Below are 57,671 nucleotides of genomic sequence, written 5' to 3'. Positions count from 1 at the left end.
GTACGTGGTGCTTGATAAGCGGCAGGTGAGTCTGAATGGGAAGAAATTGTACGCCACTAACAAGGAGAAGATTGCGACGGTTTTGGCGAAGTACTTGCCATTGAAGCGTGATCAGGCGCTTAAGGCGCTCTATCCAAGTAAGGCCAACACGTTCCAAGTGGAGTTTGGGACGGCTGGGCAAAACATTTCGTTAACCACTAAGCAGAAAATTCAGTCGTATCATTTGTCCGGGATCAATTTCGTTCAGCAGGAGGCCCGGTTGTATCCTAACGGGATCTTTGCTTCGCATTTAGTGGGCCTGGCGCAGTCACAAACGAGCAAGAATGGTCAAACAACGCTGACCGGGACCATGGGCATCGAACAGGCCTTTAATTCGCAATTGACCGGGACGGATGGGTCACAAAAGATCAAGAAGGATATGTACGGTTACCAATTACCGGGAACCAAGCAGAAGTCTAAGAAGGCTAAAAATGGCGACAATGTTTATACCACGTTGGACACACGGCTACAGACGTTGCTTGAGACCGAAATGAGCAACGTTCAGGGTCAGGTCAAGGCCAACTCGATGAATGCGGTCTTGATGAATGCCAAGACTGGGGCCATTTTGGCGGCTACGCAACGGCCAACGTTTAATGCAACGACCAAGTCAGGTTTAAGCCAGATTTGGCGTGACACGCTGGTACAGGATGCTTATGAACCGGGGTCGACGATGAAGGTCTTCACGTTGGCTTCATCCATCGACAGTGGCAATTACAATGGGAACGCGACTTACCAATCTGGCCGGTACACCATTGGCAATCAAATCGTGCCTGACTGGAATACTGCTGGTTGGGGGACGATTACCTACAACAAGGGGTTTGCGCTCTCCAGTAACGTGGCTATGGCGCACCTGGAACAGCAGATGGGCGCCAAGACCTGGAAGAAATACATTGATCGTTTCCACTTCTTAAAGGGCACGAATTCGGGCTTACCGGGTGAAATGTCCGGGAGTATTGCCTTTCAGCGGCCAATCGAACAGGCCGACACGTCATTTGGTCAAGGGATTCAGGTCACCGTCTTCCAGATGTTGCAGGCGCTAAGTGCGGTCAGCAACGATGGGAAGATGATGAAGCCTTACGTGATCAGTAAGGTCGCTGATTCCGATACCAATAAGACCGTGAAGAAGTACTCGCCGACCGTGGTGGGCAATCCCATCTCGGCGAAGACGGCTCAGGCCGTGCGGAAACACATGGAAGACGTGGTTTACAAGAGCTATGGCATTGGGGCCGACTACAAGATGAGTGGCTACAAGGTCGCGGTGAAGACCGGGACGGCGCAGGTCAGCAACAACGGGAAAGGTTACCTTTCCGGCGATGACAATTATCTGTACTCGGTTGCTGCGATGGTTCCTGCCAGCAATCCTAAATACGTGATGTATATCACAATGAAACAACCACACCTGGGAGGGACGACCGCGACCAAGTTATTGGCTTCGATCATGAAGCCAGTAATGGCACGGGCCCTCCAAGAAAATACCGGATCGACCACGACGAAGACGAACAAGATGCCAAATGTCGCTGGCAAATCCGTGACGACCGCTACGAGAGAGTTGATCAAGGCGGGGGCCACGGTGACGCAGTTAGGGACGGGGACAAAGGTTTTGAAACAGTCCGTCACGGCCGGAACATCGCTCTATCAGGACCAACGGGTATTCATTACCACTGGCGGAACGGTGGCCTTGCCAAGTTTAATCGGCTGGTCAAAGGGTGATGTGGTAAAATTAGCTCAGTTGGAAGGCTTAAAGTTAACTGTATCGGGTGACGGTTACGTGACGAAGCAAAGCATTAAGGCGGGAACCACCGTTGGTGCGGATTCGACACTGGTCGTGACCCTGAAACAAAATAAATAAAAGAGAATGAGGATTGAGAGAGACAATGATGAATGTAATTGTGCCCCTGTTGGGCGGATTTATAATTACGGCGGCGTTTATGCCGTCACTGATTCGGTACTTCCGGGCCCGGCATGAGGGGCAGATGATTCGTGAAGAAGGCCCAACGTGGCACGAGAAAAAGTCAGGCACCCCTACAATGGGTGGCCTGCTATTCATCGTTGCAATTTTAGTGATGACGTTGGCTAGTAGCTGGCTGTTAGCCCCACACCACACACTGTCCACGACTTGGATCTTGTTATTCATCCTGGTCTTGTATGGTGGCCTGGGTGCTTGGGATGACAGTATCAAGCTCTTCCACCGTCAAAATGAAGGCTTAAAGGCTTGGCAAAAATTACTGGGCCAAATCGTGGGGGCGTTGATCTTATTTTGGGTCTACACCCACGAACGGCTCCCAATGGCCCTGCATATCCCGGGGATGGGCAACTGGCACATGAGTGGCTGGTACGCCATCTTCGTCATTATTTGGTTAGTTGGCTTTAGTAACGCCGTCAACTTATCAGATGGGTTGGATGGTCTAGTCAGTGGGTTAGCAAGCATTTCCTTTGCGGCTTATGGTGTGATTGCTTGGCACCAGATGCAAATGAACATTGCCATTTTCTGTTTTGCCGTAGTTGGTAGTCTGCTCGGCTTTCTCATCTTTAATCACAAACCAGCCAAAATCTTTATGGGCGATACCGGTTCTTTAGCACTGGGTGGCGCCTTAGCGGCCGTTTCAATTCTGTTGCATCATGAATTGTCGTTGCTGTGGATTGGGTTAGTCTTTGTGATTGAGACGGCGAGTGTTATTTTACAAGTTGCCTCGTTTAAGTTGACCGGTAAGCGGATTTTCCTGATGAGTCCCATTCACCATCACTTCGAAATGAAGGGATGGAGCGAATGGAAGATTGACTTTACCTTCTGGGGAATCGGTTTGATCACTGCGTTAACTGGATTGTGGGTCATCTTGCCGAGATAAGGACGACTGACTAATGGGCTAGCTTGCTCGTTAGGGTCAAGCTAGCCTTTTTTAGTGGGGTCGATTGTGAATAAATAGTGGAGCACGCAGGTCTTATCGCTGTATAATTAAAGTGTCTGATGTTGGCTGAGAATTATCGCCTCCGGCTGCCAGGGATTCCGCCTGCTGTCCAGCCAAAGGGCGGGCTTCCGGTTCGCCTCAAAGCCACGAAGAACACGTGTCTCCGAGGTCGTCCCACGATGTAAGCCGGGAAGAAACCCCGACTAACATCGTCGACACGGCTGGCTACATCCCTGGCCTCCTGCGGCTGGGGTTAGACGGTGACCGCGACAGATATTTAATGATGCTGCGGGCGCTAGCTTTTTCAGTTGGTCATCCCTAAGTCTGTATGACTAGGCATATGGCTTGAACAGGTTTGTCGGTGTTCATAACTGTCAGTTACATGACGTTAATACAATGCTGCTGGGATGGAAAAGTTATGTAGCCTTTATTTGCAACAGATATTGCAATATAGAGCTAACTTAACCGGAGGCCGTCAGGGATGGAACCAGCCGTGAAAGTGGTGTTGACTGGCGTTTCTTGCCAGGCTTACAGCACGGGCGTTTGAGAGACACGTGTTTTTCGTGGCTTTCAAACGAGCTGGAAGCCCGATTCTTAGCCCCCATGGCAGGTAGAATCCCTGATGGCCGCAGGGGCGTGTAAAGAGCATTAATTTTGGAATCAAAATATTAAAAGCATAAGTGAATGAATGGAGAGCGAAAGGTCATTATGAAGCAGATCACGACGTATACGGGGAAGAAAGTGCTGGTCTTAGGACTGGCGAAGAGTGGGGTCAACGCGGCTCGCTTGTTGAAAAAATTAGGGGCCAAGGTGACCGTCAGTGACGTGAAGCCACTGGCCGAAAACCAAGATGCTCGCGATTTACAAGCGGACGGGTTTACCGTGATTACCGGTGAACAAACGGCCGACCTGCTGGACCCGGGGTACGACTTGATCGTGAAGAATCCCGGCATTTTCTACGACGTGCCAGTCGTTAAGCGGGCAATCGCAGAAAAGATTCCGGTGATTGGTGAAATGGAATTGGTCGGCGAAGTTGCCGACGCCGAATTGATCGCCGTTACTGGGAGCAATGGGAAGACGACGACCACGACCATGATTCAAAAGATGGTCGACCACGACCGGAAAGCCGGTCACGCCGTCTATGCCGGCAACATTGGGATTCCTGCCAGCAAGGTGGTTCAAGAGGTGACGCCGGATGACACGTTAGTCCTGGAAGTCTCCAGCTTCATGTTGGCCGAAACGACTGAATTTCACCCACACATTGCCGTGCTGACGAATATCTTCTCCAACCACTTGGACTACCACAAGACGCGGGCGAACTATGTAGCCGCCAAGATGAAAATCACTGCGAACCAAACGGCGACCGATTACTTCGTGGTCAACTTCGATGATCCCGAATGGCAGAAACTCAGCAAGCAGTCCGCGGCCCAAGTTGTTCCGTTCTCACGGCTGAACAAGTCGGAAGACGGCGCGTACGAGACCGACGGCGAACTGTACTTCAAGGGTGAACACATCATGGCTGCCAGCGAGATCAAGGTACCAGGGGACCACAACGTGGAGAATGCCCTGGCTGCTATTGCGGTGGCTAAGATCAAGGGTGTCAGCACGCAAGCCATCGTGGCCGTTTTGCGGAGCTTCGGTGGGGTTCGTCACCGGACACAATACGTGTTAGAAGCCGAGGGCCGTCAATACTACAACGACTCTAAGGCCACCGACATGGAAGCGACCGAGATGGCACTAAAAGGCTTCAAGGCACCAGTGGTTCTCTTAGCTGGGGGCTTAGACCGGGGCTACACCTTTGAAAAAATGATCCCGTCCTTCAAGGACCACGTCAAGGCCATCATTCTTTTTGGTCAGACGGCGGACCTCTTGGCGGAAACTGCCAAGCAGGCCGGTATCAAGGTTATTAAGAAGACAGAAAATGTAGAAACTGCTGTACCGTTAGCTTATCAACTGAGCGCGGCCGGCGACATCATTCTATTGTCACCAGCCAATGCCAGTTGGGATCAGTATCCGAACTTTGAGGTCCGTGGCGATCGGTTTATCAAGGCCGTTGAGCAGTTAACGGGTAAACAGGAGGAAGTTTAAATGCGATTAATGGTATCAGGTGGCGGTACCGGGGGTCATATTTACCCGGCACTTGCGCTCATCAAAGCACTCAAGAAGCGGGATCCCGACGCCGAGGTCATGTACGTTGGATCCGAACGGGGACTGGAAAGCACGATTGTTCCAGCCAAGGGCATTCCATTTAAGTCCACCCGGATTCAAGGATTCAAGCGATCATTGTCACTGGAAAACTTCAAAACGGTCTATTTGTTTTTGAAGAGTGTTCACGAGACAAAAAAGATGATCAAAGCCTTCAAACCGGACGTGGTCGTGGGAACGGGTGGCTACGTATCTGGTGCAGTGGTCTATGCGGCTGCGCACCTACATGTGCCCACGCTGATCCACGAACAAAATAGTGTCGTTGGGATCACCAACCGGTTCTTGAGCCGTTACGTTGACCGCATCGCGTACGTCTTCGACGCCGCGTTGGATCAACTACCAGCTAACAAGATGGTTAAGACCGGGAATCCCCGGGCTCAGGAAGCCGCTGAGGTCGTTAGTCACTTTAGTTGGTCTGAGTATCAGCTGAAAGACGATGTGCCCACCCTGTTGATTTTTGGGGGCTCACAAGGGGCACCGAAAATCAACCTGGCGACAATTGCCGCCATTCCTGAATTCAATCAGCGCGATTACCAGGTGGTGTTTGTGACTGGGCAGAAACGGTATGACAACGTGATGGACCGGCTAAAGGACGTCACTGTGGCTGACAATGTGGTGATTAAGCCCTACATTAGCAATATGCCCGAGGTCTTACCAAAGGTGGCGGCCATCGTGGGCCGGGCCGGGGCCACGAGTATTGCCGAGATCACGGCCGATGGTATTCCTTCCATTTTGATTCCGAGTCCTTACGTTACCGCGGATCACCAGACCAAAAACGCGCAGTCATTGGCGACAGTCGGGGCCGCGGAAATCATCAAGGAAGCCGATTTGACTGGGGAGACCTTGGTCGCTAAGGCGGATCAATTAATGAACGACGATGCGTTGCGTCAGGATATGGCCGCGGCTTCTAAACAGCTCGGGGTTCCCGATGCAGCCGACCGAGTGTTAGACGTGGTCTTGTCACTAAAGAAAGATTAAAACCAGATCAGTGAATGGAAGGTGAGCGACCGTGAAGCTTCGTTTAAACCGTAACGATCCGAAACAACAGCGATCACTAACACCATGGGAGAAGTATCAGGCGCAAGCCCAGCAGAAACGGCAGCGAGCCAAAACGCCTGGCTGGATCCATAAGGCGAAGCGCATTGGCGATAAGTTACCGCGGCTGAAACATGAACGGACGCGGAAGTTAGTTCGGCGACTGAGCATACTGCTAGGAAGTTTTACTGCCGTTATTTTAGTCATGGTGTACTTGGTTTCGCCACTGAGTCATTTCAAAACGGTGCGGGTGACGGGAAACGTTGCCCTCTCCGCGGCCCAGGTGCAACGCGCAGCGCAGGTCCAGCCGGGAAATTCCATTTTCCAACTGTTAGGGCATACGCAACAGTTGGAAAAACAGGCCGTTAAGCGGAACACGCGAGTCAAGCGGGTGACGATTCACTTCAAACGACCGAATCACGCGACGATTCACGTGACGGAGTTTATGACCGCCGGGTACGTATTGAAGCAAAATCGTTACTATGAAGTCTTAGAAAATGGTATTGTTAGTGAACAGTCAGTGACGCAACCGAAAAGTGGGACGCCGGTCTACGGCAACTTTAAGCACGCCAAGACGTTGCACCGCATGATTCTCCAGTACGCGCAGCTCAATCCAACGATCAAGCGCAGCATCAGTGAGATTCAGGAGTCACCGACCAAAGCCAATCCTGACCGGGTTCACCTCTTCATGAACGACGGCAATGAGGTCTATGCCAGCATCTCCAGTTTCGCGAAGAAAATGGCCTTTTATCCTAGCATTGCAGCGAAGATGAAGGCCAAAGGTGTGGTCAATTTGGAAGTGGGGGCTTACTCATACCCCTTCAGTAAATAATTTCATTTTGATTTCAGCGTTAAAAAGCGTCAATAAGGCTTTTTCAACCCCTAGTAAGTGTGGTAAACTGAAAAATAATTAGGAGAAAAAGCGAATTCATGCAGTGTTGATATTAGATTAACTTAGGAGGTTCCTTTTTCTATGGATAATTCAGGGATGTACGTTGGTCTCGATATAGGAACCACCTCAATAAAAGTCATTGTTGCTGAGAATGTTAAAGGGCAAATGAACGTTATTGGTGTGGGAAATGAACGTTCGAATGGTGTCAGCCGCGGCGTAATCGTGGACATTGACAAAGCAGCGGAAGCGATTCAGCGCGCCGTTCGACAAGCCGAAGAGAAGGCCAGCATCGAAATTCACGATGTGATTGTGGGGATTCCCGCAAATATGTTAAAGATTGAACCTTGTAGTGGGATGATTGCCATTGACGATCAGTCCCGCGAGATCACCGGTCGCGACGTGCGGAGCGTTTCGGCGGCGGCTTTGATTCAAAGCTTGCCACCAGAACGGGAAGTCGTCGACATTTTGGCCGATGAGTTCGTGGTGGATGGGTTTGATGGCATCAAGGATCCCCGGGGGATGGTCGGCGTGCGGCTCGAATTGCACGGGACCTTGTTTACGGGACCCAAGACCATCATGCACAATACCCGTAAAGCCGTTGAACAAGCTGGCTTGCATCTGCGGGGCACGGTCATTAATCCAATGGCCCAAGGCATGATGGTGATGAATGACGGTGAACAAGACTTTGGGACCATCCTGATCGATTTGGGTGGGGGCCAAGCCACGGCAGCCGTTATCCATGATCACCAGCTGAAGTACATTGATGTTGACCAGGAGGGTGGTCAGTTTATCACCAAGGATATCTCGGTGGTGCTGAACACGTCTCTGGACAGCGCAGAGAAGCTGAAGCGGGATTATGGCTATGCCGATTCCGCCCAGGCCAGCGATGAAGATGAATTCCCAGTTGACGTGGTTGGTCAAAGCCAGCCCACGCCAATTTCAGAGAAATACTTAGCAGAAATTATTGAAGCGCGGCTCGATCAAATCTTCCAGCGCTTGCAGGCAAACCTGAATAAGGTCCAGGCCCTAGAGTTGCCGGGAGGAATCGTGTTGACTGGTGGTGTTGCGGCATTGCCAGGCATTACCGACTTAGCAACCGCTGAGTTTGGCACGAATGTTCGGGTCTACGTTCCAGATCAAATGGGGTTACGGCACCCATCGTTTACCCTGGCTTTAGCTTTGGTAAACTACTTTGGGGGACTGAGCGAAATTGACTTACTCATCAAGAGTGCGTTAACGGGTTCGACCCAATTAGCCGATGAAACCGACGAGATTCGTCAACGTGAGCAACCGGCCGACAATGGTGCAGTGGATGCTCCCGTACAATCTCACCAGAAGAGTAAGGCGACACCAAAACCGAAGAAGAAGCGAACCGAAGGAATCAAGAAGTTCTTCAGTGATTTCTTTGATTAACGCGAGATGGAGGAATATAGAATGGAATACTCACTAGATTCTGCGCAAAATAACGGCGCAATCATTAAGGTGATCGGCGTTGGTGGCGGTGGGAACAACGCTGTTAACCGGATGATCACGGAAGACGTCAAGGGCGTTGAATTCATCGTGGCCAACACGGATGTTCAAGCCTTGGAAGCCTCAAAGGCTGAAACTAAGATTCAACTCGGGCCGAAATTGACCAAGGGATTAGGCGCTGGTGCCAACCCAGAGGTCGGTGCCAAGGCCGCTGAAGAAAGCGAAGAACAGATCACAGAAGCCCTTGAAGGCGCCGACATGGTCTTTGTCACTGCCGGTATGGGCGGTGGGACCGGTAACGGTGCTGCACCTATCGTGGCTAAAATCGCCAAAGAGGGCGGTGCACTGACTGTTGGGGTCGTTACCCGGCCATTTAGCTTTGAAGGCCCCCGGCGCGCACGGTTTGCCGCTGAAGGGGTTGCCGCAATGAAGGAAAACGTGGACACGTTGATCGTCATTGCCAACAACCGTTTGTTAGAAATCGTTGACAAGAAGACACCAATGATGGAAGCCTTCCAAGAAGCCGACAACGTCTTACGTCAAGGGGTTCAAGGAATCTCTGACTTGATCACGAGTCCTGGCTACGTCAACTTGGACTTTGCCGATGTGAAGACGGTTATGAAGGACCAAGGGGCAGCCCTGATGGGTATCGGTTCCGCTAACGGTGAAAACCGGACGGAAGATGCCACCAAGAAGGCCATCTCGTCACCATTGCTGGAAGTGTCTATCGATGGTGCCGAACAAGTGCTGTTGAACATTACCGGTGGCCCAGACCTGTCCTTGTTTGAAGCCCAAGCTGCTTCACAAATCGTTTCTGATGCTGCCACGAGTGACGTGAACATCATCTTCGGGACGTCGATCGACGAAGACCTTGGCGATGAAGTTCGGGTCACGGTGATTGCGACCGGGATCGACAAGAAGAAGGAAGAACGCGAAGCTGCTCACAGCCGTGTTGCCCGTCGTGCTGAAAACCAACAACGGACGACTTCAACCAACGATGCTGCTGCCCAAGAGAATGCCCCTAAGGAAACGGACCAAGATCCATTTGGTAACTGGGACATCCGCGAACCAGCGCACCGTCCAGAACCGCAAGCGCGTGCGAACAACTCACATGACGAGTTTGCAGGCGTTGATAAGCCAGACTTTAACATTTTCAACCCGAGCTCAAACGATAGCTCAGCGGCTGATGACAATAGTAACAAGGGTGAAGACACGCCACCATTCTTTAAGCGGCGGCGGAAGTAAGCACCCGCGAACTGTAGAATTCGTTATGAGAGGAGTGGCCAACCATGGCGGAGAAGTTTAGTCTTAGCAAATTTTTCGGAACGAACGATGATTATGACGAAGACTATCAAGAGGATTCAACTCCGGTAGCGACGCCCAAGCCCGCTACTTCCAGTCAACCGGTTGATAGGCGGAAGGTGGTTGCCATGCGGTCTGCGAAAGCCAATTCAAGTCACATTGCGATTTGTGAGCCACGAATCTACTCGGATGCGAAATCAATCGCAAAACAAATTACGGGCGGGGATGCCGTCATTGTAAACTTTGCCCGGGTCGATGAAGCACAAGCCCAACGCATCGTGGATTTCCTAAACGGAACCGCCTTTGCTGTGGGTGGTGAAATTAAGCGGATCGGTGAACAGATTTTTCTGTGCACGCCACATAATTTCGAAGTTAGTGGTGACGTCGCGGTCAACTTAGGAACGCAATTCACGCAATAAAGGAGCGACGCCGTGATATATTTTGTTAGTTTGATTTTTAGAGCCTTAAACTGGCTGGTAAGTGCTTACATCCTGTTAATTGTGGTGTACGCCTTACTGAGTTGGTTGCCGGGCGGCTATGAATCTAAGTTCGGTCGCATCGTTGGCCGCTTGGTGGAGCCGTTTCTAGGCTACTTCAATTTTATTTCATTAGGACCGATCGGTTTTGGGCCGGTCGTTGCCATCGTGGTCTTGTCATTGGTGCAGTATGGGATTCAGTATCTGGGAATGCTAATTCTGCAGCTTATGATATGACGATGATCGCCGATTCATGTCGATTTAAAAATAGATGGGGAACCATCAGCAACTTGAGGGGAGGAAAGACTCGTGGATGAGAACATTACCCAGCATTTTCGCCCGGATGAGGCGCCGTTTATTGATGCCATTACTGGCTGGCTCCAACAGGTTCAAGATGAGTACCGGCCAGTTCTCACTCACTTCTTGAATCCTCGTCAGGTATACATCGCAACAACCTTAGCGCGGCATGCAGATATTCCCGTCCGCTTTAGCGGCGGGCATGAGCATGCGGAAATGCAGCGGGCGTTATTCTATCCGGAGTACTATACGCCGGAAGCCAAGGATTTTGAACTAACCCTAATGCGGGTCGATTATCCGGTGAAGTTTGCGACGCTTCATCACAGTCAAATTCTGGGAACCCTATTAGGCGCTGGCATCGAACGGGAAATTTTAGGCGATATTTTGACCGATGGTGAGGTTTGGCAGGTGGTGACGGAAACGTCGATGGTCGATTATTTGACCAGCCAAGTTGACCGCATCGGCCGAGTTAAGGCCCGTTTGAAATTGGACGACTGGACGCAGTTGGTCCGGCCGTTGAACGAGTGGGAGAGCGAGAGTGCGACCCTGTCGTCACTACGGTTGGATAACATTGTGGGGACCGGGTTTCATTTATCCCGCCACCGGGCAAAAGAGTTGATCGAAGGCGGTCATGTGCGGTTGAACTGGGCAGATACCCTCAAGCCAGACTATGAGCTGGATGTGGCGGATATTGTGTCCGTTCGGGGCTTTGGCCGAATTCGATTGGACGAAGTTGCTGGTCGAACGAAGAAGGAAAAGATTCGGGTCACCCTAGCGGTGTTGAAGAAATAGATGCGGAGGGAACAGTGTAATGGTATTAAGTCCATTAGATATTCATAATAAAGAGTTTGGCACGAAAATGCGTGGTTACAACGTTGATGAGGTCAATGACTTTTTAGACCAAGTCATCAAGGATTACCAGATTACGTTGAACCACAACAAGGAATTAGAAGAACAGTTAGATGCAGCCAACGAAAAGTTGAAGTACTTTAACGACTTGAAGGATTCCTTGAACCAATCCATTTTAGTTGCGCAAGAGGCTGCCGATAAGGTTAAGGCCAATTCGCAAAAGGAATCGGAAATTATTATTCGCGAAGCCCAAAAGCAAAGCTCTGATATCGTTTCTGAAGCAACGAACAAAGGGAATCAAATCATGGATGAAGCTTCCAAGCGAGCTAAGAAGCTGGCAGTGGAAACCGATGATTTGAAGAAGAGTACCCGGGTCTTCCGGCAACGACTACAGGTTATGCTTGAGAGTCAGCTTGAAGTGGTCAAATCCAACGACTGGGATAGCCTGTTGAAGGAAGGGTCCATGTCGAGCTACGAAGAAATCAAGAAGGTCGTCGGTGACCGGCTTGACAACGACGCTGCACAAGGCGTAAACTCGGAAACATCATCTGAGGAAGATGACCAGGTCACGGAAGCTCCTGTGACTGATTCGGCGCCAGACGATGGCGAAACGGTCGTTATCTTCCCAGACAATGATGATCCCCATTTTGACCAAAACTAATAAATAACAGTGGCACAGAGAAACTAGCCAATTAAAAAGAAGGAACTAGCGAGTTAGCGATGGTGGAAGGCTAACACCCACTCTTTTTAGGCGGTATCATTCTCCCGAGCCCCACGGCTGAAGCGAGTAAGCGGTGGCGGTGCACCCCGATACGGTGCTTGAGGGTAAGAGCTGGGTAACCAGTGCTTACTAAAATTGGGTGGTACCACGAACGACTTCGTCCCTTGCGACGGGTCGTTTTTTATATGTTTTTAAAAATGGTGTATTATTTGCCGCACTGCGGCGGCCAGGGATTCCGCCTGCCATGGGGAACGCCTCCAGCCTTCAAAGCGGGCTTCCGGCTCGCTTTGAAGCCACGAAGATCACGTGTCTCCAAAGTCGTCCCACGATGTAAGCCGAGAAAGAACCTCGACTAACATCGTCGACACGGCTGGCTACATCCCTGGCCGCCTCCGGCTCAGATGGATCATTTCCAAAACAAGCATTAAACGCGGAGAAAAAATGGCTGTCCGACTGGATTGATAGCAGTTCAACTGTGAATCAAGAGGGCTGTTATATGTTCAGCTACTATGTAAGCCGAGAGGTCGTCAGATATGGGCTCAGGCGCGTCGTTCTGCTTAATCGGCGTTCTTGGCCGACTTAGCAGAAGACCAACCTTGAAGACTCGGCATTTTCGAGGCTTCAAGTTGTGTCCGCACCGTTCCAGCTCATATCTGCCGGCCGGTAAGGCGAATGCAATGCTCTACCTTTCAGTTTAATATACGTCTCACAACGGTTGCGGTTGACCGGTGAGCTGAGACCAGTGATGGTTTGAGCTCACCGGTTCACCAACCGAGTTACAACAATTTAAGGAGGAAACACGGTATGCGAGTGAAAGACACGCTTAACCTGGGTAAGACCAAGTTTAAAATGCGCGGGAATTTACCAGTCAAAGAAGTTGACCGGCAAAAGGCCTGGGCTGAAAACAAAGTCTACGAAGCCCGACAAAAATTAAACGAAGGAAAGCCTAGCTTTATTCTTCATGATGGGCCTCCATACGCCAACGGTCCTATCCACATGGGCCACGCAATGAACAAAATCTCTAAGGACATCATTGTGCGTTACAAGTCGATGAGTGGGTTCCGTGCCCCTTACGTTCCCGGCTGGGATACTCATGGTCTCCCAATCGAACAACAGTTGACGAAGGCCGGTTACGACCGGAAGAAGATGTCGACCGCTGAATTCCGTGACCTCTGTCGCGACTACGCGTTGAAGCAAGTTGACTTACAACGCGATGGGTTCAAGCGCCTGGGTGTCGCTGGCGATTGGGACAATCCTTACCTGACGTTGAAGCCAGAATTTGAGGCTGCTGAAGTCCGGGTCTTTGGTGAATTTGCTAAGCGTGGGTTGATCTACAAGGGGAAGAAGCCCGTTTACTGGTCATGGTCATCCGAATCAGCTATGGCGGAAGCCGAAGTTGAATATCACGATGTGACCTCACCATCTGCTTTCTACGGCGAAAAAGTCGTTGATGGCAAGGGTGTCTTGGACGATGACACTTACTTAGTCGTCTGGACCACGACGCCTTGGACCATTCCTGGTTCTGAAGGGATTACCATCGATGCTGGTATCGAATACGCCGTCGTTCAACCCGCTGGGGAAGACCGGAAATTCGTTTTAGCTAATGACTTAGTTGCAGAAAACGCCGAACGTTTCGGCTGGAAAGACGTTAAGGTCTTGAAGACCGTGATGGGTCAAGACATGGACAACATTATTGCCCAACACCCATTCATCGCCGACCGGAAGCTGGTTGTGATGTTAGGCGACTTCGTCACGACCGAAACTGGGACTGGTTTGGTCCACACGGCACCTGGTTTAGGGGAAGATGACTTTAACGTGGGTAAGTTATACAACCTGCCCGTCTTAGTTCCCGTTAACGACCAAGGGTACATGACCGCCGAAGCCGGCGAAGACTTTGAGGGTGTGTTCTATGAAGATGCCAACAAGATCGCCCTGGACAAGTTAAAGGCCAACAACGCTTTGCTCGACTACATGCCATATGAACACAGTTACCCATTTGACTGGCGGACCAAGAAGCCCGTTATCTTCCGGGCAACGCCACAATGGTTCGCTTCCGTAGACAAGATTCGTGATGAAATCTTGGACAGCCTAAAGGACGTTAAGTTCCAACCAGATTGGGGCAAGCGTCGTTTGGAAAACATGATCAAGGACCGTGGCGACTGGGTTATCTCCCGTCAACGGGTCTGGGGTGTGCCACTGCCAATCTTCTATGGTGAAGACGGAGAAGCCATCATCACGCCAGAAACGGTCAACCACGTGGCTGATCTCTTTGGTAAGTACGGCTCCAACATCTGGTTCAAGCGCGAAGCTAAGGACCTCTTACCAGAAGGCTTCACTAGCGAACACTCACCAAATGGCGAATTTACGAAGGAAAACGACATCATGGATGTTTGGTTTGACTCCGGTTCGTCTCACCAGGGTGTGCTGGCTGAACGCGACTACTTGGACTTCCCAGCAGACCTTTACCTGGAAGGTTCCGACCAATACCGTGGCTGGTTCAACTCTAGTTTGATCACCAGTGTCGCCGCTACTGGCAAGGCACCGTACAAGCAGGTCGTTTCACAAGGGTTCACGTTGGACAAAGATGGGCACAAGATGTCCAAGTCCATCGGGAACACGATTGCCCCTGATGAAATCATCCAGAAGATGGGTGCCGACATCGTGCGTCTCTGGGTAACCTCCGTGGATACTTCAGCCGACGTGCGGGTCTCAACGGAATCCTTCGTGAAGATCTCTGACAGCTACAAAAAGCTGCGGAACACGATGCGTTACCTGTTGGCCAACACGAGTGACTTTGACCCTGAAAAGGATGCTGTTTCCTTTGACCAGTTGACTGCCGTTGACCGGCACATGCTGTATCAATTAAACGAGTTCACTAAGAGTGTTGAAAGTCATTACGAAAACTTTGACTTCCTGAACATCTACAAGGAACTCATCAACTTTGTTGTCAGTGACTTGTCCGCGTTCTACCTCGACTTTGCCAAGGATGTTCTCTACATCGAGGCAGAGGACAGTGCGGCTCGCCGGTCAATGCAAACGGTCTTCTATCAGATTGCCGTGACGTTGACGAAGTTGATCACGCCGATCCTGCCACACACCGCCGAAGAAATCTGGGACTTCTTGAAGGAACCAGAAGACTTCGTTCAATTAGCAGAAATGCCAGTTGTGATGGACATGGATGACGCCGTGGAAGCCGAAGATGACGACCACAAGTCAACCTGGGATCACTTCATGACCTTGCGGAGCCACGTCTTGAAGGCGTTGGAAGAAGCACGGGACGAGAAGTTGATTGGGAAGGCCGCTGAAGCCCACCTCGACCTGTACGTTGATGCCGATACGGAAGCCATGCTGGCTAAGTTGGACGTTGATGTGCAACAGATCCTGTTGGTTTCCGGCTTAGACGTTGCTAAGTTGGACCAAGCACCAGCCGACGCGTTGACCTTCGACCACATGGCCGTTAAGGTCACGCCAGCTGCCGGTGAGGTCTGCGAACGTTGTCGTTTGACCAAGGAAGACGTTGGTAGCGACGCTGACTACCCACACTTCTGTGCCCGTTGTGCCGCCATTGTCCGGGCCAACTACCCAGAAACGGCCACTGAAGGCTTTGAAGAAAAGTAATTTTTGATTGAAATGAAAGCTCGTAGCCATTGCGGTTGCGGGCTTTTTAATATGATCTGGCTTGGTGGAGAGCTGGTCGCACTGCGGTTGCCAGAGATTCCACCTGCTCGGGTTGTGCTCCGATACAATTTTTGACATTTCACAGTTGCCCAACTAACTAAGCCATTTAACGAGTAATTGAAGTGAAATTGGGTAGAATTAAGGACAACTCAATGGGGTTGACTTGTTTAGCGATTATTAAGTGTCGGTAACCTTGATAAAATTTCTCGTTGGTTAGGCAAGGTATGGGCATGTTGTGCAGCAAATTATTAGCAGATGACCAGGTTAGGCCAGTAGAAAGGTAAACATCAGGTTAGAAAGTTTAAGTGCTCCAAGGGTTAAACGACTATTACATCGAAAATCAATCAGAGCCGGAGGAGGCCAGGGATGTAGCCAGCCGTGAGAATATTGTTAGCTGGCCGTTGGCTAGCTAACAATATGGGCGACTTTGGAGACGCGTGGTCTTCGTGGCTTCAAATCGAGCGAGAAGACTGGTGTTCTTCCAGTCTGAAGCGTCCCCACAGCAGGCGGAATCCCTGGCAGCCGGAGTGCGGCCATTTTTAATCAATATAATCTTTTGACCTTAAGACAGTTGAGAGCTTAAGAATTAGCCAAGCTGAGCGGTTGAGGGAACCATTGTTTGCGGTCGACCGTTCAAGCGAGTATAATTTGGGCTATGTATGGGAGGGAATACCATGTTAACCGGAAAAGTAAAAAGTTATAGTGAACAACGCGGCTTTGGGTTTATTACCACGCCCGCTGATGGTGATATCTTTGTGTACTACACGGCCATCGTTGGTGAAGGATTCAAGAAGCTCGAAGTCGGTCAGACCGTCCAATTCGTGGTTGTTCAAGGGATGCGTGGCCTCCAAGCGGCTAAAGTGACGCCCGTGATCACGGGGACGACTGAGGAGGTTTAACATGGACTTAGAAGAACACGTTGAATCGTCCGAAACGCTGTACGATGGGGTCATTGTCAAGCTGGAACGGCAACAAGTCCGCCTGCCAAACGGGGATACGGCGACACGAGAAATTGTGCGCCACACCGGGGCAGTTGGTATTTTAGCCTTGACCAGCGATAATAAAATGTTTTTGGAACGGCAGTGGCGCGCACCAATTCATGCGGCTACTTTGGAAATTCCAGCTGGTAAGTTAGACAGTCGGGATGCCGACAATGCCGAGCACGCCGTTATCCGGGAGTTGAACGAAGAGATTCGTTATCAACCGGGTCAGTTAAAGCGAATCACTGGTTTTTATTCCAGTGTTGGGTTTTCTGACGAATACATGACACTCTTTTTAGCGACTGATTTAAAGCCGGTAACGACTGAATTACCGCGAGACCAGGGTGAAAACCTCGAACTCTTAACGGTAACGAAGGACGAAGCCAAGGCCATGATTGAAAATGGTGAGATTGAAGACGCCAAAACGGTTACGGCCATCTATTACTGGTTATTACAGAAGTAGGTGACAGCATGCAACAGGATGATCAACCGAAAACGAGAGCAGATTACCGTAAGGAGCAGGAACGCGCTGAAAAGGAATTTCAGGAGCGTGACCGCAAACGGGTGCAGGTCGAAAAGGAATACGCCCGCACTCACGGTGATCCGCTTCCGGATGATGAAGTAGAATCGAATCAACGGGTTAATCCCACGGGTGACAAGCAGCACCGATTGGGTCGGCGACTCAACTGGGCGATTGGCTGGTTGGTCGTGTTGATTATCGCGGTCTATTTGATTCTATTCTTTGTTGAGTTTTAAGTAGCGGCTAGGCGTGGAATTCACGTTTTAGCTGTTTTCTTGATTAATTAAGTAAATAAACATAAAAAAGGAGTTGGCGACACAACATGACATTTGGAATCCTCTGCGCCATGGAAGAAGAAATTAAGGAATTACACGATGCCCTCGAGAACGGGACAACGACCGTCATTCATGGATTGGAATTTTATCAAGGGACCATTCACGGCCAATCCGTCGTTCTGGTCCAATCCGGAATTGGGAAAGTGGAAGCTGGTTTGACGACCGCTTTATTGATTACCCAATTTAATGTTGACGTGATGATCAACTCTGGGTCGGCCGGAGCCTTGGCGCCTGACTTAAACATTGGTGACGTGGTCGTTTCCACCGAAACGGCTTATCACGATGCCGATGCGCGGGCCTTTGGCTACGAATACGGTCAATTACCACAACAGCCAGCTCGATTCACTGCTTCCAAAGAATGGGGCGAAAAGATTGTGGCCGCCGCTGCTGAAACCGGCTTGAAGACCAAGCTTGGTTTGATTGTGACCGGGGATCAGTTTCTGAACAGCCCAGAGACCATCAAGGCCATCATGGGCCACTTCCCAGATGCCTTATCTGGTGAAATGGAAGGGGCCGCAGTCGGTCAAGTTGCCCACCAATTCGACGTCCCTTACGTTGTGGTTCGGGCGATGTCCGACAACGCCGATAATGATTCCGGTGTTAACTTTGATGACTTTATTATTGATGCAGGCCATCGTTCTGCACAAATGTTATTAGCCTTGTTAGCCGCACAGAACTAGCAAAGCTTTTCAGGAGGTTTTTTGAGGATGCAAGAGATTCATATTGATAATAGTAATGCTGTCCGGGAAATCTACCTGGACAACGCCGCAACGACCCCCATGGCACCCGAGGTCCTAAACGAAATGGTCGACAAGATGGCCAACGTTTACGGCAACGCGTCAACACTGTATGGCTTGGGACGTCAAGCCCATACGGTCATGGAAAATAGTCGCCAGGTGATTGCCAAGAGCGTCAACGCTGCGCACGATGAAGAGATCATCTTCACCAGTGGTGGGAGTGAAAGTGATAACACGGCTATTACCCAGACGGCGCTGGCTCGGCAGTCACTGGGTAAGCACATCATTACCACGGAGATTGAGCATGAAGCCGTGTTAAAGCCACTGCACGCCTTAGAGGAGCAGGGCTTTGACGTGACCTATTTGCCTGTCGACGAGTATGGCCGGATCAGTCTCGATGACTTTAAGGCTGCGCTACGTGACGACACCATCCTGGTGACCATCATGATGGGAAACAACGAGGTTGGTAGCCGGATGCCGATTCATGAGATTGGTGAAATTCTAAAGGACCACCAAGCTTGGTTCCATACCGATGCGGTTCAGGCCTACGGGTCACTCGATATTGACGTGCAACGCGACCACATTGACATGTTGTCGACGTCTGCCCACAAGATCAACGGCCCCAAGATGATCGGCTTCTTGTACAAACGGGAGGGTGTCAACTTTCCTAGTTTGATCAAGGGTGGCGACCAAGAAGAAAAGCGCCGGGCCGGAACGGAAAATGTTCCCGCAATTGCCGGGATGGCGGTGGCCGCTAAGCTACTGACGCCGGAGGTCAAGGCCGAAAAGCGGGCCCGGTTCCATGGCTTCAAGGAACAAGTCGTTAAAGGCTTAACCGACAACGGTATTGACTTTGAGATTAACGGGTCCCTTGAGGGGGAAAACCTGGAGCACGTCTTGAACATCTGGATCAAGGGAATCTCAACTTATGTCATGCAGACCAACCTGGATTTGGCGGGAATCGCCGTTTCCGGGGGTTCAGCCTGCACGGCCGGGTCGATTGAACCATCCCATGTGTTGACCGCGATGTTTGGTGCCGATAGTCCGCGAATTGCGGAATCCATCCGGTTATCATTTGGTCAACAGACGACTAGCGCTGACATTGACGCTTTCGTGAAGAACGTCAGTGCCATTGTTAAGCGACTTTCTCACAGTGAGGTGAAGTAACATGCTATTTGCTAAAGAAATGAAAATCGAGGGTGACACGGATACCTACGTGCTCCATCCAAATGTGAAGCCCTATGCGTTGAAGGACGTGGGCTTCCAAATCTCCCATGCCGGGAATTATACGTTGGAACGCTCCGTTGACCCAACGTCACCCTACAATAAGAATCAAATGTTGCGGGTGACCGTGGCCAAGGACCTAAGTGGGTTCAAGATGGCAACGACCAACGCTTCCGGTAACAGCCGCGTCAACATCTTCAAGGGGACGCACGCGGAAGGTAACGTGGAACAATACCACTTTATCTTACAAAACCTGATTGACCGCGAGATCTTGCAAAAGAAGTAGTGGTTGATTATCACTAAAAAACGTCGTTCTCCATGTGGGGACGGCGTTTTTTGATTGGCGTTAGGTTTGGCTAAATCTTGCCGCACTGCGGCTGCCAGAGATTCCGCCTGTTTGTGGTTGTGTTTTACCACGACAACAGTCAATAAAGGATCAATAACGATGGGTACAGTTATTATCCTTGTCGCCTAAGAAGGCTGTGTAAGCCGAGAGGTCGGCAGATATGGGCTCAGGCGCGTCGTTCTACTTAGTTGGCGATTCTTGCCGGCTTAGTAGAAAACCAAGCTTGTAGACTCGGTTCTTTCGAGGCTTCAAGTTGTGTTCGCACCGTTCCAGCCCATATCTGCCGGCCGGTAAGGCGAAAGAATCACCAGGTTGCCTAGTTTTAGTTCCACTGTTGTTGCTAGAACGGGCATGACTGGTATTTTAGAACTAGCTCACCAGCTAGACCCGAAGCCATCGTCCAGGTCTTGAACGTAGAGTGGCGACCGATTTGGCTGGAGAAACTGCTGGAGTTCTGCCGGTTGAAAATCAATCTTGGTGAGCTGTTCCGGTGTTTTCCAGAGTAAGCGGTCGCCATTGCAGGTAGCCGCTGGTAAGGTGGCTGTCGTTTCAACTTGGAAGAGGAGCACAACTTGTTGCCAGGTTTCACCTGGAATTGTGGCTTGGTGATCAGCTACTGCTAGCAAGCGAGTCGGGGTGACTACGACGCCAAGTTCTTCGCGAAATTCACGGGTGATGGCGGCCGCAGCCGATTCGTGGAGCTTGACGCGCCCGCCAATTAGAACAGCATCGGCCGTGGTCGAGGTGGTGACGAGAATGCGGCCAGTCGTGTCAAAGATGGTGCCGGCTGCACGGTAATTGAAGTTACCATTGGCAGTTTCTAGGGTGATGTCATTGGGTTCGTGTTCCATGGGGCGTCTCCTTAGTTGGCCGAGACATATTTGAGCAGACCTCGTTGCCATTCGATGTATGAAAGTATGAGTAACAGCCCAGTGACCAGCGTTGTCCACAACAGGAGCCACGTGGGGTGATTGTGGCCAAATTGGGCCGGAACGTTGGTGATGGCCAATGACGGGATGACCCAGAGAAAGAGTTGTTGAATCATCCGCGGGTAAATTTTAGCTGGTCTAGCCGAGGCCGTCATCAGATCTTCGGGGATGCCATTGAGTGCGGTCAGGCCGTCGACCCAAAAGGCCAGCGTCACCATGATCTGGTTGAGGGCGAAGACGAAAGCAACTCCCACGATGACCGCAATCAAGTAAAACAGCAAATTGAGCGGCGTTGGGTGTAGCCGTGCCAAGATGACGCCCTCGATGATCCCCGTCAGAATCAACGTGACCAGCGAGGGAAAGTCCACCCGGTAACAGGCGTGGAACCAATAGGAGTTTACCGGCCGTAGCAAGGAATAGTCCAAGTTGCCCGACAAAATTTGGTCGGCAAGGTCCTCGTGGGCAGCAACAAATAAAAATTGGTAGGCGTAGCTGATGAGGTTGGCCGTCGTGATGAGATTCAGGTAATCTAGGAAGTTCCAGCCGTAAATGGTGGGCGTAAACGAAAAGTAGACACCCCCGGTAATCAACTCGATAGCATAGAATAAGACGCCGAATAAGGCGGTTAAAATAGTCGTTACCCGGTAGGTCATGGTTTCCGCGAGACTCTGGGTGACCAACACGCGATAAATTTTGACCATTAGCTGCCCACCCCCTCATAGGAACGAATCCCGCGCTGCCAGGTCAATTTGATCAGAACGAGGGCAACGATGGTCCAGAGCATGGCCCAGCCCCCGGTAGTCGCAATTTGACCGAGGGAGAGTTTTCCTAACAGCAGTAAGGTCAGTTGATTTCCGGCCAAGGAAAAGGGATTGTAAATCAGCCAGGAAAAGGTTGCTGGCAGGACTTGGAGCGGAAAGGCCTGGCCTCCGAGCAGTAAGAAGAGGGCGCTCAATACGGGACGCAGGGGCCAGACCTGGACCAGCCAGAAGCTGCAAAGACTGATGGCGGTGATCATAAGAAAGAACATGCCGTACGTCACGGCCATGAGCAAGAGACTGCTGAGGCCATACAGTGGTCCCCGGTGAAAGACGGGGCTGATGATGCCAGTTGCGAGGCCATAAATGATGAGGTAGGGAATGGCCCGTCCGAGGTAATCCCAGAAACTCTGAACGAAATAATTGATGGGCCGCATGAGGACGATGGAAAGATTGCCACTACGCACCAGCCCACTAAATTTAAAGATGGGGTCCGCAGAGAAAATCAGCGCTAGGATATTGACGACAATCAGGTAGAGCACCATTTGTTGCGGTTGGATGCCAGCGATGTCGGAACGCCCGCTAAAATTATAGACAGCTAGCCACATGAAAATGGTGACTAAAACGTTAATAGTAGTGGTCAATAAGTGCAAAAGGAGGTTACCCCGGTAGGCCAACGTGGTCAGTAGGGCATTTTGACAGGTTACCCAGTATTTCATTGTGTTGGCGCCTCCTCCGAAAACAGCTGTGTGAGGATGGCGTCCAGGCTACCGTTGCGCCGAGTCACGCTTAAAATGTGGCGCGGGTCGATCGGCAACGTGGCCAGTGTGGTGGCGTTCACTTCGTAATGGATGGCATCTACCCGGCGAACGTGTGCGGGCAATGGGGCGAGTGGCCCGTCCGTCACGATTTCCAGCAGCGGCACGGTCGCGTAATGACTGATCAGACCGGTCGTGGTGCCATCGAAGATCTTTTTGCCATGGTTAATGACCGCTACACGTTGTGCCAAGGCCTCGATATCCTTGGTGTTGTGGCTGGTCAGGATGATCGTCATCTGGGTATCGTGGTTCAGCTGTTTCAGAAACCGATAGATGTTGGCCTGACTGCTGACGTCGATGCCAATCGTGGGTTCGTCCAGGAAGAGGATCTCCGGTCGATGGATCAGTGCACAGATCAACTCAAACTTAATGCGCTGGCCCAGTGACAATTTACGAACCGGCACATGCAGTTGTGGTGTGACCGCCAGTTCCTTGGTGAGAAAGGCCAGCCAGGTGGTAAATTGGTCGTGGGGAATGTGGTAAATTTCCCGTAACAAGACTAGTGTGTCCAGTGGTGGCAGGTCCCAGGCCAACTGACTCTTTTGACTGAGCATCACGCCGATGCGTTGGAGAAAGGCGGGGCGCTTGCGAAAGGGAACTTGGTCGGTAAAAAGGTGCACGTTACCCGTGTTAACTGGAAGAATGCCGGTCATGAGTTTGATCAGGGTCGTTTTGCCCGCCCCATTGGCGCCTAGGAGGCCGAGAACTTCGCCCCGGTTCACTTGTAAGGAGACGTTCTGAACGGCCGGAACGGTGCTTTTTTGGCGGTGAAACAGGTCGTGCCAAGCGCCACTGAGGCCGGATTGTTTGGTAAAGGTCACGTAGCTAAAACTGGCATGATTGATGGAAATGATGGGTGCGGACATAGGTGTCGCTTCCTTACTTATTAAAATATTATGCAATTCTAATCATTTTTTAATTATAGTGCTGATGGAGTGAGGCGTCTACCTGAAAACGCTCAAAGTGAGTGGATTGGTGAAAGGAAACGCCAGGCTTGCAAAACAGTTGGAAAATGGGTAAACTAGGCAATACTGGATTTATGCGACCTTCAAATCGTAGATTCTCCAGAATCTGAGAGAAATGATGGTGATATCATGCAGGACAACAGCCAAACACGGGTTGTCGTTGGTATGAGTGGCGGGGTCGATTCCTCCGTTGTCGCTTTGCGCTTAAAGCAGCAGGGCTATGACGTGATCGGCGTCTTCATGAAAAATTGGGACGATACGGACGAGAACGGGGTTTGTACCGCCACAGAAGACTATAAAGATGTAGCAAAGGTTGCTTCTCAAATTGGCATTCCTTACTACTCCGTCAACTTTGAAAAGGAATACTGGGACCGCGTGTTCACGTACTTCTTGGACGAGTACAAAAAGGGTCGGACACCGAACCCCGATGTGATCTGTAACAAAGAGATCAAGTTCAAGGCTTTCTTGGACTACGCATTGGAGCTGGGTGCTGACTACATCGCAACGGGTCATTATGCACAGTTGACGCGTGACGAGAACGGCGACGCGCACTTAATGCGGGCCGTGGATCAGAACAAGGACCAGACTTACTTCTTGAGCCAGCTCTCAACTGAGCAGTTGGATCGGGTAATGTTCCCAATCGGTGACTTGGTTAAGCCACAGGTTCGTGAGATCGCTAAAGAGGCTGGTTTGGCCACTGCCGACAAGAAGGACTCCATGGGAATCTGCTTTATCGGTGAGAAGGGCCATTTCAAGGACTTCTTAAACACCTATCTGCCAGCTAAGGCCGGTAAGATGATGACGGTCGACGGTGAGGTCAAGGGTGACCACGCCGGCTTAATGTACTATACAATCGGTCAGCGCCGCGGCTTAGGCATCGGTGGTGACGGTGAGGATAACGAGCCTTGGTTTGTCATTGGTAAGGACTTGACGAAGAACATCCTGTACGTGGGTAAAGGCTATCACAACCCACACTTGTACGCGACGCATTTGTCTGCTTCGGACATTCACTGGGTAAACACCATTGATCGCGGCAGTGACTTCCACTGCACGGCGAAGTTCCGTTACCGGCAAAAGGATACTGGCGTGACCGTTCACTTGAGCGATGACGGTCAGCAGGTCACGGTCGAGTTTGACGACCCAGCCCGGGCCATCACGCCTGGTCAGGCGGTTGTCTTCTACGACGGCGACGAGTGCCTAGGAAGTGCCATTATTGACGCTGCCTACAACAAGGACCGCGAGTTACAGTTAATCTAAACACAGTTAAGAGTGTGACAAAAGGCGGTTAGTCAATGAGCATTAACGTCGATAGACGAATAATCCCGGTTTTGGATTGTTTGTCTATCGGGGTTAAGCGGAGTTGACTGCCTTTTGGCGCACGTTTCCACAATATACGTTCAGAGCGTAAAAAGGGTCTGGGACTTTTGTCCTAGACCCTTTTTGTAGGATACAAACGGTTCAATGTTGCTAGCAATCTGGATAAAATTGAATTTTCTGGCGGAGTTTCTTTGAAATAGCCCCCAAAACTGGCATAATATATAGGATGTACGTGTGTGGCGGTAACATGGCGTGGAGGTCGCCTTACCGGTCGGCAAATATGGGCTGGAACGGTGCGAACACAACTTGAAGCCTCGAAAGCGAGTCTCCAAGATTGGTTTTCTACTAAGCCGGCTAAAAACGCCGACTAAGTAGAACGACGCGCCTGAGCCCATATTTGCCGACCTCTCGGCTTACACTGTGATTTATAGCGACAGAGTGGCTGAATTATCAGTCCAGCTGGATATGCGAGATTTAAGATTGATCGATTGAGAAGCCCATTACAGCATTAGTACGGTTATCAGACATATCTGCTGCGTTTCCTGTGCCAAGTAACGTGATAATTCACAGATGAATTGGTGATAACAGCTCTAACTGATGATTCGATTCGCACTTGGTCTTAACGACTAAAGTGGTAGAGCACAATCAGAGCCGGAGGAGGCCAGGGATGCAGCCAGCCGTGGTAATATTGGGTGCTGGCCGTATGGCTAGCACCCAATATGGGCGACTTTGAAGACACACGGTCCTGGTGTGGCTTCAAATCGAGTCGGAGGACCGTTCCTCAGTCCGGAGCGTCCCCACAGCAGGCGGAATCCCTGGCAGCCGGAGTGCGGCTAATTTAACACAATCTATGTTTAAACCATTTTAAAATAAGTTGTAGTAACCAATAACCAGTATGAGAAGCATTGAAGAGAGTAGAGAAGGGAAGATTACGCGTTGAAATTATACTTTATTCGTCACGGCAAGACCCAATGGAACCTGGAAGGTCGTTTCCAAGGTGCCGGGGGCGATTCACCCCTGTTGACCGAAAGCTACCAACAGATGGTTCAGGTCGGCCACTTTCTGCGTGACACGCCGTTTACCCATGCCTACGCGAGTCCCATCAAGCGGGCGCGGGTGACCGCACGACGAGTCGTGCATGAGCTCCACCAACGGGTCCCCTTGACCCTGATGAGCCGTTTGGAAGAGTTTCATCTGGGACAAATGGAGGGCATGGCCTTCGACGATGTTCGGCAACAGTTTCCAGCCGAGTTGGATGCCTTTCGCAACCATCCGGACCAGTACGACGCGGCGACCATTGGTGGGGAAACCTTTACCGAAGTGATCGACCGGATGACGCCCGCGATTCAAACCATTGTGGCGGACAATCCACGACCAACGGATAATGTGTTGATCGTCAGTCATGGGGCCGCTTTGAATGCTGAAATCAATGCATTACTGGGGACACCACTTGCTGACCTGCGGAAGCGCGGTGGCATTCGGAACACCAGTGTGACCATCCTAGAAACTACCGATGGTCACCACTTTGATTTGATCGACTGGAATGACACAAGTTTTCTAACGGCCGCGGCAACGCCGACCGATACAATTTAGGTGATGAATAATGACAGACAAAAATGAAAAAAGTCGTGACGCGGACAAGCAGCGTTCAGAACGTTTAGTCCACCAATTAGTACAACGCATCGATACCCATCCGGGGGATGCCGACGCCTATTATGAGTTGGCAACGGTCTTAGTCGACCTCAATTCCTATGCACAGGCTGAAGAGTTATTGATGAAGGCTTTAGGATTGTTTGCGGCCCAAAAGGATGTCGTGGAAAAGCTCCGGTATGGCTTGGGCAATGTGTACTATGCCGCTCAGGATTATACCAAGGCGATTCAACAATTTGACCAGTTAGGTAGTCAATGGAAGGGTGCCGGTTACCTCATGTTGGCGCAGAGCTACATGGCTAACGGCGACCACAAGCGGGCGTTGGCCTTTGCTTTAACGGCACTGACCAGTCAGCCCAAGGACGCGGCAACCTTACAAGTGGTGGCCGAAAATCTGTTGGCACTGGGAAATATGGCTCAGGCGGCGCAGTACTATGATCAAGTGTTGGCGTTAGACTTTGAGAACGGCCGGGCGAACTTTGATCGCGGTTTAGTTGCCATGGTTCAGGGCGAACCCTACGTGACCTACTTTGACTTGGCCAAGCAACAAGATCCGACCTATTTTAAAAAGGGCCAGCAACGACTAGCCGATATTGAACGATTTGTGCAAACGCAACAAGGGAAGACGGACAAGTAACGAAGGGAGGCAAGCAGATGGCAACCGAATCACTGGATTTATTTGCGGCGGATAGCGCTGGACAAGCCGATTACGTGGTCGGCACCGTCAGTGCGGTCTTCTTTGCCAGTAACGATAGTTTTTATAAGGTCATGTTGGTCAAGGTCTCGGAGACTAGCTTGGATTGGCATGAGGACGAGATTGTCGTGACCGGGAACTTTGCGGACATTAAGGACGACGTCACGTACCGATTCACCGGGAAACGCGTTGAGCACCCGAAATACGGCGTGCAATTTCAAGCCGACAACTATCAAAATGAGACGCCGACCTCGCGTAGTGGCCTCATTGCCTATCTGAGTGGCGATGATTTCCCTGGATTGGGGAAGAAAACAGCCGAGAAAATCGTTGACGGCCTCGGCACCAATGCAATTGAGAAAATTTTAAACGATAGCAGTGTGTTGACGCCACTTGGTCTGTCACCTAAGGTCGTGGCGACGCTGGTTAGTCAGCTGCAGACCAATAACGGGATGGAGCAGATCATCATTGGTCTCAATGGTTACGGCTTCGGGAGTACCTTGGCGGCGGCCATTTATAACCGTTACCAGGAGAAAACGTTGGACGTGATTCACGACAACCCGTACCAATTGGCCGAAGATATCACCGGGGTCAGCTTCAAACGGGCTGACCAGATTGCCACGCAACTCGGCTACGAGGCGGATCGTCCGGAACGGTTGCGAGCTGGCTTACTCCAGACGTTGAACGACTTATCAGTGGCCAATGGGGATACCTATACGACGGCGAAGCCACTCTTGAACAACGCGTTAAGTCTACTTGAAAATTCACGAAATGTGCGATTGAATCCGCAAAACTTGGCGGACCAATTGCTCGAATTGGCCAAGCAGCAAAAGGTCGTTGGTGATGAGCAACGAATTTATTTGAAATCGTTGTATGATGCAGAATGGCAGATTGCCGAGCATTTACAACGCTTGCTTCAGGCCGATGATCACCGACCGGAATTTAGCGAGGAAGCTATTAAAAAGCAACTGCGCATCGTAGAGAACCAGGCCGACATCGTGTATGACGATTCCCAGACCTCGGCGTTGGCGGCGGCCATTCGCGCCAAGGTGCTCCTCTTGACGGGGGGACCCGGGACCGGGAAGACGACCATTATTCGAGGGTTGGTCAACCTGTACGCACGGTTGTATGATGTATCATTGGATATTAACGAGTATAAGGATAAGCCATTTCCAATCCTGTTGGCTGCCCCCACTGGTCGGGCTGCCAAACGCATGAGTGAGTCGACCGGCTTACCCGCCAGCACGATTCACCGGTTGTTGGGATTGACTGGCCGGGAGAACGATTTAGACGCTGCGGCAACCAAGGACCTGGAGGGTGGCCTGCTGATCATCGATGAAGTGTCGATGGTCGATGTCTACCTGATGAAGACGTTGCTCCGGGCTGTTCCGGATGGCATGCAGGTCATTCTCGTGGGAGATAAGGATCAGCTGCCATCAGTCGGACCCGGCCAGGTCTTCCACGATTTGTTGGATAGTGACCATCTGGATAAGATTCAGTTGGATACGATTTACCGGCAAGGGGATGGCTCATCGATCATTCCGTTGGCGCACGCCATTAAGAAGGGGCAATTGCCGGCCGACTTCACCAAGAATCAACCAGACCGCTCGTTTATCGCGTGTCATGCGGGGCAGGTACCGGCCGTTATCGACCAAATTGTGGCCAAGGCTCATGCCAAAGGGTTCTCGGCCGCTGACATTCAAGTGTTGGCGCCAATGTACCGGGGAACGGCCGGTATTGATCGGTTGAACGTCGTCTTGCAGGATATTTTAAATCCCAAGAAGAGTGAGCGGTCAAAGGAAGTCGAGTTCCGTAATCAGCATTTCCGCATCGGCGACAAGGTCTTACATCTGGTGAATAGTCCCGAAAATAACGTTTTTAATGGTGATATTGGGACTATCACGGGAATTGACCTGGCTAGTGACAAACGCAGTGAAGTCAAATCGGATACCCTGACGATCGCCTTTGAACAGACCGAAGTGAGCTATTCACGCAATGACTGGAATCGCCTGACCTTGGCTTACTGTATGTCGATTCATAAGTCGCAGGGGTCCGAGTTCAAGCTGGTGATTTTGCCAATGGTCAACCAGTATAGCCGGATGCTGCAACGCAACCTGCTCTACACGGCGGTCACGCGGGCAGCCGACATGCTGATTTTGATTGGTGAACCCCAGGCGTTTGAGACCTGTGTCACGAATCTGTCGGTCAACCGGCATACCACGTTGACCTTACGAATTCAGTCGGTGATCGCTCCGGATGACACACCAGCTAAAGATGCTGCACCAGTTGCGGCCACCTCTGAGGCTGAACAACCAACGTTGCCGACAAAGCCTCAAGCCAGTGAGACGGGTGAAACACCGTCAACTGGGGCAATCACGGCGCCGGAAGTGGAATCAGCGCCGACTGAACCGCAGGACTATCGGTTGACGCCAGAATTAGTTTTGGCTGGGGGCATCGACCCCATGATCGGCATGCAAGGGACGACCCCGCAACAATTTATGCCATCGAGCCAAAATAGCTAGTTCAGGCGTTGCGTTTCGTGACAAAGATTGCGATAATATAGACAGTAAAAATTAACGAATTGTGGGTAATCCCCACTGGGAGGCTGTTATGGCAGAACACGTCGAAGCTGGCAGAATGAAAGTCTTTGCCTTGAACTCAAACCGACCACTCGCAGAAAAGATTGCGAAGGCCGCTGGAGTTGAATTGGGAAAAGCAACGATCAAGCACTTTAGTGACGGTGAAATTCAGATCAGTATTGACGAAAGTATCCGGGGGGATGAATTGTTCATCATTCAATCCGTTTCGGACCCAGTCAACACCAACCTGATGGAACTTTTGATCATGGTCGATGCAGCGCGCCGGGCCAGTGCGGATAAGATCAACGTGGTCATTCCGTACTATGGGTACTCACGAGCCGACAGAAAGGCCCGTTCACGGGAACCTATTACGGCAAAATTGATTGCATCACTCATGCAGATGGACGGTGTGAGCCGGGTCATTGCGTTGGACTTGCATGCAGCACAATTGCAAGGATTCTTCGATATTCCGGTCGACCACTTACAAAGCGACCGCTTGTTGACCAGCTACTTTGAAGAAAGCGCGATGGCCGATGAAGATATCGTGGTCGTTGCACCTGACCACGCCGGTGTGAGCCGAGCTCGGCGGTTAGCAGAATTGCTGAGCGCCCCAATTGCCATTATCGACAATCGTGACGATTCCGAAAGTGCGGCACATCCAGAGGCCGTTATTGGGGACGTGAAGGGCAAGCACGCTATCTTGGTGGATGACATTATTGATACGGCTGTCCGCATCACCATTTCAGCGGATGCCCTCAAAAAGGCCGGTGCGGCTGATGTGTATGCTTGCGCAACGCATGCCGTGTTGTCCGGGGATGCCACTCAGCGGATCAATGATTCCGTTCTGAAAAAGGTGGTTATCACCGATTCCATTCAATTGCCAGAGGACAAGCAAAGCGACAAGTTCGTTGTGATGTCTGTGGGCGACCTGTTTGGGAAAGCGATTGACTTGATTTACCATGAAGAACCAGTGGATTCCTTATTCCACCCAGCACCTAAGCGTCAAGAACAGTAAAATCGAATTTTAACGATAGAAAAGCACCGAGGCGGTCTGAAAAATCAGATGGCTTCGGTGCTTTTTTGAATTATTTGTAAGTGATTATGGCCTGACCAACAAATAGTCAAGCCATAATCGCTATGAGTCAAAATTTGATTGGACATCCGTTTCTAAGTCCGGAGCGTCCCCACAGCCGGTGGAATCCCTGGCAGCCGCAGTACGCCCAGACCCAATCCAACCCTACAACAATTTCAAATGTTCTTTTGGCCGGTCATAGTCCAACCAACGCTCCAACTGATTCTGGCCGGCCGTGATGATGACGCAGCAGAGCCAGTACAGAATGGCAATCGTAATGTAGATCGTCATGTAATCTTGGTTTGCACCGGCAACGATTTTAGCCTGCATGAACATTTCGGTCACGGTGATCATGGCCGCAAGTGAGGTACCTTTGAACATGTCGAGTAAAATGTTACCAAGGGCGGGAATGCTGATACGAAAAGCCTGCGGAATGATGATGAACCGCATGACCTTGCGATAGGGCAATCCAATCGAATAGGCAGCCTCATACTGGCCGGGGTCGATCCCCATGAACGCTGAGCGGAAGACCTCGGAGATGAAGGCCGCGGCACCAATCGTAAACGAAAGAATGGCGGCTGGCATGGCGTTTAGGCCAAAGCCAAAGTAAACGATGAACAAAACGACCAGCATGGGCACACCGCGCATAAATGAAATGTAGGCGCGGGCCAACCAGTGAAGCGGCTTAATGTGACTCAACTGCGCCAAGGTCAGTAGCATGCCTAAGACCGTGGCCAGCACAAACGCCATTGCGGTCAAATAGATCGTCATGGGCAGGCCGCTCAGAATCTGTGGAATGGATGACCAAGCCAACTGCGCATTAAAGAAGCCGGGAATCGAGATGTACTTTAACATGGGCGACACCCCTCAATTCCTATTGACCAGTCGATGTGGACTTGATCGTAAAGTTCTTGGAAATGTGAACGTTAGGCTTCTTCGTGACATCGGCACCGTAGTATTTTTCGGCGATTTTCTTGATGGTCCCGTCTTTCAGAAGCTTCTTGATTTCCTTATCGACTTCTTGCTGGAGTTTCGTGTTGCTCTTCTTCATCAAGATACCGACACCCTGACCGTCATCGGTGGTCGTGAAGTACATGTTCTTCACGATGTGTAAGCCGTTGTTTGGCACGGCGGCTAACGCCAATTTCTGCAGGTAGTAGTCGTTCATGATGACATCGGTCTTGCCCTTTTCGAGGTCCTTTAAGTAGACGTCGTTGGAGACGTTGTCATAGTTGACCAACTTGGCCCCTAGCTGTTGAGCGAGCCGTTGATAACTCGTACCTGCTTCACCAGCAGCCTTCTTCCCCTTAATGTCAGCCCAGTTGTGGATGCCGGAATCGTCTTTGTCCCGGACAACGATACTGTTGAACGAGTGCTTATAGACCGTTGAGAGGGCAAACTGCTTCTTCCGTGCCGAGGAGAGGCCAAAGTCGTTCGCTGCCATGTCAGCCTTACCGGAGCTGACGGCCGTCAATTGACCATCGACACTGAGTTCTTGGAACTTGACCTTCTTGCCCAACCCTTTGGCAACGGCCCGCACGACCTCCACGTCAAAGCCCGTTAACTTACTGTTCTTGGACATGTGAAACGACGTGGGATACAACGTTCCCGAGGTGGCGACAATCAATGTTTTCTTGTCGGCAACCTTGGTGTTTGTAGATTTCGACGATGAGGTCTTCCCGCAACCAACGAGACCAAGACTCACCACTAAACTTAACCCTAACCCTAAAACTAACCACTTCTTCGTCTTATTCATCAAGTATTCAGTCCTTTCAATTGTGACCTAAGACGTTTCCAAGTATAACTACTTGAAAACGCTTTTACAACCGGGTATTGTGAAAATTAAATAGGCGCCGTTTCTCAGGGAAATACAGGCCTGATTTGATCATTTATGAACATTGACGCAGGCGGTAGGCCCGTAGTGATGCGATAGTAATCGGTCATTCGTAAAGGGGGTTAGGTTTCTCATTTTACAATGCATTGGCTTAAATTTCACAATTGAATGATTTTAAGTGGATTGGGGAATTAATGGTGGCAGCATTTATGATATGAATGATGAATTCCGGACAAAACTAGGGCTGTATGTCATTAGGTGAGTTTTGAAGAAGAGTGTTCTTGACGGCTTCAAATCGAGTGGGAGGACCGCTCCACAGCAGGCGGAATCCCTGGCAGCCAGAGTGCGGCAATTTCAAATGAATCTGATGGTAACAAGCAGGAAGCTAACTTTGTAGGGGGTTATGCAGATGAGTCAGTTAGAATGGATCGGTGTGCCAGCATTGACGTGGGCCCAACGCGTACGTGATGGCGAGGTCACCAGTCAAGAACTAGTGGAAGCGGCATTTGCCGAGATTGATCGACAGAATTCGCAATTAAATGCGGTCATCACGACGCGTAAGGAAAAAGCGTTGCAGGAGGCGGCAGCGCAGGTCAACACTGGTCAGCCATTTCTGGGCGTCCCTTTGTTACTGAAGGGGCTCGGTCAACAGCTGCAAGGAGAACCGAGTACGAGTGGTTCACGGCTCTTGCGGGATAACGTGGCGACACAGACCAGTTTCTTTGTAAAGGCGTTGCAGCGGGCAGGCTTTATTATTATTGGGCAGACCAATTTCCCCGAATTTGGGTTTAAGAACATTACAGACGCCGAAATCTATGGTCCGGCGCGTAATCCTTGGGACCTGAATTTTCAGCCGGGTGGGTCGTCCGGTGGGGCCGGTGCCAGTGTGGCCGCGGGGGTCGTTCCAATTGCTGCTGGGAGCGACGGTGGCGGTTCGATTCGGATTCCATCGTCGTGGTCCGGGACGATTGGCTTAAAGCCAACGCGGGGGCGAGTGCCAGTTGGTCCTAGCGACTGGCGGTCTTGGCAGGGCGCGGCCATTGATTTTGCGTTGACCCGGTCGATCAAGGATACCGCGGCGCTATTGGATAGCTTACAAACGATTCAACCAGCCGCAGTCTTTCAGACGCCACTAGAAAAGGCCGGGTATCTGGCCCAACTAGATCAGCCCATGAAACCCGTTAAAATCGGATTTACGACTGAATCTCCGGTGGGTACGCCAGTCAGTTCGGATGCCGTTCATGCGGTCGAAGCGGCTGCCCAATTTCTCAGCGAGCAGGGGCTTGACGTTGAGGAGGTCCACATCCCCATCGACGGCGTGGCCCTCATGGAAAGCTATTACACCATGAATGCTGGTGAAACCGCCGCCTTTATGAGTGAGCTGGCAGATGGCATTGGGCGCCCATTGAATCGAACCGATATGGAATTGCTGACCTGGGCGCTGTACCAAACCGGGCAGCATACGAGTGCGGCCGATTACAGCTTGGCACTAAGCAAGTGGGACCAGGCCGCTTGGGCAATGGCCAAATTGCATGCCAAGTACCCGATTATTTTGACCCCAACAACGGCGTGGCCCGCACCTAAGGTCGGTGATACGCTGGTCTCAGCAGAGAATGAAATGGAAATGGCGTCTATCGAGAGCTTCAATCCGCGGGCGCAGAAGCAACTGATCTATGACCAATGGTTGCCGGCACTGACCCGGTCCCCATTTACCCAGCAGGCCAACTTGACTGGTGAACCCGCAATCAGTCTGCCAACGGCGATCACCAAGGAAGGGTTGCCCCTCGGAATCCAATTTAATGCGGCAAAAGGACAAGAATTGGCATTATTGAGGCTTGGTGCTTTATTTGAAGGCGCTGGAAAGTTAGAATGGTTACATGCAACTAAATTGGAATGAGGAGAGAAGATTTTGAAGGGAAAGCAATTTGGAATTTTAATGGGATTGGCGTTACTGGTTGCGGGCGGGTTAGCCGCTTGTGGTAAGTCAACGTCGTCAAATGGAAACTCGGGTCAATTGGCAGCTAAGCAGGTCGTTAAGCTGTCGGCAAAATCCGAGGTCACCACGTTAGACGTCTCGAAGGCGGCCGATTCGACGAGTCTGACCATGCTCTACCATACGCAAGAGGGATTGTATCGGTTGGGTAAAAAAGAGAAGCTCATCAACGCCATGGCAACCAAGACGACGGTGTCTAAGGATGGGAAAACCTACGTCTTCAAGCTACGGTCGAACAACCACTGGAACGATGGGCGTGCCGTTACTGCCAAAGATTACGTCTATTCTTGGCAACGGACGGTCAATCCCAAGACCGCATCGGAATATGCTTATTTGATGGCGGGAATCAAGAACTATGATCAGGTTCAAAGTGGCAAGCTGGCCCCAAGCCAATTAGGCGTTAAGGCCCTGAACAAGAATACGTTACAGGTGACGTTGAGTAAGCCAGTGGCCTACTTTAAGTTACTGCTCGCCTTCCCAACATTCTTCCCGCAAGAACAGAGCGTCGTCGACCGTTATGGTAGCGATTATGGTCACACGAGTGGCAAGACGGCTTACGATGGCCCATTTGTCATGACCAAGTGGCAGGGGACCAACCAGAACTGGGAGCTCGTGAAGAACACCCATTTCTGGGATAAGAAGAACATCACGCTTCAGAAAATGAACTTCCAGGTCGTGGCCGATCCATCGACTGGGTTAAGCCTGTTCCAGAAGAAGGACCTCGATGCGACAATGCTGGACGGGACGCAGGTGGCGAACCTGAAGAACAATCCTAGTTTGAAGACATTTGTCGGTGGGACGACTTACTACATGCAGATGAACCAGAAAAAGGTCAAGGCCTTGCGGAACTTAAAGGTGCGGCAAGCCTTGTCCATGGCCATCGACAAGCAGCAGTTGGCCAAGAGTGTTTTGCGTGACGGCTCGAAGGCACCACTTGGGTTCGTTTCGCAAAACTTGTCACGAAATCCGAAAACGAAGAAGGATTTTGCCACAGACGCCTACGTCAAGAGTGGGGTCACCTATGATTTACCTCAGGCCAAAAAATTGATGAAGGCTGGCTTAAAGGCAACTGGAACGAAGAAGCTGAACCTGACGTTAATGGCAGACGATATTTCCGTAACCAAGACGGTCGCGCAATATGTCCAAGCCGAATTACAGAAGCTGCCAAACGTGAAGGTCACCATCAATAGCTTGCCATACAAGACGCGGCTGAGTCGCTCAAATTCTGGTAACTTTGAATTGGTGCTCTCAAGTTGGGGCGCCGACTTCGCCGATCCAATCAACTTCTTATCGTTGATGAGTACCGGAAACACCAACAACAACGGTGATTTCTCCGATACGCAATACGATGCGGCCATTAAGCGGTCTGAGAATCAGGACGCCAATAACCCAACGGCTCGCTATAACGATTTGGTCACGGCTGAAAAACGGCTGATGACGCAACAAGGGGTCGTCCCACTGTATCAACCGGCAACGGCTGAGATGTGGAATTCCAAGGTCAGTGGTTATGTCTGGAATCCAGCGGGGATGAGCCGAGGCTACCAGTGGATGAAGGTCGAAAAGTAGATTTTTCAGTAAGCTAAGTCGTAATGACGCAAACTTTACGTTGAAATTGAACATCTTTTCTTGAAAGCGGACGGCCTCGGTCGTTCGCTTTTTTGCGGTCTTGGAAAATGTTTCACCCAGTCGATTGCAAAATTCGGAATTGAAATTATTTATGAAACATGTTATACCTGAGGTAGTCACAATGAAAGCGAATACATATAGAATTAGTTGATGAAACTTGGAGGCTGACACCATGCAATTTGATGACTTACTCACTGAACAACGAAATCACCGTTCAACACATATTGATCGGGAGTCCACGTTAGAAATGGTTGCAACGATCAACCGGGAGGACCACCGGGTGGCACGCGCCGTACAAAAGCAGTTGCCCCAGATTGCGGCAGCCATTGATGCTGCGTACCCAAAGTTTGACGAGGGCGGGCGCTTAATTTATGTCGGGGCCGGGACCTCTGGTCGTTTGGGCGTGATCGATGCAACGGAACTACAACCAACCTATGGGTTGACAGCTCAGCAGACGTTTGGTCTCATCGCCGGGGGCACACAAGCCCTGACAACGACGGTTCAGGCTGCCGAAGATTCTCCAGAATTGGCGCAAGCCGACTTGAGTGCTGTGCACTTGACTAGCAAGGATGTGGTAATTGCGAGTGCCGCATCTGGTCAAACACCGTATACGTTGGCTGCCTTACAGTTTGCCCAAGATCAGGGTGCACTGGGTATCGGTTTTTCCTGTATTGAAGGCAGCCCGCTGTCCCAGCTAGCGAACTTCCCAATCACACCGGTCGTGGGTCCCGAAATCATTACCGGGGCCACGCTGTTGAAGGCCGGGACTGCCGAGAAGATGGTCCTCAACATGCTGTCAACGGGAATTATGATCAAGACGGGAAAGGTTTACCAAAACCTGATGATCAACGTGGTCCCAACCAATGGTAAGACCTTTGAACGGGCCAAGAAGATCATTGCGGAAGCCACCCAAACGTCGACGTTAGCAGCGGAACGGGCCTTGGACCGGGCTGGTAACAACGTGCCATTGGCAATCGTCCTGATTGAAACCAAAGGAACGATTGCGGAGGCTAAGGCGTTATTGGATGCAACGAATGGCCACGTCTCACAGGCGGTTAAGCTGAGTGACAAAGGTTAGGGTTAAACGAATATAGCGTAATTTAGAGGAAGTCTGGGAAGTTTCTGGGCTTCTTTTTATTTTGGCTAAAAGTCAGTTGAATAGCGATTTTGTATAATGCAATTTGATGAGATTGGACGGGAACATTGACATGATGTTTCAACTAGAACTTATAATTTATTGATAGAGTTTTCTTGTTGGGTATGGACTAAAACAAATTAGATGTGCTATACAATTGTTTTGCTCTAATAGAATTTGATTGCAAATAGGTTGATATGATTCAATGGATAATTGGGGAAACAAGATAAATTAAATGATGCATTAAATACTTGGTGACAATAATGCTAATGCTGTGCTGAAAGATACGTCTACAAGCTACTTGAAATTATTTCCTTCAACAGTTGCATGAGGTGGAAACACCAAAATCAGAGCCGGAGGAGGTCAGGGACGCAGCCAGCCGTGGTAATATTGATAGCTGGCCGCTGGCTAGCTATCAATATGGGCGACTTTGAAGACGTGTGTTCTTCACGGCTTCAAATCGAGTCAGAGGACCGCCCCACAGTCCGGAGCGTCCCCACAGCAGGCGGAATCCCTGACAGCCGGAGTGCGGCCATTTAAGCAAATCCAATCCCTAACGCCAAAGAAAATAATTTCACAGTGGTTAGACCAATTTTACGCTGAAACTTGACTGGTCCACACCAATTCTCTATACTCTAACTTAGGTATAATTGGAAAGGAATGTGGCAAGACATGTATTTAGCAGATGAACACCGTTACGAGAAGATGCCAGTTCGGCGCGCAGGGAACACCGGGTTCCAACTACCCGCAATCTCATTTGGGATGTGGCACAGTTTTGGCGAAAACGCCAACTATGGGGACACGCGTGATGTGATTTTGAAGGCGTTTGACGCGGGTATCTTTAGCTTTGACCTCGCCGCCAATTACGGCCCAGGCTCATACGCTGCCGAAAGCCTCTTTGGCCAAGTGCTGCAACGTGAATTGATGCCTTACCGTGATGAATTGGTCATCAGTAGTAAGGCTGGGTTCCACATGTGGCCGGGACCTTATGGACAAATGAGTTCCCGTAAGGCACTGACAGCTTCTCTGGACCGTTCGCTGAAGGCAATGGGGTTGGACTACGTTGACATTTACTACAGTCACCGGTTTGACGCAGAAACGTCACCAGAAGAAACGGCGGTTGCGTTGGACGACTTGGTTCGCCAAGGTAAGACGTTGTACGTGGGAATCTCAAATTACACGGAACCTCAAGCCGCAGCGATGATCAAGATCTTTAAGGACTTGCATACGCCATTCGTCGTTGACCAGGTTTCCTATAACATGTTGAACCAGACAGCCAATGACGATGGCTTGTTCGACATGCTGGCCAAGAACAATGCCGGGGCAATTGCTTACGGTCCCTTGGCTGAAGGTCTCTTGACGGACAAGTACCTGGACGGGATTCCAGCAGACGTGGACATTCACTGGTCGAACGAGTTCGTCTTGGACAACGGCCGCGACAAGATGGTCCAGAAGTTACAGGCTCTCAATCAAATCGCCCAGAGCCGTGGTCAAAAGTTATCTCACATGGCCTTAGCTTGGTTATTGCACAACCCAGTCATTACGAGTGTCATCACTGGGGCGTCTAAGCCAGCTCACTTGAAGGAAAACATCAAGGCAGTTCAAAACCTGACTTTTGATGATGACCAATTACAAGCAATCGATAAAATTTTAAAGGCTTAAGTGTTAGAAGCACGGTCCAGTTGATGGGCCGTGCTTTTTTTGAGGCCTGTCAGTAGTCAACAAGGGCGACCTTTAAGACGTGCGTTTTCCACGGCTTAAAAGCGAGCGAGAAGGCTGGTGTTCTTCCAGTCTGAAGCGTCCCCACAGCAGGCGGAATCCCTGGCTGCGACCAATTTGCACTAATTTAGCGGCATCAATTTGTGCCTACACTGGTCTGAAGTAGACAATTCAGCTTTCAACCTTTAACGGAACCTAAATTGACCGTAGATATCGCCGCCTGGTGGGGTATAATAAGGTTTAGTATGAAAACGGATGATGGAGGTTGCTATGACACGCAAAGTAACGATTCGGGACCTTGCTGAAGCAGCGGGTGTTTCGGTAACAACGGTTTCACAAATTTTGAATGGCAAGGGTGAACGCTTCAGTCTCGATACGCGGCGGCGCGTCCATCAGTTGCAAGAAGAATTGGGCTACGTTCCAGATTTTAACGCGCGGAACCTCATCATGAAGTCTGCTCAGACCATTGGTGTGCTGGTTCCTAACCTGGGGAACCCCTTCTTTAGTATGTTCATTCGTGGGGTCCAAGAGGCCAGTCGGGAACGGCACTTTATTCCCCTGATTTTTGGGGCCAACCACGATGAAAAGCTGGAAAGCTACTACGTAGAGGAACTGATCAAACGGGCCGTGGATGGTCTGATCATTGCCAGTGCCTCGATCACCGCGGAGGCCATTGACAATATTCTTAAGAAAAATGGTATTCCGTACCTGTTGATCGACCAAAACGGGGGGCCTAGCCTGGACCGGATTCGGATTGATGATGAACAGGGTGGCCAACTTGCCGCTGAGCATTTACTGGCATTGGGACATCGCAAGATTGCGGTTGTGATGCCAGAACATCCGACCGATAACCTGGTGATTCGTTTGGCCGGGTTCAAGGAACGATTAGCCGAGGCCGGGGTCACACTGCCGGATTCCGCCGTGGTCATCTCACCCATGACGAAGCTGGGTGGCTATCAGGCAACGGCAGGGATCATGGCGCAAAAGCCAACGGCGGTCTTTGCCATTAACGATGAAACGGCACTGGGACTGATGCGTGGTCTGCATGAACAGGGGCTGAGCGTTCCCGCGGATATTTCCGTGATGGGTTACGATGATATTGATTTGGACGAGTACGTGGTGCCAAAACTCAGCAGTATCCGCCAACCCGTGGTCACTATGGGCCAGCAGGCAACGACGCTATTGATCAACCGAATTCAAGATCAGCGGCAGCCTGCTCAACTGGTAGACCTCCCCGTAGAGCTCCGTCAGCGGGAGAGTACCGGTCCGGTGAAATAAATTTCATCTTTTTCTTGTAAGCCTTTTCGAAACATGATACGCTAGGGATAAGCAAAACGGATTGTCCGGCGTGTCGGCAATACGTAAAACGTTTTACAAACGGATAAATTGGTTAAGGAGTGAAGGTTAATTATGTCAAACAAAGTTACGGTTCTAGGTAGTCTCAACGTTGATACGACATTGCGGGTTGCCCGGATGCCACAGCCAGGAGAAACGCTATCCACTGAAAACAAAAGTAGTGCCGCTGGTGGGAAGGGTGCTAACCAAGCCGTTGCTGCAGCCCGTGCCGGTGCTGAAACACGGTTCATCGGTAAGGTTGGTAACGATGATGCAGGTCGTTTCATGGTTGAATCTTTAAAGGATGATGGTATCGATACGAGTGCCATCATCACTGACTCAACGATCGGAACGGGTTCTGCATTCATCTTACTTGACGAAGCGGGCCAAAATAGTATCTTGGTTTACGGTGGCTCTAACCAACAAATCAAGCCAGCGGAAGTGACGGCTGTTGAAAGCGAAATCGCTAAGGCTGACTTCTTGATCGCTCAATTTGAAACGCCACAAGATGCGACTTTAGCTGCCTTTACGGTTGCCAAGAAGCACAACGTGACGACGATTTTGAACCCAGCCCCCGCTGCTAAGATTGACCCTGAGATCTTAAAGGTAACCGATCTCGTTGTTCCTAATGAAAGCGAAAGTGCCATCTTGACCGGTATCGAAGTGACTGATGAAGCTTCCATGGACGCCAATGCGGCTAAATTCCGTGAATTGGGCGTGAAGAACCTGATCATCACCATCGGCAGCAAGGGCGCTTACTACGCCACCGCTGACAGTTCTGGTTTCGTGCCCGCATTCAAGGTCAAAGCTGTCGACACTACGGCCGCTGGGGACACCTTCATTGGGGCCTTGAGCTCACAATTGAAGCCAGACCTTAGCAACATTGCGACGGCGCTAGTCTTTGCTCAACGCGCTAGTTCCTTGACCGTTCAAGGACTAGGCGCAATGCCATCGATCCCAACGCTTGCTCAGATCGAAGCAGCCAGCAAGTAAGCCTTTCAGAAATCAAAATAGTTTATACGACGACCTATACCAATTTTTTCGGTAAAAGGTCGTTTTTTTGTGCACCAAAAACAACCGGTTGCAACATCTTTAAATTGGTATATCCAATATATCTACTTTTACAACTTGTAAATGCCTATTTAACAAGTTTTGCAAAAGGGGTTGCACGATGACAATTAAATTGGTATAGTTATGAAAGTCGATGGTGAGCGTCGATTCTACCGGTAAGATTAACGTATAAAACTCATCTACCAATAACAGACGACCGGAATGGTCTGGTCGCTTAAAGTGAGGTTATTTCTGATGTTGAATGAAAAAGTAATGAAGCAAGTCAGTTTTGATGATACGGACACTCTGGCCGTAACGGCGGTCCGGATGTTGAGTATGGATATGATTTCGCGGGCCCGTTCAGGCCATCCAGGGTTGCCATTAGGGGCTTCACCGATGGCTTATGTTTTATTTTCCCGTCATTTACGGGTCGATCCATCCTTCCCACAGTGGTTCAACCGGGATCGGTTTGTGCTTTCGGCTGGTCACGGTTCGGCAATGCTGTACAGTCTCTTACATTTGAGTGGTTTTTCGTTAAGTCGAACGGATTTGATGAATTTCCGGCAACTGGGCAGTAAGACACCCGGGCATCCAGAGTATGGCATGACCCCTGGTGTGGACGCCACAACTGGTCCTTTAGGCCAAGGTATTGGAATGGCTGTGGGGATGGCCATGGCCGAAGCCCATTTAGCGGCGGACTACAATCAACCGAATTTAAACGTTGTCGATCACTATACATACGCTTTATGTGGGGATGGTGACCTGATGGAAGGGGTCGCGGCTGAATCTGCAAGTTTAGCCGGCCAATTAAAATTAAACAAACTGATCGTGCTGTACGATTCTAACGATATTTCGCTGGATGGACCGCTGAGTAATGCCTGTCACGATGATGTTGCGGGCCGCTTCCTGAGCTATGGTTGGAACTACTCGCGCGTAGCGGATGGGAACGACCTGGATGCTATTGATGAAGCAATCACTGCGGCTAAGCAAAATCAAGATGGTCCGACCTTGATCGAGGTCAAGACACAGATTGGGGCCGGTAGTCCGAACGCGGGGACGAATAAAGTCCACGGGGCACCACTGAATGCGGATGACTTGGAAGCTACGCGGGCCGCCTACGGTTGGGACAACGATCCATTTGCGGTTCCGGCCGAAGTGCACGAACGCTTTATGACGACGATCAAAGCTCGTGGCTGGGCGAGTCATCAGGAATGGTCCAACCTAATCACGCGTTACGCGGCGGTTGAACCAGAATTGGCTAGTCAATTTGCCAAGGGCCTCAGTCAAGACGCACCGGCTGATCTGACGGACGACCTGCCGATTTACTACAAGAAGGATAGTCTGGCTTCCCGGGCAAGCGGGAGTGAAGTCCTCCAGAAATTGAGCGCGGCGTTGCCAAACTTGTGGGGGGGTTCAGCCGATCTCTTTAGCTCAAACAAAACGGCGATTGCCGAAGATGACCGGTTCAGTGCCGAAAATCCGCGGGGCCGAAACTTATGGTTTGGTGTGCGTGAGTTCGCCGAAGCGGCGGCCATGAACGGTATCGCTTTGCACGGGGGAACTCGGATCTACGGCTCAACCTTCTTCGTTTTCTCAGACTACATGAAACCAGCGATTCGGTTGGCTGCGCTGCAAAAGTTACCAGTTATTTACGTGTTCACGCACGATTCGTTGGCCGTCGGGGAGGATGGACCAACGCACGAACCCGTTGAACAGTTGGCGGCATTACGCGCAATTCCTGGTTTAACGGTCTTCCGGCCAGCCGATGGTAATGAGACGGTGGCAGCTTGGCAGTCAGCCTTACAATCGGTTGATCACCCAACGGCCATTATCTTGTCACGGCAAGGGTTGCCAACGTTGCCACAAGCGGCTGCACGGGTTCGTAGTGGCGTTAAGCGCGGTGGTTACGTGGTTCGTGATGCTCAGGGGGATGCAGAGGGCGTCTTGATGGCATCGGGGTCAGAGGTTAAATTAGCTTTAGGGGCCCAAGAACAGTTAGCTGAAATGGGGCATGACGTGCGGGTCGTGTCCGTGCCAAGCTTTGAACAATTCAATGCGCAGTCCGCCGCTTACCGCGAACGTATCCTGCCTACGACATTGCGGCGACGAGTAGCGGTTGAAATGGCAAGTGGGCTGGGCTGGTGCCAGTACGTTGGCCTCGATGGGGCAATGCTGACGCAGGAACAGTTCGGTGCCAGTGGCCCAGGCGAACAGGTCATGGAAATGGCCGGCTTCACCGTTGACCGCGTGGTTCAAGCATACTTGGGGTTGAACTAAAAGTTGTGCAAAGTGGTCGCACTGCGCCTGCCATGGGGAACGCCTCCAGCCTGAGAAACGGGCTTCCGGCTCGCCTCAAAGCCACGAAAGCCGCATGTCTCCGAGGTCGTCCCACGATGTAAGCCGAGAAAGAACCCCGGCAAACATCGTCGACACGGCTGGCTACATCCCTGGCCTCCTCCGGCTTAGGCTGGTGTTTATCCTTAATGAGTTTTGAACACTAGGTCGGGGCCTGTGACTAACCGGATTTGTCTGTTGACAGGTGGTTGGTCGCGGTCAATTCCAAGCCAGAATGGTGATCCATGGAAACTTCGTAGCAGAATACAAAAATGAGGGACGCGAGCACGTAACTGGTTCGGGTCCCTTTCGTGGGTTTAAAAAGCAATTCTAAGCCAGCAATATCGCGGCGAAATATTGGTAAGGCCAAGGGACTTGCTGATTGCATGCGACTACAAAAATTTATGTCAGTTGCGGTACACAAGGTTAATAAAGGTTGCTGGCTTACAATTATGTAAGCCGGTCGGTAAGACGATGAAGCCACTTTTTTAAGAAATATTGCAAACGTTTCCCGAAAATCTAGTAAGTTCATTAAATTCTAGGCAGGAAACCTGCGATTTTAATCGCGGGATGAATGCCAGAACTTAATACTTCCTAAAACATATGTTCCCCTTTTGGACGACCAAAAATGGTATAATTAGTCCAATCTTCAGGGGAGGTAGCTATTGGTTAAGCTAGGACGAACGATTAAATTACGACTCTATCCAGACACCGAACAGTCAGCGGAATTTTTAGCAATGAGTCGAGAATACCAACGATTGGCGAACATTGTCAGTCAATGGATCTTTGATCATGAGTTCCCGTTAAGCTGGTTAAAAATCAATCACCGGCTGTATAAAGTTCTCAGACAGGGCTCACCGTTGAATAGTCAGATGGTTCAGTCCGTTTTTCGAACGGTCGTGGCTCGCTACAAAACTGTTCAGGAACAAATGAAACAACATCCTTACCGTTATAAGAACGAAAACAACAAGTGGATTCGAGTTCCCAGAGACCTGACTTGGTTGATGAAACCTATCCAGTTTCGTCGACCACAGGCGGATTTGGTTCGCCAGAGAAACTATTCTTTTGTGAATGAGATGACACGAGTTTCAATCACGATCTTAAGTAAGCGTACAAAGCTAGCTTTCACCGATAAAGGCTTTGAAGAATACTTCCGAGGCGATTGGAAGTTAGGAACTGCTAGACTAGTACATAATCGCGGCAAGTGGTTCCTACACATTGGTATTACCAAAGAAGTTCCCGACTTTGATCAGCAGGATAATCCAAAGATTGTTGGCATTGACCGTGGCTTACGTTTTCTGGCAACAATCTACGACTACCTGGGCAAGACATTATTCTTTGACGGTCGAAAGGCTTTACGCAAGCGAAAGAAGTTTTTAGAAGTCCGTCGGCAATTACAAAGTAAAGGGTCCAAGTCTGCCAAGAAAAAGCTGAAGCAACTAGCTCAACGAGAGAACCGCTGGATGACCGATGTGAATCATCGGCTAGCTAAGACACTCGTTGTGGCGTACGGTTCGCACACACTTTTTGTTTTGGAGGACTTAACCAACGTGACATTCAACACTGACGATTTGCCTAAGTCCTTGCATAATAGCCATCGTTCTTGGTCCTTTTTCCAACTAGAATCTTTCTTAACATACAAGGCTCAGGCTATTCAAAGCGCCGTTGTGAAAGTGAACCCAGCATTTACCTCGCAAAGATGCCCAAAGTGCGGGCTAATTGAGAAGACTAATCGTCACCACGAAACTCACGAATATCGATGTCAGCAATGCCAGTATCGGTGTAACGATGACCGATTAGGAGCGATGAATATTGAGGGGCTCGGCCAAGAGTGGTTGAGTGGTGTCAAACGACCAAAGATTAAAAAGCTAACAGCCATTGGGTAGATCCTGATGGTTAAACGGGTAGCTGTCAATTACCCGATGATGTTGCCACTATGAGTAGGAGTGCCTTAACGGGCATGTTGGACTACTGTGTCGCCAGGCACGTGAGCGACAAGCCTCTGAATTTATTCAGGGGCAATTGACAAAATTATTGGTATAATGGGGGGTAAAGAAACTGGAGGCGGTTTTAATGGAAATTCGGCGGATCAAGGTGCCAACGGTGTTAGTGTGGTCGGCACCCACAGCGGTGACTAAAACCGATCAGACTTATTTGAAAACTGGGGATTTGGCGGCGTGGTTAGCAGCGCTTAAACCAGCGGACAAAGACCGGTTGGCTGATAGTAATAGTATCGTGACGGAGGCGTTGTTTAACGATCGCGTTGTGCTGGATCGAGTCGATGGTGATTGGGCGCACGTATTTGTGACGCGACAAGGCAATCGGCAGGAACGGCGGGGTTACCCAGGTTGGGTACCCGTGACGCAACTGACGACGACCGACGAAGAATTGACCTATCCCACGACAACGGTGCGGCTGGTCCATGCTGAAACGACATTACTAAATGAGGATCGGCAACCCGTGACGACTTTGCCATTAGGAACATTGTTGACGACAACTGGTCAGGATAGCGAATGGATTCAGGTCGTCACGCCTCTAGGCAAAGGCTGGATCGCTGCTGATGCCGCCAAGCTTGGTGTGACCGGGGCTGATGATGGTGACCGGCTACTAGCGCTGGGCCAACAGTTCATTGGCACACCTTATCTGTGGGGCGGTGTTACACCACAAGGATTTGACTGTTCAGGCTTTATCTATGCCTTACACCGGGCATTAGACTACTACATTCCGCGGGATGCACAGGATCAATTTGCCAATGGCTACCCGGTCGCACCAGAGAGCCTAGCCGCTGGGGACCTCGTCTTCTTTGCCCGTGAACACGGGACCGGCGAGATTCATCACGTGGGAATCTATGCGGGTAGCGGGAAGATGCTCCATGCGCCTAAGCCAGGAGAGGCCGTTCAGTTGGCACCACTGACGGGCAAACTAGCGCCAGAATACGTCGGTGCTCGGCGTTTCTGGCAATAAACGGAAGTTGAAGAATTTTGTAAGGTCATGGTCAAATCTCATCCGCAGACTAGGGAGATGCTATACTGCTTTATAGGAGCAGTATAATGAAAGCGAAAAGAGAGGGATAACCATGAAATTAAAGCAAATTTTGCTCGGAGCTGTCGCCGTTACCTTGGCCATTACTCTGGGCGGTCGCGCGGTATCCGCTGCTGCTGACACCACGGATACAGGCAGCACCAGTAGCTCAGCAACCAGTGGCAGTACCGTCCAAACCAAGGCACTCTCCAAGGCCTATGTGGTCTACGGGGCTGGTTTAGCCAGTGAAGACAAGGACACGGTTGCCTCAGCGCTGGGCGTGAAGTCGAACTACACGGCGTTGACCGCCACGGGGAACGACTACGCGACGTACCTGAATTCGGCTGGAACCAGTGATGCCAGTATGATCAGCTCGGTCGCATTAGCACCGGCGGATCCTGGGACTGGGGTCAAAGTTAACATCGCTAAATATAATGGAAATAACAATATTACCGAAGTTACCGCCCAGCAATATGCCATGGTCGCAACTATGGCGGGGGTCAAGGATGTCATTATCACGGTAACGGCCGACAAAACCGTTTCCGGAGAATCCGCGTTGACCGGGGTTTACAAGGCCTTAGCAGCAGATGGGTTAACGTTAAACTCAGAAAACACGCAGGCCGCTAACAGCGTCTTGGATGCGACCCAACCGGCCATTGATGCCAACAATGATGACAGTAAGTATCCTGGTAAGTTGATGTCGGCAGTGGGGTCCGTTTCCTCAGACCTGGCCAAGCAACGGCAAAATGGCGATGACCTGGCAACGAAGGCCGATATCGAAGCCATGTTGCAAAAAGCCTTGGCTAAGCAGGGGATTGACGGGAAGACCAGTTCGACGCAGATCAATAACATTTCAATTGCCCTCAGCAAGGTTCAACAAGCACCCGTTTCAACCAGTAAGACGTACGTGACGAATGTGACCAACGTAGCTAATAACCTCGCCAATAGTATTGGGGATAAAATGGCTAGCGTGAAAGATTTCGCCAACAGTGCGGATGCGAAGAAAGCCGAGAATTTCATTGTGCAAATCTGGAATAAAATCGTCAGTTTCTTCAAAGGTTTACTTGGCTAAGACCAAGTAAGAACGGTGAAATAACAAAGTAACGGGAGATTTCTCCCGTTTTTTTGTGCCCTTTTTTTGATTTCACAAGCAACTACGCATGATAGACAGTTGTAAAATACAAAAAGCGTTTCCAATAATATCTTGTACCGTACAACTGCTTACACTTTGAAAAAGGTGGATAAATATACGCCACCTGCATTGGTTTTGATTGAATCTTACATAGAACAATCGTTCGCTAGAAGATAAGCGATAAATGCCGGTATAATCAGATTACAGTGGTGCTAAAACTTTTGAAAACGCTTAAGGGGAACACATGTTCAAAGCTAAAAATCTGTTAACAAATCCTTAATATTTCACAAGAAACTGGGAAAACGTGTGGTAAGATTAGTTTGTGATTCGTATTTACTGTGAACGAACGTGACTAGCGCTTGGGTTAGGAAGCGATTGCGTTCCGTGATGAGTTTGAAAATCTTAAGTCATAAAAGGACGTGTTGGTGAAAATGAGTACAGGACAACGAAAAACCAAAGCAGTTGTTGGCGTCGTTGGGGCCATTGGTGCTTTAGCGGCTGGAGCATCCTTGACCGCTAATGCTGATACCATTCAAGTTAAGCAAGGGGACACCGTTTGGGGTCTTTCACAGCAGACTGGCGTTTCTATTCAAGATTTAGAACAGCAGAATTCGATTGACGCAAAGACCGACTTAATTTTTGTTGGTCAACGACTTCAAGTAAAATCAGCTAAAACAACTCAGACTTATTCGGTTAAATCTGGCGATACACTCTGGGATTTAGCCCAGACGTATCATTTGTCGGTTGCCCAATTACAAAAGGCTAATTCCTTAACTGGTGACATGTTAAGCGTTGGTCAGAAATTAGAGATTCCACAAGCCAGTGCCGTTAAGGATGACGCTGCAACGCAGACAACGACGCCAAGTACCCGGCAACAAGCGACCCAAAAGGCCAACGCTGTTCAGGCACAAATTGTCGCTGAACAACAAGCTGCCGCAAGTAAGCAAAAACAACAAACGGCCGCAGCATCATCAAGTTCGGCAATTACTGGTAGTCAAACAACAAGTTCCAGCGCTGCTTCACAGACATCATCTCAGTCTAGTGAAAGTGATCAGACGCCAGCTGCAACGAGCTCAGCAAGTCAAAGTACCACACCGAAGACTTCTACCAGCACGTCCACGGCCAGCCAAACGGCTAGTTCCTCAACCAGCAGTTCGGTTGCTAGTCAACCTGCAACTAAGACGAGTCAGGTTAGTTCTCAGAGCCAGACTAGCAGCAATGCTGTAAGCAGTTCGTCAGTGCAGAGTAGCTCAGCTAAGAGTCAGTCAACGAGCAGTAGCGTCGCAGCTAGTCAGACTCAGAAGAGTCAAGCACCAGTTAGCTCAACTAGTCAATCAGTGACGACACCAACGCAGAGTAGCAGTTCTGTTGCTAAGACTAACGCTAGCACCGCAACACCAACCTCACGGGCAACTGCGACGAAAGCCGTACAAAAGAAGCGCGTGACCCGGTCAGCTGCTAGTGTAACCAGTCAGTCACAGACGCAAGCAACGAGCAGTACCAGTAGCAGTCAAGCAACGTCTCAAACCGCAACCAGTAGTCAATCTGTAGCTTCCAGCTCACAAAGCTCGGCAGTTAGCCAGGCTAGTGCCGGGGCAACGGCAACCACGACGGCTAAGAAAACGAAGCGGATTCGCACAACGACCCAATCAGCCGTTAAGAAGGCCGCTCAATCAAGTCAGCAGACGACCAGCACCAGTTCGACTTCATCATCTGCTAGCGCTGCTACGAGTAGTAGTACTGCTAAGGCAACCACAAATAGTAATTTGACCACGGGTTCCGTGACGAGTCTGGCTTTGAAGCTGGCTTCAGCGAACATCCCTTACGTTTGGGGTGGCTCGTCACTTAGTGGGATGGATTGCTCTGGTTTAGTTGCTTACGTTTACCAGCACGCAATGGGCATCAGTTTGCCACACAACACGGTCTCACAAGAAGCCCGGGTGTCAACCCACTCAGTTGCATCTGCTAAGCCAGGGGACATCTTGTTCTGGGGTGCTAAGGGCGCGACGTATCACGATGCCATTTACATTGGTAACGGGCAATACGTTGCGGCACCAACACCAGGTCAAAACGTCGAAGTTGAATCGATCAGTCAATACTTTATGCCTTCCTTCGCAGGAACTGTTAAATAAGTCAAGCGACATGAATCCGCTTTTCTGACCATTTTTGGCAATCCGCTGAAAAATGTTAAGATAATCGTTAACAAATCCGATAGCAAGTGTTATGATTTCTCGTAGTCATTTAGAGACGAGTCAACATAATTAAATTTCTTGTTAAAGGAGTTGTCAAAAAGGTGAGTAATCGTATGGAGATTCTGGAAGAGTATCGGCAGGCTAATTCACAGTTGGCCACGTTAAAACGGAAGGAATCTGAGAGCGTTCAGTGGAGCTCGGAGACAGTGCAGATTGAACCGCGCTACGGCAAAGAAATGAACGACTTATCCGATAAGTGCGCTCAGCTCGACATGATTCTGGAAGCAATGGATGCTTCAGAAGACTAAAATAACCTGCAAGTGGTTTTGACCACAAGCAAAAGCCCCACCGCTAAAACTGACGGTGAGGCTTTTTTATTTGGAGAGTGGGCCAAAAGGTGGTTAGCTGGTGAGCATTAAGGCTGATACCCGAATAATCCCGAACTTGGATTGCTTGGGTATCAGGTTTAAGCGGAGCCAGCTGCCTTTTGGCGCACGTTTCGACACTATAAATTTGGAGACACAAAAGGCCTGGGAATTCCCAGACCTTTTTTACTGCCTAAATGGTGATATCGAACCAGAAAGGGTAGGATTTGACGCCAACGTAAACGTCAAAGAAGCGACCGCCCATTTCTTCGCCGTCTAATTGCCCGTATTCGATGGCCGGGACGGTTAGATGGACTTGTGTAGCCTGATAGTAGTGAACGGCCTTAGACGTTAAATGACGCTTGAATACTAAACGTAAGGCTAACCACAGTAATTTAAAGAAATGTGGTTTTTCGATTACAACCAAATGTAGTTTGTGGTCGGTGATCGTTGCGCCTGGGGCAATGCCAACGCCACCACCGAAATAGGGATGGTTGGTCGTGGTCACGAGAAAGGAATTGGGATAGATATCCCGTTGATTACCCACGTGAACAGTGAGGGTAAAGCCCGTTTGGTTGTAGTAAACATCAAGTGCCGACGCTAAATAGGACAAGGAGCCCATGTGATGTTTGTTGAGCCAAACCTTGGCCTTTGATTGATTTGCCTGTGAAATGATGGCGGCATCAAAGCCGATGCCTAAGTTGTTAGTGAAGACGCCACGTTCCTGTTTAATTGTTTCGTCGTAACTGCCAATGTCGTAGTCGGTTGCGTGGGTGCACTGAATAATCTGTTTCAGTGCGTCCTCCCACTTCAGGGCCATCCCGGCACCCCGAGCAAAGTCATTGCCAGAACCAATGGGTAAATAGGTCACCGGAATAGGATACTTTCGTGGTAGCTGCGTCAGGCCGTTGATGGCTTCATGCAACGTCCCATCGCCACCGACGGCGAGGACGACCCAATTTTGGTGGGGCTCATCCGGGATTCGTTTGGCAAATTGTTCGCTCAAAAGGACGGCGTGATTCGGATATTCCGAAATTGCCAGCTGGTAGGAGACCTGGGCGGCATCGAGCTGCTCTTTGATTTCTGGCCACAGTGTACCGGCGTGGCCACTTCCTGCGTGCTCGTTTAGAATGATATAGAACTGGACACTCACCGTACTGCTCCTCTCAAAATTTAATCCTTTTCATTATAAACGAAAACTCTAGTGGTGCCTAGTGATTCCGGCAGAACTTTCCTTGGTCGTAAGAAATTATGCAAAATTAGGCTGGAATGTGCGTAAAATGGCAGCCGCAGTGCGACCAGTTATCACCAATCACTGAGAACGCAAAAAAGAGCCCGAGCACAGGGCCCAGACTCTTTCAACCAACTTACTTGGTCATAATAAACATTGGTAAAATCATTGGGTGTCGTTCCGTCTTTTCAAACAGGAAGTTTTGCAGATCGTCGATGACGGCGTTGCGAATCGAAGCTTCGGTCGCCTTCGGATTGCGCATGGCCCGACGAATCGTCTGGAAGACGCGGCGACGACCTTCGTTGAGAAGTTCGCCAGATTCGCGCATGTAGACAAATCCACGTGAAAGCAGGTCGGGACCCGCTTTGATTTCCTGGTTCTTCAAGTCGATGGTGGCAACGACAACCACAAGTCCTTCTTCGGACAAGAGCTGACGGTCACGCAACACGACGTTGCCAATATCACCGATACCGGAACCGTCGATGTAGACGTCTCCAGCGGTGAAGTGACCCGCAACCCGGGCAGAGTCCTGCGTTAAGGCCAGAACGTCCCCGTTTTGGAGGATAAAGCTGTGATCCAACGGTACACCACATTGTTCTGCGAGTTCCGTGTGAATCTTTAACATCCGGTACTCACCGTGAATAGGCATAAAGAACTTAGGCTGCATGAGTCGCAGCATTAACTTTTGTTCTTCTTGACCACCATGACCAGATGTATGAATGTTGTTGACCTTACCATGAATAACGTTGGCGCCGGCTTCTTCTAACTCGTTGATGACCCGGTTGACCGAAATGGTGTTCCCAGGGATCGGGTTACTGGAGAAGACGACCGTATCACCGGGTTGAATGGAAATCTGCCGGTGGGTACCGTTCGCAATTCGTGATAAAGCAGCCATAGGTTCACCTTGTGACCCGGTACAGAGAATCATGACCTTGTCAGCAGGGAGGGAACGAATAGCATTGGCATCAACTAACGCGTCATCGGGAATGTTAAGGTAACCTAGTTCCCGACCGTTAACGATGGCAGCTTCCATGGACCGACCAAAGACGGCAATCTTCCGTCCGTGAGCCAATGCCGTTTCACAGGCCGTTTCGATCCGCGAAATGTTGGAAGCGAAGGTGGCAAAGATGACCCGACCTTCAACTTGATCAAAAATCCGTCGAATCGATTTACCGACCCATTTTTCCGACTTGGTCCAGATTGGTCGTTCAGCGTTCGTGCTATCAGACATCAAGCACAGCACGCCTTCTTCACCCAGCCTGGCCATCTTTTGAAGATCAGGCGGCTGGTTCGTAACGGGAGTTAAGTCGAACTTATAGTCCCCCGTTTCCACGATCGTTCCGACCGGGGTATGAACTGCGACACCTAAAGTATCAGGAATCGAGTGGGTGGTCCGGAAGAAGGTGACACTCATCTTCCGAAATTTGAGCACAGTGTCATCGTCAATTGTGTGTAGTTCAGTCGATTTAAGTAATCCGTGTTCTTCAAGCTTGTTCTTGATCAGTGCCAAGGCGAGCGGACCTGCGTAAACAGGGACGTTGAGGGCCTTTAATAAATAAGGAATACCGCCAATATGATCTTCATGGCCGTGGGTAATCACAAGCGCCTTGATCTTGGCTTGGTTTTCAACGAGGTATTGATAATCCGGAATAACATAGTCGATTCCGAGTAACTCGTCTTCGGGGAACTTAATTCCGGCATCAATCAAGATAATTTCGTCCTGAAATTGAATACCGTAAGTGTTTTTCCCAATTTCACCAAGTCCACCCACGCCAAAGATAGCGGCTTCGTTATTTTTGACGTTTAACTTGTTCATTCATTGAACTCCGTTAATTTGTAATTCGGATTCTCTTGTTCGTAAGCCAACGTCTTTCCTTCGATGGCTTCGATGAATTCGATATTGTGTTCCGTATGAGCTTCCACTAATGCCCGGGCTTCAACTTCTGTTGGGGCTTCCAGGTAAAGTGCATGCGTATCCTCGCGCTTAGGATTCCGCTTTTTATCATTTTGGTAATAGACTTTGTAAATCACAGACAAAACTCCTTTTAATTTTAAACGATTTAACTCGCTAATCGTGAGTGAACAGCGAATTATTTATGTCCTGCCGAACTGCGGGTTGCTTACACAACAATTAGCACAATTTTAGCATAATTTCAGCCACTTGTATAGAAGTACCCCTAGACGACAAAACATGCTATGATTAAACTAGCGTGAAGTGAACGGAGGAGACGCCATGGCTCTAATAGTGGAAGTCATTATTGGCATCATCATTGCCTTTATAATTTATGAAATGATTCGCCGCATGATTGTCCAGCGGGCGACGCGGATGGTGCGGCGTTCTGCGGAGGACGATACCGATGTGGCGGTGAAGGCAGCCTTACAGCGCCTAGTGAATGACGATGTCTTGTCGGAAGACGAGTGTGTGCTGCAACCAACGGAAACGGTCGCCGATGTGTGGGGCCGCGGGGTCATGGCCTTTGAATACACCATGCCCAGTGGGATTGACACGGAACGCCGGTTACCCGAACTTGAAGCGGCATTTAATGATGCCCTCGCTAGTTTTAGTGCGGATCATCAGGTTAAATCAGTGGTCGCGGGACCGGCATTTGTCGTCAGCGACATTTGGGTCTACGAAGGGCATCTCCATGTGGATGTCGCCAATCTGATGAACGAGTCAACGGTTGAGTATTTAAAAGACCTCAAGAAGTTAAACGACCCTGCTGTGAAATAATGCACTATATATGGAAGAAACAGGTTTATCTTTTCGGAATGAAAAAAGTTCTACCATTGAAAATAGGCACCGTAATCGACTATCCCTAGGGAATTTGATTACGGTGCCTATTTTTTGACTGGAAACCGACCGGTCAGGTGAAAACTTACGCAAGTTCGGCCCAAACTGACTTGTCAGGGGAGACACTCGCTAAACGGTAGGGAAGTTTACTTACCTACTGGAGATGTAAGCCATCTGAAAATAACCGGGTTGGTTACAGTGGAGTTGTGCATAAATTACTCAATCATAATCATGTCGTCGTCACGTGTAAACGGCTGGTCTTTGTTGATGTGATCGTAAAAGAGTGTGCCGTGAAGGTGATCGATTTCATGTTGACAAACAATTGCCGGGTAGTTCTTCAAGCGTAATTGGTGCTTTTCGCCGTTCACATCATAGTAGCGTAAGGTGATGCGATCGTGGCGGGGCACGAAGCCGGGCACGTCTTTGTCGACGGACAGACAACCTTCGCCCTCGGTCAAAGCGCCTTGCTGAACGGATTCAGAAACGATGACGGGGTTGATGATGACGTCGGTAAAGGGCGATTTGCCATCTTCTTCGGTCGGTGGGACCAAGACGGAGGCCATCTTCTTGGAGACACCAACTTGGGGTGCCGCTAAGCCAACACCGGCCCGTAAACCGTATTTCTTACATTGTTCGGGGTCTTGAGAGACCACCAAGTATTCCATTAAATCTTTAGCGAGTTGTTGATCTTCCTCTGAGAGAGGGAAAGTCACGTCCGCTGCTTCTTGTCGTAAGACGGGATCACCGTCGCGGACAATATCTTTCATGAGAAACAAAAGCATTACCTCCGCAAAAATATTGTTAGTTACCATTCATTTTAACATACCCTCTAGGAGAAATGAAATGAAAAGAAAACGGTTTCTATTTTCAAAAAAAGTGGAAACTAAAAAATCACAACGCGCCGTAGGGATTTAGCCTAATCCCTTTATCTGTCCGTATGAAAGGGCTTGCATGGCTTCTGAAAAAATGGTACTTTATAAACGTAGTCAGGAAACGCAACGTTAACTCACTCTAGTTAACAATTTCATATCAAGTGAAAGGAAAGTGTTACTTATGGCTAATGGAAGCAAACAGATTGTAGACTTTGCCAAGATCAAAGCTACGATGGCTGACCCATATAAGCACCCGGTTCAAGTCATCGATCGTGAAGGCAAGGTCGTTGATCCAGACACGTTGGCAAAATATTCAGATGACCAACTTGTTGACTTCATGAAGAAAATGGTTTGGGAGCGTACGTTACACGAACAAACAATGAACTTCTCCCGTCAGGGTCGCCTCGGTTTCTATGCTCCAACTGCCGGTGAGGAAGCTAGTGAAATGGGAAGTGTTACTGCATTTAAGCAACAAGACTTCTTATTACCAGCTTACCGTGATTTGCCACAAATGATTCAACACGGGACTACCGTTGCAAAAGGTTTCTTATGGTCCAAAGGTCATGTTGAAGGCAATCAACATGAAAATCCAAACATGTTATTCCCACAAATCATCATTGGCGCGCAATACGTTGAAACCGCCGGTGTTGCTTTAGGGATTAAGAAGAACGGCGATGAAGACCGCGTTGCCTTTGTATACACCGGTGATGGTGGGACATCACAGGGTGACTGGTACGAAGGGGTTAACTTTGCCAGTGCATTCCAAGCACCAGCTGTCTTCTTCGTTCAAAACAATGGTTGGGCAATTTCCGTACCACGTTACAAGCAAACCGCAGCTGAAACGTTGGCACAAAAGGCCGTTGCCATGGGTGTTCCTTCCGTCCAAGTTGATGGGATGGACATCGTGGCCGTTCACGAAGTTTCTGAAGCAGCTCGTGAATATGCCGCAGCCGGAAATGGTCCAGTCGTCATTGAAACATTGACTTACCGTTATGGCGCTCACTCCTCTGCTGGTGATGATCCTTCTCGTTACCGGACCGATGAAGAAACTAAGCCTTGGTTCGATGCTGATCCATTAATTCGTATGCGGAAGGTCTTAACTGACAAGGGTGTTTGGTCACAAGATCAAGAAGACAAGTTAGTCGACGAATACAAAGACGAATTTAAGGAAGCAATGAAGGAAGCTGAAGCAGCACCTGCACAAAAGGTTTCTGACTTCTTGAAGTGGACTTACAATGTGCCTACTCCAGCTGTTAAGAAGCAAATTGCAGAATTCGAAGCAAAGGAGTCGAAGTAATCATGGCTAAAATGACGTATATCAAAGCGATCACTTCTGGTCTGGATCAAGTTTTGAAAGACGATCCTAAGACGTTGATCTTCGGTGAAGACGTTGGTAAAAACGGTGGTGTGTTCCGGACAACTGTTGATTTACAAGACAAGTACGGTGAAGACCGGGTTTTCGATACGCCATTAGCTGAATCTGGGATTCTTGGATTAGCTATTGGTTTGTCCTTAACTGGTTGGCGTCCAATTCCTGAAATTCAATTCATGGGCTTTACGTTCGAAGCAATGGATGGGATTGTTGGGCAATTGGCTCGTGATCACTACCGTTTCGGTGGCCAAAAGAACTTCCCTGTTACTGTTCGGACACCATTTGGTGGTGGGACTCATACCGCTGAAATGCATGCCGACAACTTGGAAAACTACTTCGTTAGCACCCCAGGTCTGCGGGTCGTAACACCTGCTAACCCATACGATGCTAAGGGCTTAGTGATCTCCGCTGTTGAAAGCGACGATCCAGTTCTGTTCATGGAAAACTTGAAACTTTACCGTTCAATGAAGGATGAAGTTCCAGATGAAAAGTACACGGTTCCGTTAGACACTGCCAAGGTTGTTCGTGAAGGTACTGATGTCACAATCGTTGCTTACAGTGCTGAAGTTAACGAATCCTTAGCTGCTGCTGATGCTTTGGCAAAAGATAACATCTCTGCTGAAGTCATTGACCTGCGTTCCTTGTCACCAATTGACACGGACACTGTCTTTGCTTCTGTTGATAAGACCCACAAGGTTGTTATCGTTCAAGAAGCACAGCGGATGGCTGGTGTCGGTGCCGTTGTGGCTTCTGACATTGCTGAAGAAAAGATCATGTCCTTGGACGCCCCAATCGGCCGGGTAGCTGCGCCAGATAGCGTTTACCCATTTGCCCAAGCTGAAAATGATTGGATTCCAAATGCCGATGACATCGAAGCC

The 57,671-nt window shown here is 50.0% G+C and carries 48 protein-coding genes (2 of these 48 cut by a window edge); 38 read left to right on the top strand and 10 right to left on the bottom strand.

Annotated elements, in window-relative coordinates; translation table 11 throughout:
• From JUF10_RS09360 to JUF10_RS09275, 18 genes are all read left to right on the top strand, one after another.
• On the top strand, positions 1–1,888 hold the 3' portion of the coding sequence (locus tag JUF10_RS09360) for a penicillin-binding transpeptidase domain-containing protein (RefSeq protein WP_203641915.1). The gene continues 275 nt to the left of window position 1, outside the view; 1,888 of the gene's 2,163 nt are visible here — the last part of the coding sequence; its start codon lies beyond the left edge, outside the window; its stop codon occupies positions 1,886–1,888.
• Positions 1,889–1,913: 25 nt separating this feature from the next.
• A complete protein-coding gene (mraY, locus tag JUF10_RS09355; protein ID WP_373301327.1) occupies positions 1,914–2,885 on the top strand; it encodes a phospho-N-acetylmuramoyl-pentapeptide-transferase in 972 nt (323 codons plus the stop codon).
• A gap of 768 nt (positions 2,886–3,653) precedes the next feature.
• Positions 3,654–5,033 (top strand): UDP-N-acetylmuramoyl-L-alanine--D-glutamate ligase, encoded by a 1,380-nt coding sequence (gene murD / locus JUF10_RS09350; RefSeq protein ID WP_203641929.1) that lies wholly within the window; start codon positions 3,654–3,656, stop codon positions 5,031–5,033.
• Positions 5,034–6,128 carry an undecaprenyldiphospho-muramoylpentapeptide beta-N-acetylglucosaminyltransferase gene (gene murG / locus JUF10_RS09345; protein ID WP_203641914.1) on the top strand — a complete coding sequence of 365 codons (1,095 nt, stop codon included), beginning with the start codon at positions 5,034–5,036 and terminating at the stop codon, positions 6,126–6,128.
• A gap of 31 nt (positions 6,129–6,159) precedes the next feature.
• The gene (locus JUF10_RS09340) at positions 6,160–7,017 is read left to right on the top strand and encodes a cell division protein FtsQ/DivIB (protein WP_203641913.1); all 858 of its coding nucleotides are present in this window, start codon (positions 6,160–6,162) and stop codon (positions 7,015–7,017) included.
• A 141-nt stretch (positions 7,018–7,158) separates the two neighbouring features.
• Positions 7,159–8,490 carry a cell division protein FtsA gene (gene ftsA / locus JUF10_RS09335; protein ID WP_203641912.1) on the top strand — a complete coding sequence of 444 codons (1,332 nt, stop codon included), beginning with the start codon at positions 7,159–7,161 and terminating at the stop codon, positions 8,488–8,490.
• A gap of 21 nt (positions 8,491–8,511) precedes the next feature.
• Positions 8,512–9,792 carry a cell division protein FtsZ gene (gene ftsZ, locus JUF10_RS09330; RefSeq protein ID WP_203641911.1) on the top strand — a complete coding sequence of 427 codons (1,281 nt, stop codon included), beginning with the start codon at positions 8,512–8,514 and terminating at the stop codon, positions 9,790–9,792.
• A gap of 44 nt (positions 9,793–9,836) precedes the next feature.
• Entirely contained in the window at positions 9,837–10,268 is a 432-nt protein-coding gene (locus tag JUF10_RS09325) for a cell division protein SepF (protein ID WP_203641910.1), read from the top strand.
• Between the two features lie 12 nt (positions 10,269–10,280).
• The gene (locus JUF10_RS09320; RefSeq protein ID WP_203641909.1) at positions 10,281–10,562 is read left to right on the top strand and encodes a YggT family protein; all 282 of its coding nucleotides are present in this window, start codon (positions 10,281–10,283) and stop codon (positions 10,560–10,562) included.
• 72 nt (positions 10,563–10,634) lie between these two features.
• Positions 10,635–11,414, top strand: a complete 780-nt coding sequence (locus tag JUF10_RS09315) for a YlmH family RNA-binding protein (protein WP_203641908.1) — start codon at positions 10,635–10,637, stop codon at positions 11,412–11,414.
• Between the two features lie 19 nt (positions 11,415–11,433).
• On the top strand, positions 11,434–12,132 hold the full coding sequence (locus JUF10_RS09310; protein ID WP_203641907.1) for a DivIVA domain-containing protein: 699 nt from the start codon (positions 11,434–11,436) through the stop codon (positions 12,130–12,132).
• Between the two features lie 864 nt (positions 12,133–12,996).
• The gene (ileS, locus tag JUF10_RS09305) at positions 12,997–15,810 is read left to right on the top strand and encodes an isoleucine--tRNA ligase (protein ID WP_203641906.1); all 2,814 of its coding nucleotides are present in this window, start codon (positions 12,997–12,999) and stop codon (positions 15,808–15,810) included.
• Between the two features lie 734 nt (positions 15,811–16,544).
• A complete protein-coding gene (locus tag JUF10_RS09300) occupies positions 16,545–16,769 on the top strand; it encodes a cold-shock protein (protein WP_048735815.1) in 225 nt (74 codons plus the stop codon).
• Position 16,770: 1 nt separating this feature from the next.
• Positions 16,771–17,313 (top strand): NUDIX hydrolase, encoded by a 543-nt coding sequence (locus JUF10_RS09295; protein WP_143463694.1) that lies wholly within the window; start codon positions 16,771–16,773, stop codon positions 17,311–17,313.
• Positions 17,314–17,321: 8 nt separating this feature from the next.
• Entirely contained in the window at positions 17,322–17,606 is a 285-nt protein-coding gene (locus JUF10_RS09290; RefSeq protein WP_203641905.1) for a hypothetical protein, read from the top strand.
• 86 nt (positions 17,607–17,692) lie between these two features.
• Positions 17,693–18,385, top strand: coding sequence for a 5'-methylthioadenosine/adenosylhomocysteine nucleosidase (locus tag JUF10_RS09285; protein WP_203641904.1), 693 nt, complete (start codon positions 17,693–17,695; stop codon positions 18,383–18,385).
• 27 nt (positions 18,386–18,412) lie between these two features.
• The gene (locus JUF10_RS09280; RefSeq protein WP_203641903.1) at positions 18,413–19,609 is read left to right on the top strand and encodes a cysteine desulfurase family protein; all 1,197 of its coding nucleotides are present in this window, start codon (positions 18,413–18,415) and stop codon (positions 19,607–19,609) included.
• A 1-nt stretch (position 19,610) separates the two neighbouring features.
• A complete protein-coding gene (locus JUF10_RS09275; RefSeq protein WP_203641902.1) occupies positions 19,611–19,952 on the top strand; it encodes a DUF1831 domain-containing protein in 342 nt (113 codons plus the stop codon).
• A gap of 434 nt (positions 19,953–20,386) precedes the next feature.
• Here the strand turns inward: JUF10_RS09275 and JUF10_RS09270 are convergent, their stop codons facing one another.
• Genes JUF10_RS09270 through JUF10_RS09255 form a run of 4 tightly spaced genes read right to left on the bottom strand, consistent with a single transcriptional unit; the run spans position 20,387 to position 23,383 of the window.
• Positions 20,387–20,863: an NUDIX domain-containing protein gene (locus JUF10_RS09270; RefSeq protein WP_203641901.1), complete on the bottom strand. Its 477-nt coding sequence runs from the start codon at positions 20,861–20,863 to the stop codon at positions 20,387–20,389.
• An 11-nt stretch (positions 20,864–20,874) separates the two neighbouring features.
• On the bottom strand, positions 20,875–21,642 hold the full coding sequence (locus tag JUF10_RS09265; protein WP_203641900.1) for an ABC transporter permease: 768 nt from the start codon (positions 21,640–21,642) through the stop codon (positions 20,875–20,877).
• Positions 21,642–22,418 carry an ABC-2 family transporter protein gene (locus JUF10_RS09260; protein WP_203641899.1) on the bottom strand — a complete coding sequence of 259 codons (777 nt, stop codon included), beginning with the start codon at positions 22,416–22,418 and terminating at the stop codon, positions 21,642–21,644. The genes JUF10_RS09265 and JUF10_RS09260 overlap by 1 nt, the downstream gene beginning before the upstream one ends.
• Positions 22,415–23,383, bottom strand: coding sequence for an ABC transporter ATP-binding protein (locus JUF10_RS09255; protein WP_203641898.1), 969 nt, complete (start codon positions 23,381–23,383; stop codon positions 22,415–22,417). Before JUF10_RS09255 ends, JUF10_RS09260 begins: the two co-directional genes overlap by 4 nt.
• A 228-nt stretch (positions 23,384–23,611) precedes the next feature.
• Between JUF10_RS09255 and mnmA the strand changes: the two genes are divergently transcribed.
• The 5 genes from mnmA to JUF10_RS09230 all read left to right on the top strand — a co-directional run bounded on the left by mnmA (position 23,612) and on the right by JUF10_RS09230 (position 30,734).
• On the top strand, positions 23,612–24,739 hold the full coding sequence (gene mnmA / locus JUF10_RS09250; RefSeq protein ID WP_203641897.1) for a tRNA 2-thiouridine(34) synthase MnmA: 1,128 nt from the start codon (positions 23,612–23,614) through the stop codon (positions 24,737–24,739).
• Positions 24,740–25,735: 996 nt separating this feature from the next.
• On the top strand, positions 25,736–26,392 hold the full coding sequence (locus JUF10_RS09245; protein WP_203641896.1) for a histidine phosphatase family protein: 657 nt from the start codon (positions 25,736–25,738) through the stop codon (positions 26,390–26,392).
• 10 nt (positions 26,393–26,402) lie between these two features.
• A complete protein-coding gene (locus JUF10_RS09240; RefSeq protein ID WP_203641895.1) occupies positions 26,403–27,086 on the top strand; it encodes a tetratricopeptide repeat protein in 684 nt (227 codons plus the stop codon).
• Between the two features lie 17 nt (positions 27,087–27,103).
• The gene (recD2, locus tag JUF10_RS09235; protein WP_203641894.1) at positions 27,104–29,662 is read left to right on the top strand and encodes an SF1B family DNA helicase RecD2; all 2,559 of its coding nucleotides are present in this window, start codon (positions 27,104–27,106) and stop codon (positions 29,660–29,662) included.
• 88 nt (positions 29,663–29,750) lie between these two features.
• Positions 29,751–30,734, top strand: coding sequence for a ribose-phosphate diphosphokinase (locus tag JUF10_RS09230; RefSeq protein WP_203641893.1), 984 nt, complete (start codon positions 29,751–29,753; stop codon positions 30,732–30,734).
• Between the two features lie 222 nt (positions 30,735–30,956).
• Here JUF10_RS09230 and JUF10_RS09225 read toward each other — a convergent pair whose 3' ends face one another.
• Together JUF10_RS09225 and JUF10_RS09220 are read right to left on the bottom strand one after the other, a co-directional pair.
• Entirely contained in the window at positions 30,957–31,646 is a 690-nt protein-coding gene (locus JUF10_RS09225) for an amino acid ABC transporter permease (protein ID WP_203641892.1), read from the bottom strand.
• 19 nt (positions 31,647–31,665) lie between these two features.
• On the bottom strand, positions 31,666–32,547 hold the full coding sequence (locus JUF10_RS09220; RefSeq protein ID WP_203641891.1) for a transporter substrate-binding domain-containing protein: 882 nt from the start codon (positions 32,545–32,547) through the stop codon (positions 31,666–31,668).
• Positions 32,548–33,034: 487 nt separating this feature from the next.
• Here JUF10_RS09220 and JUF10_RS09215 point away from each other — a divergent pair, with 487 nt between their 5' ends.
• From JUF10_RS09215 to JUF10_RS09160, 12 genes are all read left to right on the top strand, one after another.
• A complete protein-coding gene (locus JUF10_RS09215; RefSeq protein WP_203641890.1) occupies positions 33,035–34,522 on the top strand; it encodes an amidase in 1,488 nt (495 codons plus the stop codon).
• Between the two features lie 12 nt (positions 34,523–34,534).
• On the top strand, positions 34,535–36,184 hold the full coding sequence (locus JUF10_RS09210) for a peptide ABC transporter substrate-binding protein (protein WP_203641889.1): 1,650 nt from the start codon (positions 34,535–34,537) through the stop codon (positions 36,182–36,184).
• Between the two features lie 232 nt (positions 36,185–36,416).
• A complete protein-coding gene (gene murQ, locus JUF10_RS09205; protein WP_203641888.1) occupies positions 36,417–37,322 on the top strand; it encodes an N-acetylmuramic acid 6-phosphate etherase in 906 nt (301 codons plus the stop codon).
• A 729-nt stretch (positions 37,323–38,051) separates the two neighbouring features.
• The gene (locus JUF10_RS09200; RefSeq protein ID WP_203641887.1) at positions 38,052–39,041 is read left to right on the top strand and encodes an aldo/keto reductase; all 990 of its coding nucleotides are present in this window, start codon (positions 38,052–38,054) and stop codon (positions 39,039–39,041) included.
• Positions 39,042–39,368: 327 nt separating this feature from the next.
• Entirely contained in the window at positions 39,369–40,376 is a 1,008-nt protein-coding gene (gene rbsR, locus JUF10_RS09195) for a ribose utilization transcriptional repressor RbsR (protein ID WP_203641886.1), read from the top strand.
• Positions 40,377–40,508: 132 nt separating this feature from the next.
• Positions 40,509–41,426, top strand: coding sequence for a ribokinase (gene rbsK, locus JUF10_RS09190; protein WP_203641885.1), 918 nt, complete (start codon positions 40,509–40,511; stop codon positions 41,424–41,426).
• Between the two features lie 312 nt (positions 41,427–41,738).
• Positions 41,739–43,760, top strand: a complete 2,022-nt coding sequence (gene tkt, locus JUF10_RS09185; protein WP_203641884.1) for a transketolase — start codon at positions 41,739–41,741, stop codon at positions 43,758–43,760.
• A gap of 722 nt (positions 43,761–44,482) precedes the next feature.
• Positions 44,483–45,703, top strand: coding sequence for an RNA-guided endonuclease TnpB family protein (locus tag JUF10_RS09180; protein ID WP_203641883.1), 1,221 nt, complete (start codon positions 44,483–44,485; stop codon positions 45,701–45,703).
• Between the two features lie 187 nt (positions 45,704–45,890).
• Positions 45,891–46,781 carry a C40 family peptidase gene (locus JUF10_RS09175; protein WP_203641882.1) on the top strand — a complete coding sequence of 297 codons (891 nt, stop codon included), beginning with the start codon at positions 45,891–45,893 and terminating at the stop codon, positions 46,779–46,781.
• Between the two features lie 112 nt (positions 46,782–46,893).
• The gene (locus JUF10_RS09170; protein WP_203641881.1) at positions 46,894–47,910 is read left to right on the top strand and encodes a DUF1002 domain-containing protein; all 1,017 of its coding nucleotides are present in this window, start codon (positions 46,894–46,896) and stop codon (positions 47,908–47,910) included.
• Between the two features lie 491 nt (positions 47,911–48,401).
• On the top strand, positions 48,402–50,102 hold the full coding sequence (locus JUF10_RS09165; protein WP_203641880.1) for a LysM peptidoglycan-binding domain-containing protein: 1,701 nt from the start codon (positions 48,402–48,404) through the stop codon (positions 50,100–50,102).
• Positions 50,103–50,263: 161 nt separating this feature from the next.
• On the top strand, positions 50,264–50,470 hold the full coding sequence (locus JUF10_RS09160) for a hypothetical protein (RefSeq protein WP_125685667.1): 207 nt from the start codon (positions 50,264–50,266) through the stop codon (positions 50,468–50,470).
• Between the two features lie 250 nt (positions 50,471–50,720).
• Here JUF10_RS09160 and JUF10_RS09155 read toward each other — a convergent pair whose 3' ends face one another.
• The 3 genes from JUF10_RS09155 to JUF10_RS09145 form a co-directional block, all read right to left on the bottom strand.
• Positions 50,721–51,680, bottom strand: coding sequence for a diacylglycerol/lipid kinase family protein (locus JUF10_RS09155; protein WP_203641879.1), 960 nt, complete (start codon positions 51,678–51,680; stop codon positions 50,721–50,723).
• Between the two features lie 214 nt (positions 51,681–51,894).
• Positions 51,895–53,574 carry a ribonuclease J1 gene (rnjA, locus tag JUF10_RS09150; RefSeq protein ID WP_203641878.1) on the bottom strand — a complete coding sequence of 560 codons (1,680 nt, stop codon included), beginning with the start codon at positions 53,572–53,574 and terminating at the stop codon, positions 51,895–51,897.
• On the bottom strand, positions 53,571–53,789 hold the full coding sequence (locus JUF10_RS09145) for a DNA-directed RNA polymerase subunit epsilon (RefSeq protein ID WP_203641877.1): 219 nt from the start codon (positions 53,787–53,789) through the stop codon (positions 53,571–53,573). Before JUF10_RS09145 ends, rnjA begins: the two co-directional genes overlap by 4 nt.
• Before the next feature lie 202 nt (positions 53,790–53,991).
• Here JUF10_RS09145 and JUF10_RS09140 point away from each other — a divergent pair, with 202 nt between their 5' ends.
• The gene (locus JUF10_RS09140) at positions 53,992–54,489 is read left to right on the top strand and encodes a hypothetical protein (RefSeq protein ID WP_203641876.1); all 498 of its coding nucleotides are present in this window, start codon (positions 53,992–53,994) and stop codon (positions 54,487–54,489) included.
• Between the two features lie 275 nt (positions 54,490–54,764).
• On the opposite strand, the gene def is transcribed toward JUF10_RS09140, so the two are convergent.
• On the bottom strand, positions 54,765–55,325 hold the full coding sequence (gene def, locus JUF10_RS09135) for a peptide deformylase (protein WP_203641875.1): 561 nt from the start codon (positions 55,323–55,325) through the stop codon (positions 54,765–54,767).
• 277 nt (positions 55,326–55,602) lie between these two features.
• On the opposite strand from def, the gene pdhA reads away from it, so the two are divergent.
• Together pdhA and JUF10_RS09125 are read left to right on the top strand one after the other, a co-directional pair.
• The gene (pdhA, locus tag JUF10_RS09130) at positions 55,603–56,718 is read left to right on the top strand and encodes a pyruvate dehydrogenase (acetyl-transferring) E1 component subunit alpha (protein WP_203641874.1); all 1,116 of its coding nucleotides are present in this window, start codon (positions 55,603–55,605) and stop codon (positions 56,716–56,718) included.
• Positions 56,719–56,720: 2 nt separating this feature from the next.
• On the top strand, positions 56,721–57,671 hold the 5' portion of the coding sequence (locus tag JUF10_RS09125) for an alpha-ketoacid dehydrogenase subunit beta (protein ID WP_143463726.1). Its footprint extends 27 nt past the window's final position; the window shows 951 of its 978 coding nt (coding positions 1–951); its start codon is at positions 56,721–56,723; its stop codon lies off the right edge, out of view.

The organism is Levilactobacillus andaensis, assembly GCF_016861695.1.
In the GTDB taxonomy this organism is placed as follows: Bacteria; Bacillota; Bacilli; order Lactobacillales; family Lactobacillaceae; genus Levilactobacillus; species Levilactobacillus andaensis.
This window is presented reverse-complemented; position numbering and strand designations above follow the sequence as displayed.

Coding starts and splice junctions, on each gene's coding strand:
- mraY (WP_373301327.1), top strand. CDS start 1,914: ATGATGAATGTAATTGTGCCCCTGTTGGGCGGATTTATAATTACGGCG.
- murD (WP_203641929.1), top strand. CDS start 3,654: ATGAAGCAGATCACGACGTATACGGGGAAGAAAGTGCTGGTCTTAGGA.
- murG (WP_203641914.1), top strand. CDS start 5,034: ATGCGATTAATGGTATCAGGTGGCGGTACCGGGGGTCATATTTACCCG.
- ftsA (WP_203641912.1), top strand. CDS start 7,159: ATGGATAATTCAGGGATGTACGTTGGTCTCGATATAGGAACCACCTCA.
- ftsZ (WP_203641911.1), top strand. CDS start 8,512: ATGGAATACTCACTAGATTCTGCGCAAAATAACGGCGCAATCATTAAG.
- JUF10_RS09325 (WP_203641910.1), top strand. CDS start 9,837: ATGGCGGAGAAGTTTAGTCTTAGCAAATTTTTCGGAACGAACGATGAT.
- JUF10_RS09310 (WP_203641907.1), top strand. CDS start 11,434: ATGGTATTAAGTCCATTAGATATTCATAATAAAGAGTTTGGCACGAAA.
- ileS (WP_203641906.1), top strand. CDS start 12,997: ATGCGAGTGAAAGACACGCTTAACCTGGGTAAGACCAAGTTTAAAATG.
- JUF10_RS09300 (WP_048735815.1), top strand. CDS start 16,545: ATGTTAACCGGAAAAGTAAAAAGTTATAGTGAACAACGCGGCTTTGGG.
- JUF10_RS09295 (WP_143463694.1), top strand. CDS start 16,771: ATGGACTTAGAAGAACACGTTGAATCGTCCGAAACGCTGTACGATGGG.
- JUF10_RS09290 (WP_203641905.1), top strand. CDS start 17,322: ATGCAACAGGATGATCAACCGAAAACGAGAGCAGATTACCGTAAGGAG.
- JUF10_RS09285 (WP_203641904.1), top strand. CDS start 17,693: ATGACATTTGGAATCCTCTGCGCCATGGAAGAAGAAATTAAGGAATTA.
- JUF10_RS09280 (WP_203641903.1), top strand. CDS start 18,413: ATGCAAGAGATTCATATTGATAATAGTAATGCTGTCCGGGAAATCTAC.
- JUF10_RS09275 (WP_203641902.1), top strand. CDS start 19,611: ATGCTATTTGCTAAAGAAATGAAAATCGAGGGTGACACGGATACCTAC.
- JUF10_RS09270 (WP_203641901.1), bottom strand. CDS start 20,863: ATGGAACACGAACCCAATGACATCACCCTAGAAACTGCCAATGGTAAC.
- JUF10_RS09265 (WP_203641900.1), bottom strand. CDS start 21,642: ATGGTCAAAATTTATCGCGTGTTGGTCACCCAGAGTCTCGCGGAAACC.
- JUF10_RS09260 (WP_203641899.1), bottom strand. CDS start 22,418: ATGAAATACTGGGTAACCTGTCAAAATGCCCTACTGACCACGTTGGCC.
- JUF10_RS09255 (WP_203641898.1), bottom strand. CDS start 23,383: ATGTCCGCACCCATCATTTCCATCAATCATGCCAGTTTTAGCTACGTG.
- mnmA (WP_203641897.1), top strand. CDS start 23,612: ATGCAGGACAACAGCCAAACACGGGTTGTCGTTGGTATGAGTGGCGGG.
- JUF10_RS09240 (WP_203641895.1), top strand. CDS start 26,403: ATGACAGACAAAAATGAAAAAAGTCGTGACGCGGACAAGCAGCGTTCA.
- recD2 (WP_203641894.1), top strand. CDS start 27,104: ATGGCAACCGAATCACTGGATTTATTTGCGGCGGATAGCGCTGGACAA.
- JUF10_RS09230 (WP_203641893.1), top strand. CDS start 29,751: ATGGCAGAACACGTCGAAGCTGGCAGAATGAAAGTCTTTGCCTTGAAC.
- JUF10_RS09225 (WP_203641892.1), bottom strand. CDS start 31,646: ATGTTAAAGTACATCTCGATTCCCGGCTTCTTTAATGCGCAGTTGGCT.
- JUF10_RS09220 (WP_203641891.1), bottom strand. CDS start 32,547: ATGAATAAGACGAAGAAGTGGTTAGTTTTAGGGTTAGGGTTAAGTTTA.
- JUF10_RS09215 (WP_203641890.1), top strand. CDS start 33,035: ATGAGTCAGTTAGAATGGATCGGTGTGCCAGCATTGACGTGGGCCCAA.
- murQ (WP_203641888.1), top strand. CDS start 36,417: ATGCAATTTGATGACTTACTCACTGAACAACGAAATCACCGTTCAACA.
- JUF10_RS09200 (WP_203641887.1), top strand. CDS start 38,052: ATGTATTTAGCAGATGAACACCGTTACGAGAAGATGCCAGTTCGGCGC.
- rbsR (WP_203641886.1), top strand. CDS start 39,369: ATGACACGCAAAGTAACGATTCGGGACCTTGCTGAAGCAGCGGGTGTT.
- rbsK (WP_203641885.1), top strand. CDS start 40,509: ATGTCAAACAAAGTTACGGTTCTAGGTAGTCTCAACGTTGATACGACA.
- tkt (WP_203641884.1), top strand. CDS start 41,739: ATGTTGAATGAAAAAGTAATGAAGCAAGTCAGTTTTGATGATACGGAC.
- JUF10_RS09175 (WP_203641882.1), top strand. CDS start 45,891: ATGGAAATTCGGCGGATCAAGGTGCCAACGGTGTTAGTGTGGTCGGCA.
- JUF10_RS09170 (WP_203641881.1), top strand. CDS start 46,894: ATGAAATTAAAGCAAATTTTGCTCGGAGCTGTCGCCGTTACCTTGGCC.
- JUF10_RS09165 (WP_203641880.1), top strand. CDS start 48,402: ATGAGTACAGGACAACGAAAAACCAAAGCAGTTGTTGGCGTCGTTGGG.
- rnjA (WP_203641878.1), bottom strand. CDS start 53,574: ATGAACAAGTTAAACGTCAAAAATAACGAAGCCGCTATCTTTGGCGTG.
- JUF10_RS09140 (WP_203641876.1), top strand. CDS start 53,992: ATGGCTCTAATAGTGGAAGTCATTATTGGCATCATCATTGCCTTTATA.
- pdhA (WP_203641874.1), top strand. CDS start 55,603: ATGGCTAATGGAAGCAAACAGATTGTAGACTTTGCCAAGATCAAAGCT.